The sequence below is a fragment of the Hydrogenophaga sp. genome, from assembly GCF_030656115.1.
GTDB lineage: Bacteria > Pseudomonadota > Gammaproteobacteria > Burkholderiales > Burkholderiaceae_C > Hydrogenophaga.
On record NZ_JAUSOO010000059.1, the window covers coordinates 1 to 44,969 of the forward strand.

The following is a 44,969-nucleotide window of genomic DNA, read 5'->3' on the forward strand; positions in this document are numbered from 1 at the left end:
AGCTGGGCGGCCCCGTATGGGTCGTGAAGGCGCAGATCCACGCCGGTGGCCGTGGCAAGGGTGGTGGCGTGAAGGTGGCCAAAACCATTGAAGATGTCAAGCGCATCGCTGGCGAAATCCTGGGCATGCAGCTCAAAACCCACCAGACCGGCCCCGAAGGCCAGAAGGTTCGCCGCCTGTACATCGAAGACGGCGCCGACATCAAGAACGAGCTGTATGTGTCGCTCGTAACCGACCGCGCCACGCAGAAGGTGGCCCTGATCGCGTCGAGCGAAGGCGGCATGGACATCGAGGAAGTGGCCCACTCGACCCCCGAGAAGATCATCACCGAGATGATCGATCCCCTGACGGGCATCACCGCCGAGCAGGGCAAGAAGGTGGCCGAAGCCATCGGCCTGACCGGCGCTTCCGTGGACCAGGCGGTGGACATCTTCGCCAAGATCTACAAGTGCTACATGGACACCGACGCGTCGCTGGTGGAAATCAACCCACTGAACTGCGACTCCAAGGGCAACCTGATGGCCCTGGACGCGAAGTTCAACTTTGACGCGAACGCGCTGTTCCGCCACCCCGAAATCGTGGCCTTCCGCGACCTGGACGAAGAAGACCCGGCCGAAATCGAAGCCTCGAAATTTGACCTGGCCTACATCAGCCTGGACGGCAACATTGGCTGCCTGGTCAACGGTGCCGGTCTGGCCATGGCCACCATGGACACCATCAAGCTGTTCGGCGCCGAGCCGGCCAACTTCCTGGACGTGGGCGGCGGTGCCACCCCCGAGAAGGTCACCGAGGCCTTCAAGATCATGTTGAAGAACGACAAGGTCAAGGCCATTCTGGTCAACATCTTCGGCGGCATCATGAAGTGCGACACCATCGCCACCGGCGTGATCACCGCCTGCAAGGCCGTGAACCTGTCTGTGCCGCTGGTGGTGCGCATGAAGGGCACCAACGAAGAGATGGGCAAGAAGATGCTGGCCGAATCCGGCCTGCCCATCATCAGCGCCGACACCATGGCCGAAGCCGCTCAAAAAGTGGTTGCCGCTGTTAACGCAGCCTAAGCGCAGTTCAAAAATTTTGCGGGACAGACCTTCAGCTCTGTCCCCAACTGAATAAGGTCCACCATGTCGATCTACATCAACAAAGACACCAAGGTCATCACCCAGGGCATCACCGGCAAGACCGGTCAGTTCCACACGGAAAAGTGCCAGGAATACGCGAACGGCAAAAACTGCTTCGTGGCCGGCGTGAACCCCAAGAAGGCCGGCGAGTCGATCTTCAACATCCCGATCTACAGCTCGGTCAAGGAAGCCGCATCGGAAACCGGCGCCACCGTGTCGGTGATCTACGTGCCGCCCGCCGGCGCAGCCGCTGCCATCTGGGAAGCCGTTGAGGCCGATCTGGACCTGGCCATCTGCATCACCGAAGGCATTCCGGTCAAGGACATGCTGGAAGTGCGCAACCGCATGAAGGCCAAGGAAGCCGCTGGCGGCAAGAAAACCCTGCTGCTGGGCCCCAACTGCCCCGGTCTGATCACGCCCGACGAGATCAAAATCGGCATCATGCCCGGTCACATCCACCGCAAAGGCCGCATCGGTGTCGTGTCCCGTTCGGGCACGCTGACCTATGAAGCCGTGGCACAGCTGACCGAAATCGGTCTGGGCCAGTCCAGCGCCGTGGGCATTGGTGGTGACCCGATCAACGGCCTGAAGCACATCGACGTGATGCGCGCCTTCAACGACGATCCCGACACCGACGCCGTGATCATGATTGGCGAGATCGGTGGTCCCGACGAAGCCGAAGCAGCCCTCTGGTGCAAGGCCAACATGAAGAAGCCTATCGTGGGCTTCATCGCTGGCGTGACCGCTCCCGCAGGCAAGCGCATGGGCCACGCCGGTGCCCTGATTTCTGGTGGTGCCGACACGGCCGATGCCAAGCTCGCCATCATGGAAGAGTGTGGCTTCAAGGTCACGCGCAACCCGTCTGAAATGGCCAAGCTGCTCAAGGCGATGCTGTAAGCACAGACTGCCCAGGGTCAAGGACTCGAAGGACAACGGAAACGTTGTCCTTTTTTTATGGATCGCGGTTGGTTAATGTGCCTCAGATCCACCCGAGGTCCACACAGCGCCCTGAACTGCCCGTCCGTCCTGCAACAAAATGAAGCAACTGTGCCGCGATTGACAATTCCGTTGCACCTCTTAACGTGTCGTCGGCCTTAGGGAAACCGAAAACCCGTTCTCAGGACGCATCTGACAGACACACAAGCCAAGGCGGTTACGGACATGAACGGTCTCACCTGTTTTCGTTGTCGCCGTCATCCTGCCATTGGGGGATCCAAGCGGTCGCCACCGATTGGGAGGCGGTCGAAATCCAGCTATAAACGGCACCATCATGATCTATGAGTATTTTTGTCTGACCGACACTGGCCGCTTGCGTGAGAGCAACGAAGATTCCGTGGTGCTCGATCCGGACAACCAAGTGGTGGTGCTGGCCGATGGCATGGGCGGTTACAACGCCGGTGAAGTGGCCAGTGTCATGGCCACCACGTTCATCAAGACCGAGCTGGGCCGCTGGCTGTCTGCAGGCGGTGCGCAGGCCAGTGCGCGCGAAATCAAGCGGGCAATGGAAATCTGTGTTGACAACGCCAACCAATCCATATTCAACGCGGCCAATTCCAACCCGCAGTATGAGGGCATGGGCACGACCCTCGTTATGGGCGTGTTCCAAGGCTCGCGCGCCCTGATCGGGCATGTGGGCGATTCCCGTTGTTACCGGCTGCGCGGCAACACCCTCGTGCAGATCACACGCGACCATTCCTTGCTGCAAGAGCAAATCGACGCCGGTCTTATTTCGCAGGAGCAAGCGCAGTACGCCACCCACAAAAACCTCGTCACCCGCGCACTGGGCGTGGAAGACACGGTGTTGCTCGAAGTCAACGAGTACCGGGCCGAAGAAGGCGACCTCTATTTGCTGTGTTCGGATGGCCTGAGCGACATGGTCACGGACGGGGGCATCACCGCCTTGCTGGTCTCGGCCGGTACGCTGGAAGAGAAGGGCCGCGCCCTGATTGACGCAGCCAATGGATGCGGCGGTCGCGATAACATTTCTGTGATCCTGGCGTATGCCCGATCGAAGACCGTTCGCCGAGGTTTGCTCTCGCGCATGCTGCGTCAATAAACCCATTTTTACACTGAATAGTCAATCAGGTTCCACAGGAGTCGGCCATGCCGAAAATGTTCATTTCCATCGACGGTGTTGTCATCAAGGAGGTGCAACTCACCAAAGACCGTTCAACCCTCGGTCGCCGTCCTTACAACGATATCGTGATCGACAACCTCGCCGTCAGCGGGGAGCATGCCGTTTTGCAAATGACGGGCTCCAAGGTGTTCCTGGAAGACCTCAACAGCACCAACGGCACCTACGTCAACGGCAAAGCCGTCAAAAAGCAGCTGTTGCAAAGCGGTGACACCATCGAAATTGGCAAATACCAGATCAAGTTTGTGAACGACGGCGCGCTGGAGAAGCCGGAGAAAACCATGGGCAGCAGCGCCAAGGCTGCAGCCGACGCGCCCTTGACTCCCGCCGGGGCTCAGGCCGCTGTCAAAGTGATGTCGGGGCCCTCGGTCGGACGCCAGGTCCCGCTGCTCAAAGTGGTCACCACCATTGGCAAGCCCGGTGTGGCTGTGGCGGCCATCACCCGCCGCTCGACCGGCTACGTGGTTGCGCTGGTTGAAGGCGCCATCAAGCCCACGCTCAACGGCAACCCCATCGGCACCGAAGCCGTTAACCTGAGCCATGGTGATCTGATCGAGCTGGCTGGAACGCAGATGCAATTCGTCCTGCAATGATGATGCCGGCACACGCAGGCCCAAGGTAGCCAGCCCCCGGCATCGAGTGCCCATGCAGGCCCTGACCCAACACGGCCCGCGCATCGCCGTCACGCTGCTGCCGCTCATTTTGGTGCTGCTGCACGCTCTGGGCGTGGTGCCCATGGGCATGCTGCAGCGGCTGGACGACATCATCTACGACACCCGACTGCGTGCCACCATGCCCGGCACCCTGGATGACCGGGTGGTGATTGTCGATATCGACGAAAAAAGCCTGGCCGAGGTGGGCCGTTGGCCTTGGTCACGCAACCACATGGCCCGGCTGGTCGACACCCTGTTCGAAGACCAACGCATTGCCCTGCTCGGGTTCGACACCGTTTTTGCCGAGCCCGACGACAGCTCGGGTCTGCGCCAACTGCAGCAACTCGCCAGCGGTCCCCTGGCCGACCAACCCGGTTTTGCCCAGCGCCTGCAAAGCCTGCAACCCAAGCTGGACTTTGACGCCCAGTTCGCCCGCGCGCTGCAAGGCCGACCGGTGGTGCTGGGCTACTACTTCACCAGCGACCGCGACGGCCGCACCAGCGGCGTGCTGCCCGAGCCCGTCATACAGCCCGAAGCGCTGCAAGGCCGCCGCCTGCCCGCCACCCGCTGGGACGGCTTTGGCGCCAACATCGCCCCGTTGGTCCAAGCCGCGCCCAGGGCAGGTTTTTTCAATGCCATCACCAGCAACGACGGCGTGGTGCGGTCCCTGCCCCTGCTCGCTGAACACGAAGGCCGCTACTACGAATCGCTCTCGCTGGCCATGTTCCGCCTGTTGCTTGACTCACCCCGCGTCGAGCCCGGTTTTGCAGGCGAAAGCCAGCGTGCGCTCGATCACCAGGCGCTCCAGAGTGTGCGGCTAACCGCAAACGGCGCCCCGCCAGGCAGCGCCTCGTTGGCCATCCCGGTGGACCAGCGCGTGGCCACCCTCGTGCCCTACCGCGGCCCCGGCGGGCCACGGGGCGGCTCATTTACCTACGTGTCTGCGGCGGACGTGCTAGCGGGCCGTCTGCCCATCGGCCGGTTGAACAACAAAATTGTGCTGGTTGGTACCACCGCCCCTGGTCTGCTCGACTTGCGCGTGACACCCGTGGGTGAAACCTACCCCGGCGTGGAAACCCATGCCAACCTCATCGTGGGTCTGCTCGACGGCGGACTCATCAGCAAGCCCGACTACGCATTGGGCTACGAAATCATCGTGCTGGTGAGTGCAGGCCTGGTACTCGCCCTGGCCCTGCCGCTGCTCAGCGCCGGACGTGCGGTTGCACTCAGCGCAGGCGTGGTGGCCGGCGTGGTTGGCCTGAACTTCTGGCTCTACCTCGGCCACGGCCTGGTGCTTCCACTCGCCAGCACCCTCGTCATGGCCGTGTTCGCCTTTGCACTCAACATGAGCTATGGCTACCTGGTCGAAAGCCGCTCCAAACGCGAACTGGCCCAGCTTTTTGGCACCTACGTGCCGCCCGAGTTGGTCGACGAAATGGTGAAACACCCCGACCGCTACAGCATGACCGCCACCACGCGCGAACTCACGGTCATGTTTTGCGACATGCGCGGCTTCACCCAACTCTCAGAAACCATGGAGCCCACCCAGCTCCAGGCCCTGCTCAACACCGTATTCAGCCGCCTGACCACCGTCATACGCAACCACCGCGGCACCATCGACAAATACATGGGCGACTGCGTCATGGCCTTCTGGGGTGCTCCCGTGCACACCCCCAACCATGCCACCCTGGCCGTGCAAGCCGCACAAGGCATGGTCGCCGCCATCGAACAAGTCAACCGCGAACACGCCCGTGAAGGCCTGCCCGCCATCGGCGTCGGCATTGGCATCAACACCGGTGCCATGTGCGTTGGCGACATGGGATCAACCTTGCGCCGCAGCTACACCGTCGTCGGCGACGCCGTCAACCTCGGCGCCCGCCTCGAAGGCCTGTCCCGCCTTTACGGCTCAGACATCATCGTCAGCGAAACCACCCAAATCCAGGCCACCCAGTTTCGCTGGCAAGAACTTGACCGTGTGCGCGTCAAAGGCAAAGCCAGCGCCGTGACCATCTTTACCCCGCTCGATACCCACGACACCGCCCCCCCGAACCCCGAGCAAGCCGAAGAGCTGCGCCAGTGGCAGCTCGCCCTGCAAGCCTGGCGCGAGCAAGACTGGGACCCGTGCGAACACCATTTGCACAACCTGCGGCGCCAAAACGAGAAAAAAGTCCTTTACCGCCTCTACGCCGAACGGGTAGCCTTGGCAAGGCAGCACCCGCCCCACCCCATGTGGGACGGCACCACCCACTTCGAAACCAAATAAGCCAGCCCCGCTGGCCACCACCGAGCCACACCGCCCATGCGCGTCAGAGTTCTCGGCTGTTCCGGCGCCATCGCGCAGGGCTGCCGCACCACCTCCTTCTTGCTGGACGACGACGTCCTGATTGATGCCGGTACCGGTGTGGGCGACCTCACCCTCGACGAAATGGGTTCTATCCAACACGTCCTGCTCACGCACGCCCACCTCGACCACATCGCCTGCCTTCCCCTCATGCTTGACGCCGTGGCCGCTCGCCGTCTCGCCGCAAGTGCCCCACCCCTGCAGGTACACGCCCTGCCTGCCACCATCCAAGCCCTCAAGACCCACATCTTCAACAACCTCATCTGGCCCGACTTCTCCCGCTTGCCCCACGCCGACACCCCGCTCATGCACTTCGTACCCATCGCCGTGGGCCAAGTGCTGCACCTGGGCGGCAAAACCATAGAACCCCTGCCCGCCGTGCACACCGTACCCGCCGTGGGCTATGCCGCCGCCGCCGCCAGCGGGCATTGGGTTTTCAGCGGCGACACCGAACGCAACCCCGCCTTCTGGCAGCGCGTCAACCAGCTCCCCGTGGCCCTGTTGATCATCGAAACCGCCTTCAGCAACCGAGAAAAAGACCTCGCCCGGCGCAGCCTGCACCTGTCACCCGGCACCCTCGCCCAAGAACTGGCCCAGATCAACCCCCAGCCGCCCCATGGCCGCTACCCCATCTACATCACCCACACCAAGCCCGCCGAAACCGGCTTGATCATGGAAGAAATAGCGCGCTTCGACGGCCCCCCCAGCCAACCCCAACACCCCAGCCACGACATCCGCTGGCTCAGCGCGGGCATGGTGTTTGAGTTGTGAGGCGCTGACGAAGGAGCGCAGCACACTGCGGCTGCGGGCTGTATCTGGCCCCTTCCCCCGCTGGGAGAAGGCTGGGATGGGGCGCGGGCATACCAAACTGGCTGTGGCCAGCAAAAAAACCGTTGTGCCTGCTCACCCGAAAAAGCGGGGCGCCACACGTTGTCATGCCATGGCAACGGGACAAGTGGCTGCAGAGTGACAAAAATTGTCACTCTGACCGTGCAGGACACGTTTTGTCACCCCGAACCGGCGTGGCCATACACAAAACGTCACCCCATGTTTCAAAGTCGGGCAAAAACCCTCAAAATGGGCTGGGTTGGTGCTGGCACGGACTATGCTGTACACCAACCGCAACCAATCCCATCCTGTTCCCCTTCAAAGGAGTTTTCTCATGAAGCATTCCATGCAAAAAGGTTTCACCCTCATCGAACTGATGATCGTGGTGGCTATTATTGGTATTTTGGCTGCTGTGGCATTGCCTGCTTATCAAAGCTACACGGGCAAGGCGCAAGTTGCAACTGGATTGACGGAAATTGCAGCCGCCAAAGTCAATATTGATACCGCTATTAGCAGTGGCGTGTCGGCAGCTGTCGACGTGACTGATTTGGCAGATATCAAGCCATATGGATTTACAGCTGCATCGTCTGAGCGCTGCTCGGCCTACGCAGTAAAGATTGCTACAACGGGTGTAGCTTCAATTGCATGTACTCTCAAGGGAAGTCCTGACATTGTCGGCAAAACTATTACTGTAAGTCGTACCGCTGAAGGTGCCTGGACTTGTGGTACCACTGTTACGGCAGCCTCAGGTTTGGTTCCAAAGGGTTGTACCGGCGCGTAAAGTTTGTTCGTGTCTTTGTTAATTATTTTATTAATTTAGACGCTGTATAAAACTTACTAACTAAAGGCCATTAATGGCCTTTAGTTATTTCTGGTGCAAACGGCTTTGTTGCACAAAGCAGACTCCCCTAGCTGGTAGCCTCGGGGCATGACTAAACCCAAAGACGCCAAGACGCGCTGCAAGACCACCAACTAGGCCGCGCTCAAAGCTCGAGGGTCGTTGACGATCTGGCTTGACAAAGACACAAAAAACGGGGTCAGATTCCAATTCCCCAATCCTGACCAGCCTACTCCGCAGGTCGCATTTGCCGCAAGCGGCGAATTTTCTGCCACAGCAGTGCCTTGGGCACGGCGTTGATGGCCATGGCTTGCATGCACCGTTCCAGCCAGCCTGAGCGGTTTTGCAGGCGGTCAATGGCCTTGCCCAAATCGCGTGTGACGGCCAGACCGTAGGCCTGTTCTGCCTTGACGAGGGCATGGCGCAGCAAAGGCAGCGGCAGGTTCATCATGGCCAGGTCGATGACGTCGCGGCTGAATACACCGTCATCGGCTTGCCTGTCCGAGTTGGCCAGCAGTTTGGATGCAGCCAAATCCAAAGGCGTTAAGGTGGCTATGCCACAGATCAAATCCTTCGGTCCCGGTGGGTCCAGTGCGATCCGCGCTTCGCGCACGATCTCCAATTTGATGGCGTGTCCGTCCATTTGCACCTGCGTTCGGATGCCGTATTGGTCGATGCGAATGTCGTGCGATACGGTCAAAGGCAGCGCGCTGGAATGAACAATGGCGTTCAGACCGGCCGGGCCGCTCATCAAGTTTCTCAGCTCACGGTAGCCTGTTGCATCGGACACCAGAAAGTCGATATCGACCGACTCGCGGTATTCACCGTATCGAAGCGCTATGCAGGTGCCGCCGCCAAACCACACGCTGTGTTGACGCAGCAACGGGCCATTGATGGCGGTCAGCACGCGGGCAATGCGCTGGTGGTGTGGGCGTTCAAACATGGCTGTTTCGACCGAATGCGGTTCGCAGTGCGTTCAGCAAGGCTCGCTCTTTCTCGGACATGGCTTGCATATCCAGATGTCGGACGTTGCGTTCGTAAATGTCAAGGGCTTCAACCAAGGTGAGTGTCGGTATGCCGTGTACCTGCCAGGCCAGCGCTTTGAGCTGCGGGTAGTCGCTCAGCTGCACACACACGGGTAGCCAGTGGGCGGGGTTGTGGGTGGCTGGGTCGGGTGTCTGCGGCGTGTCGCCGGGCAAACGGGTCTGCCATTCCAGCCCCAAGGCCGCCAGTGTGTTGGCCCATGCACCGATGGTGACGGAAGGTTCGCCTTTTTCGATGCGGTGCAAGGTCACGCGTGAGATGCCAGCGGCTTCAGCGGTGGCCGTGGCGCTGGCGCCCAGTGATTTGCGCCGGGCGCGTATGTGATGGCCCAGCGCTTGAAGCGTGGGGCGGCTTGATGGGCTGGGTTGGGGGTTGGTGGCGGGCATTTGTTTCTTATTATTGACAAAATGGTCGATATGTCAATTTTAAGAAACGTTTTATGGCAAGTTGCTTAGCTTCCAGCGCCCCACGGGTTGAGAACCTCCACGCCCGGAACAATTGGGGTCAGATTCCAATTTCTAAACGTCAGCCACCGGTTGATTGTGATTTCTCCAGCATGGCGCGCGCAGCGTGCGCGAGGGGTTCAAGATGTTGATTGATAACAGAAGCCACCGTGGCCGGATCAATTTCGCCCAGATAGTTGTGAACCAGGATATTTCGAAAACCACTGATGGAGCGCGTAGGGCTGCCAAGGTTTGTTCATATTTCAACCGCTTCCTTGAATACTTATTCCCGAATATGCCGATTCAGTTCGTGCTCGGGCACCACCTCGACGGAGCGATGAAGCAGAAGGGCGAGTTCTTCGGTGAGGGGCAGGCGTTGCTGAAACAGATCGTAGCCGGGCGGGAAGTCCACCAAAAAGTCCACATCGCTGTCGGTCCGTTCCTGTCGCCGCGCCACAGAGCCAAACACGCGTATGCGGCGAGCGCCGAAGCGGCGCCCCAGTGTGTGTATGGCTTCGCGTTGAGCGCGCAATTGATCCAGCAGCATGGTTCGGCTTCTTGGTGGGGTGGTGAGCGGTGATTGTGCAGAGGTTTTTATAAAACGAGGGCATCCAGCGGGTTCAGCTTCCAACGCCCCAAGGGTTGAGAACCGCCACACCCGTGGGCGCGAAGTCGGCGGTGTTGCGGGTCACGACAGTCATGCCGTGCACCAAGGCTGTGGCCGCTATCAGGCCGTCACGTACCGGGTGGGGATCCGGGACGTGCAGTTGTGCACTGCGCAAGGCAATGGCCGTGTCCACCTGCAGCACGCGCCCGTCAAATGCAGGCATGACCTGGTGTTTGAACCATGTTCTCAAGACCGCACCCTGCACCGGATCGCGTCGCTCGGCCAGCAAGACGCCGATGGCGATTTCTTGCAGTGTAATGACGGAGAGATACAAATCACTGGCCTCGACGCTGTCTGCCCAGGCCGCCACTTGGGCATCTGCTTTGCCGGTGCGGACTTTGCGCAGCTCCGAAATGACGTTGGTGTCGAGCAGGTACATCAGCTGAGGTCGGCGGCTTGGGCGGGCTCGCGCATGGCCGGCATTTCAAAATCGGTGTCCTGTGCGCTGGGCATGGCCAGCAAGTCGGCGATCCGGGCGGGTTGGCGGGTGAGGAGTTTGTAGTTTTCAAATGTCAGCAACACATGCGCCGGTCGGCCTCGGTCGGTAATAATGACCGGCCCGGTTTGCGCCGCTCTCTTGGCCTTGCTGGCATCTTGGTTGAACTCTCGGCTGGATAGGGTGGTGAAGCTCATGGGTACCTCCTTGCACAGAAAATGTAGGTACGTTACCACGTAACTTCCTGCCATGGCCAGGTCTTGGCACCGTGTTGAACCATCTCAATGCGTTTGCCAGGGCGATAGCAGCACTCTGGCGTCTGCTGTGTCGATAGGCCGCCTATGACGCTGTTTTGTTCCTCACCATGGCGGAGTGCTATTGGGCTCGGATCATTACAAAGCAGCGCCACCCGCCGCCACAAAATGCCCGCTTTTACCACCCCGTTTCTCCATCAGCCGCAAGCCACTGATGGTCATGCCCCTGTCCACGGCTTTGCACATGTCGTAAACGGTGAGCAGGGCCACGCTGCAGGCGGTGAGGGCTTCCATTTCGACGCCGGTTTGGCCGGTGCATTCAGCGGTGGCGCGGCACAGCACGGTGTTTGACGCGGCATCCACCTCAAACTCCACCGCCACGCGGGTGAGGGCGAGGGGGTGGCACAGGGGGATGAGGTCGCTGGTTTTTTTGGCGCCTTGTATGCCGGCAATGCGGGCAATGCCCAGCACGTCGCCTTTTTTGGCGTTACCGCCCTGAATGAGTGCCAGCGTGGCGGGCTCCATGCCGATACGGCCTTCGGCCACCGCCACCCGGTGGGTGCTGGCTTTGGCGGCCACGTCCACCATGTGGGCCTGGCCTTGGGCGTCGAAGTGGGTGAGGGGGCTGTTGGGCAGAAGAGGGGTTGCGGTTGTTTCGTTCATGGCCGTGACTTTGCGCGTTCTTTACAGAAACCTGGTGGGGTTGGCGGCATCATACGGGGATGTTTTTCACCTTGAATCTGTTGGTATGGCCTGTGCACCGCTCACGCCGGGCGGCCTCTTGGCGCGTGATCGCCTTGGCGGGTGTGCTGAGCTGGGCGCCAGTGTCTTTGAGCATGGCGCAAAACCTGCCGCCCGCAGCCGATGGTGCCGCTCTGGTGTCGGGTGGCTTGCCGGGGTTGGGGGATGTGCAGGGCATGTCGATCGCGGCAGAGCGTCGGCTGGGGGACAGCATTGCCCGCAGCATTTACCGCGACCCGGATTACCTGGACGACCCGGTACTGGGCGACTATTTGCAGGCCATCTGGCAACCGTTGCTGGCGGCGGCGCAGGCGCGGGGCGATGTGCCGCCCGAGTTGTCGGAGCGCCTGGCCTGGGAGCTGATGATTTCCCGCGACCGGCGGGTAAATGCCTTTGCGCTGCCCGGCGGTTATCTGGGTGTGCACCTGGGGCTGATCGGCGTGACCGAGAACGCCGCTGAGCTGGCCTCGGTGATGGCGCACGAGTTGAGCCATGTGTCGCAACGCCACATTGCCCGGCTGGTGGCGAGGCAAGACCGGCTGGCGCCCTGGATGATGGGGGCGATGATTTTGAGCATGCTGGCCGCCCGCGCCAATACCGAGGTGGCCAGCGCGGCCATGGTGGGCAGCCAGGCGGTGGCGGCGCAAACGCAGCTGAATTTCTCGCGCGATATGGAGCGCGAGGCCGATCGCGTGGGTTTTGGCGTGCTCACCGGGGCGGGTTTTGACGGCGAGGGTTTTGTCGGTATGTTTGAGAAGCTGCAACAGGCTTCAAGGCTGAGCGACGACGGTTCGTTCCCCTATTTGCGCAGCCACCCGCTGAGCAGCGAGCGCATGGCCGACATGCGTGCGCGCCTGCCGCTGGAGCCGGCTCACCCAGCGGTGGGCCCGCTGCGCGATGCGCCAACACCTGTTGCTGCAGGTCTGATGTTGAGCTTGCCCGTTGCCAACGGTGCACCTGTGGTGCCCGAGTTGCACGCTCTCATGGCGGCGCGCGCGCGCGTGCTGGCCGAAAACGGTCCAGACCGTTTGCGGGCCTGGCTGCAAAGCGGCCAGGGGCCACAGGCGGGAACAGGGGAGTTGTATGCCGCGGCTTGGGCAGCGATGCGCCTGGGCCAGACCGACCGCGCGCTGGACCTGGCGCAACGCCTGCGCCTGCAGGTGGTACCGGCCGTGCGTTGGGCGGTGGACGCTTTGCTGCTGGAAGTGCTGTTGACTGCACCGCCCGGCACGGCCCCCTCTGCTTCGGAGCGGGCTGAGCGTTTGGTCGCGTTGCGTGACCAGGCATTGACAAGCGGTAGGCGCTCACTCACTTTGTTGGGCGCGCAAGCGGCGCAGACCACAGGCGAGCCCCAGCGTGCGGCAACGCACCTGCAAAGCTGGGTGGTGCAGCACCCACGCGATGCGCTGGCCTGGCAAACGCTGGCACGGGCCTACCAGGCGCAGGGTCAGACGCTGCGCGCCATTCGGGCCGAGGCCGAGTCGCGCGTGGCGCACCTTGATTACGCGGGCGCGGTGGAGCGGTTCAAAGCCGCGCAGGCTTTGCCAGCAGCGCAACGGGCCGCAGACCCGATGGAGCTGGCCATTGTGGACAGCCGCTTGCGTGAGGTGGTTGCGTTGCTGCGCGCGTCGGTGGCGGACGAGTAGCCCGCGCCACGCCACGCTTCACGGGCGTGGAAAAAGCGCCTTCAGCGCCGCGTCCACCACCAGCATCAGCACCGAATAAATGAGCGAGCCCAGCAGCGCAGCCCAAAAGCCATTCACGCCGAAGCCATCGAGCAAACTGGCGGCGGCCCAGAACATCAGGGCGTTGATGACGAACAGAAACAGGCCCAGGGTGACCACCGTGACTGGCAGCGTGAGCACCACCAGAATGGGCCGCAGCAGCGTGTTGAACAGGCCAATGAAGGCCGCCGCAATGAGCGCCGAGCCGTAGCTCTGGATTTGCACTCCGGTGTACAGGTAGGCCACCAGCAGCAGGGCACAGGCGGCAAACAGCCATTTAACGATGAGTTTCATGGGCCCCAGCATAGCAGTGCAGCGGCCACGGCCCAAGCAGAAACCCAAGCAGCACGGGTTACCTGGTGGTTCCGCCCCGGGTCAGCACCGGCTCATGGGCCGGCGGCTGGGTTTCTCAGGCTTCTTGCGGTGCGTTGCGAGCCAACCTTTTGCCCACGGTCAACACCAGCAGCGCACCTGCCACGGCCGCACCGTAACGCACCGCGTCGGTCTGCGGCAGTTTGAGCATCCAGCTCCACTGGTCGGGGTTGGCAAAGGCAGGGTCCGTGACCAGCATGCCACCAGCGATCCAGCCCAGCAGCATGCCGCCAGCGGTGATGATGATGGGAAACCGCGCCATGAGCTTGATGACGAGCTGGCTGCCCCAGACAATGATTGGGATCGAGATGAGCAGGCCCAGCACCACCAGCAACATCGAATGATCACCCGCGTTTTGCGCCGCACCGGCGATGGCAATCACGTTGTCCACGCTCATCACCAGGTCGGCCACGATGATGGTCTTGATGGCGGCCAGCAGCTTGTCACTGCCCACCACGTCGCCGTGGCCGTCTTCGTCGGGAGCCAGCAGCTTCACACCGATCCACACCAGCAGCAGCGCGCCCACCAACTTGAGGAACGGCACGTTGAGCAGCGTCATGGCAAACGCGATCAGAATCACCCGCAACACGATGGCGCCCGCCGTGCCCCAGATGATGCCTTTGGTGCGTTGTGCGGGAGGGAGCTTGCGGCAGGCCAGCGCGATCACCACCGCGTTGTCGCCACCCAGCAGAATGTCAATGATGATGATCTGGCCCAGTGCAACCCAGAATTCAGGTGAAATCAGGAAATCCATAAAGTCTCTTTATCGTGTTGATGGGCTGGCGCAAAAGCCTGTTCCGATCTTCGGTGCCGCAGGGCCCTTGAAAGGGCTTGCTTGACCCGGCAACACAGTCGCTTGGCTGCGAACGCCGGAACACCGAATCCAGGGGCTTCGTGTTGCTCAAGATCCCCATCTGGCCGGGCTTTTTTCGCCAAGGGCTGAGGGGCACAGCCCCTCATATTTGGGTGAAAAGATTGTATCGGTGGGTACCTGTCTGCAGCTGTCGAGCCGGTACGCAGTTTCCACACGCCGCACAAGGGGTGGCAGCGCTGGTTATCATGCGCCCCCATGGCAGGCATTCACATCACCGACATGGAAGCCGCGATCAATTTTTGGCGCGAACGCGCACCCTCGCCCGACGGTTTGTCGTTGGCCGTACCCCTGCGGGCGTTGGCTGAGGTGTATGCGCTGATGGTGTACTTTCACGAAACCGAAGCCGATGAATCCACCCTGCCGACCACAGCCCATGCGGCTTGGCTGGCCTGGTTTGACAGCACACCCGACACACCCTGCATAGCCATTTGCTCCACCAGCCAGGGCGACGCCGTGTGCAAAGGCTGCGGCCGCACCTTTGACGAAGTGCAGCGCTGGACCGAAATGTCACCCGGCGAGAAGCGGGCGAGCTGGCGGCGCATCACCCTTGAGGGCAACTCCTGGCGGTTCAACCGCTACGCCGAGCGCGCGCTGGAATCGTCAGCGCGTTAAGGCCATCCCAAGGCAGACCCACGACCCGCGCAGCAGCGGAGCGCCGGTTTGTACCAACCAAGCAACCGGACGCGGGAAGCGGCAGGGCCAGCCGCCGGGCCGCCCCAAGGCAGGCCCAGCCCCCTCGGGGGGCAGCGACCCGCGCAGCGGCGGAGCGTGGGGGCTATTCACGCAGGAACGGTGTAGTTGGCTTGCGTGAGGTGGTCTATGCCGCAGTCCACGGTGCCGATCCAGTCAATGAATTCCTTCACCGCTGGCCCGGCCAGGGGCGCGCCGTGTTGCGGCACGATCATGTGGATGGGCAGGGTGCGTGCCATGTTCGCCCACAGGCGCAGTATCTTGTTGGACACCATGTAGCGGCGGTGAAAGGCTTCCATTCTCGGGATGTGCTCGGCCAGCGATGTGATGGGTTTGGCCGCGTCGGCCGAAGTACCCAAGGACACCCCCAAGTCGCCCGAAAACAGGATGCGGCTGACCGGATCCCAGAACTGGAAGTTGCCTTCGGAGTGCATGAAATGCGCCGGCAGCGCCACGATTTCGCTGTTGCCCAGGGGAATGCGCATGCCGGGGTCAGCGATGCCCTTGATGCGGCCCTGCGTTTTGCCAGGTTTGCAAAAGTGCGGTGCAAAACGCTCCCACAGACGCGAAATGTAGAGCGTTGCCTGGGTGCTGGTCATCCAGCGGTCGAGCGAAGCAATGATGTCCGGGTCGGCGTGCGAGGCCAGGATCATGGACAGTTTTTGCGGCGAAAAAAATCGCCCTACGGTGAGCAGCAACTCGTTGTAGGCCATATTGCCGCCCGGATCGATGATGGCGCCGGTTTCGCCATGAATCACGAGAAACTGGTTGGCCTGTACGGCTTCGCCACCCTCGTCGCTGAGGTGGGCAAACATCAGGCACACATGGCCGTTTTGGTTGAACAGTTCAATCGCCATGGGCTGGCTTCTCCGGTCGGGTTGTGGGCGTTAGGCTCGGTGCTGGCAGGTATCAGGCGACGTTCTGAGCTGCGGGTGACTGCGGGTGCGGGCACTTCACGCCATTTTGCATCATCCCAAGCCCTTTAGGCCTGCGTTGAGCCAGGACAACCGCGGCTCGACGCCCTCCAACCTCGAGCACCGATAGGTGCCTACCGTCAGACGCGTTGCGCCAGCTCGGTGGCCTTGCCGATGTAGCTGCCCGGTGTCATGGCCAGCAGGCGGTCTTTTTCAGTTTGCGGAATCTCCAGACTGCGAATCAGCGCGTGCAGCGCCTCGGCCGTCACGGTCTTGCCGCGGGTGACTTCCTTGAGCCTTTCGTAGGCGCCTTGAACGCCAAAGCGGCGCATCACGGTCTGAATGGGCTCGGCCAGCACTTCCCACGAGGCGTCGAGGTCGGCCGCCAGGGCTTCTTCGTTGAGTTCCAGCTTGCCCAGACCCACGCTCAGCGAGTGGTAGGCCAGCACCGCGTAGCCCAGCGCCACCCCCATGTTGCGCAGCACGGTGGAGTCGGTCAGGTCGCGCTGCCAGCGCGAAATGGGCAGTTTTTCCGACAGGTGGCGCAGCACCGCGTTGGCCAGGCCCAGGTTGCCTTCGGCATTTTCAAAGTCGATCGGGTTGACTTTGTGCGGCATGGTGGACGAGCCGATTTCACCCGCCTTCAGGCGCTGCTTGAAATAGCCCAGGCTCACATAGCCCCAGATGTCGCGCGAGAGGTCGATCAGGATGGTGTTGGCGCGCGCCACCGCGTCGAACAGCTCGGCCATGTAGTCGTGCGGCTCGATCTGGATCGAATACGGCTGGAAGGTCAGGCCCAGGCCCAGCGGCTCGGGCGTTTCCACCACCTCGCGGCTGAAGGATTCCCAGTCAAAGTCGGGCCAGGCGCTCAGGTGGGCGTTGTAGTTGCCCACGGCGCCGTTCATCTTGGCCATGAGCTTCACACCAGCGATTGCAGCACGCGCCTTACTCAGGCGCACCACCACGTTGGCCAGTTCTTTGCCCACCGTGGTGGGGCTGGCGGTCTGACCGTGGGTGCGGCTGAGCATGGGCACGGCGGCAAAAGCGTGTGCCATGTCGCGCAGCTTGGCGATCACACCGTCCAGTGCGGGCAGCAACACCACATCGCGCCCGCCCTTGAGCTGCAGGGCGTGGCTGGTGTTGTTGATGTCTTCGCTGGTACACGCGAAGTGCACAAATTCGGCGGCCCGCTCCAGTTCAGGGCGGGCATCAAACTTCGATTTGATCCAGTACTCCACGGCTTTCACATCGTGGTTGGTGACTTTCTCGATGTCTTTGATGGCCACCGCGTCGGCTTCACTGAAATTTTTCACCAGCCCCAGCAGGTAGGTGCGGGCGCCGGGCGAAAGCGGCTTGAACTCGGCAAAGCCTGCGTCGGACAGGGCGATGAACCACGCCATTTCCACCTGCACGCGGCGGTGCATGTAACCCTGCTCGCTCATGAACGGGCGCAGGCTGGCCAGGCGGCCGGCGTAGCGCCCGTCCAGCGGCGACAAGGCCGAAACAGGGGACAGGGCCACAGGGGCCGAGGTGGAGGAAACGGTGGGGAGTGGGGTGGTCGGGCGCATGCACCGATTGTAGGAGGCGCCGTGTGGTCTTTCACGGTGCCGCCGGGCTGTGCTGGTCTTGAGTGACCGGCGTCAGCTCAGGTGCATGGTGGCATCGCTAAAATGGCCAACCCCAGGGAATCCTGTCACACGAATACAAGTCCATGAAACTCATCGGTGCCGTCACCAGCCCTTACGTGCGCAAAGTCCGCGTCGTCATGGCCGAAAAGAAGCTCGACTACCAGTTCGTGCCCGAAGACGTTTGGGCGGCCGACACCAAAATTGCCGCGTCCAACCCGCTGGGCAAGGTGCCCTGCCTCGTCATGGAAGGTGGCGAGGCGTTGTTTGACTCGCGCGTGATCGTTGAGTACCTCGACACCTTGTCGCCCGTGGGCAAACTGATTCCGGCGCAGGGCCGTGAACGCGCCGAAGTGAAAACCTGGGAAGCCTTGGCCGATGGCGTGTTGGACGCGGCCATTTTGGCCCGCCTGGAAGCCACTTGGCCGGGCCGCTCCGATGCCCAGCGCAGCGACGCCTGGATCGAGCGCCAGATGGGCAAAATTCACGCCTCGCTGGCGTCCATGAGCCGTGGGCTGGGCGACAAGGTGTTTTGCTCGGGTATTCACCTGAGCTTGTCGGACGTGGCCGTGGGCTGTGCGCTGGGTTACCTGGACTTCCGTTTCCCGTCCGTTGAGTGGCGCACGCCCTACCCCAACCTGGCCAAGCTCAGCGACAAACTGGCGCTGCGGCAGAGTTTTGCCGATACCCTGCCCAACTGATGGGGTGCTTCGTGGCGGCCACTCCCGCGAAGCCAGGAATCCAGAAAGCGTCGCGAAAAGGCAGGCAGACATGGCTTCCTGCCTTCGCAGGAATGACGGCACCGTTCGATGAAATCAGGCGCTGTTGGCCCGGCGTTTGAGCCAGCGCATCAAAGTCCCCACCCCGGGCAGTTTTTCATACAGCTCTTCGGCCGCGTCCCAGTAGTCGCGGTGCTCGTTGATGCGACCGTCGGGGGCCAGCACCAGGTGCGAGCCACCCCGTATCACCTGTTCGGTGGTGGTGTCAAAGCGTTTGAAGCGAAAGCGGAATTCCCACACCAGAAACACCTGCGCGCCGTCCACCACCTGTTGTGTGACCACGAAGCGCGGCTGGTGCAGGTTGTGGAACATGTGCTCAAAAATGCCCCGGATGGCGGGCACGCCGTGCACCTCGTTGAACGGGTCTTTGAAACGTGCGTTGGGCGTGTACAGCGTGCCGATGTCGGCCAGCGACGGCGGCGACAGGGCTTCAAAGTAGGCACGGATACGGGTGACGGCGGTACGGTAGTCGGTGGAATGCATAGGGTGCTCACAGCCCGGTGAAACGGCGCACGGCCGGGAAGTACAGGCGGTAGGGCAGCAGGCGCAGCAGCTTCATCCAGCGCGTGAAGCGCTTGGGGTAGTGGATGTCAAACGCGCCGCTGGCCCAGCCGCCGATCATGGCCTGCGCGGCCTGCTCGGGCGTGATCAGGGCGGGCATGGTGAAGGCGTTTTGGGCGGTCAGGGGCGTTTGCACAAAGCCGGGGTGGACCACGCTCACGCCCAGGCCCAGCGGCTCCAGATCCAGGTACAAGGTTTCAGCCAGGTGGGTGAGTGCGGCCTTGGTGGGGCCGTAGGCCAGGCTTTTGGGCAGGCCCCGAAAACCGGCCACGCTGCTGATGAGGCTGACATGGCCCTGGCCTCGGGCGATCAGGCCGGGCAGCACCGCATCGATCACATGCAGGGCGCCGGTGTAGTTGATGTCCAGGTGGCGCTTCAGGTCGGCCATGTCCATGTCGGTGGCGCGCATTTCGCGGTAATGCCCGGCGCAGTAGAGCACCAGGTCCAGCGGGCCTTGCTGCAAGAGGGCCTGGGCCGTTCGGGCCACGGCGGGTGCGTCGGTCACGTCCAGCGGCCAGGCTTGGGGCGTGAACCGGGTGCCGTCGGCTGCGCCGGTGTGTTGGGCCACAAAGGCATTCAGCGCGCTGGCGCTGCGCGCCGACACCAGCACCTGCGCACCCCGCGCGTGCAGCGCCGCTGCGGTGGCTGCGCCAATGCCGCTGGACGCACCCACCAGCCAGACGCGCAGGCCGCGCCAGTCGCGCAGCGGCGGGTTGAATGGCCGGGTCAGCCACCAGCCGCTGGGCCGTTGTGCCGCTGGCGTGGCTATCGGGCGGGGGGCGGCAGGTTCGACGAAGGCGCGGGGGGTGTTCATGGCGGTGTGGGTGGGGGACGGCGGTACGCAGGACCTGTTTGAGAAAAATTCGGGAGCGCCCCCACCCCAACCCTCCCCCAGCGGGGGAGGGAGCCCGACACAGCCGCTTGGAGGCGCTGCGCCGAAGGGGTGTCTTGCCCCTTCCCCCGCTGGGGGAAGGTGGGGATGGGGGCAGGCGTGGCCATGCGCTCAGCCGCGTTTTACAAAAGACAAGGTGACCTCGCCCAGGCGCACGCCGAACTTGCTCATGACCGCTTTGTTCAGCATCACACGCTCGTCCATGAGGTACATCCAGTCGTCAAACGTGACATTCCAGACCCGGCCATCGACCGGCAGGGCCAGGGTGTAGCCCCAGCGAAAGGCGTTGCCGCGGGTTTCGCCCTGGGCCTCGCCCACCACGTCGTCGGCGGTGCCGCTGTAGCGGCCATTGCCCAGGTGTTTCATGCGCCAAATGCGTTTGCCGGTGCTGCCGTCCGAGTACACAAAGTCTTCGTCCAACACGCCGTTGTCGCCGTCCCAGGTGCAGCGCATGAGCACGGTGAAGCGTTTGACCACCTGGCCCGAGCGGTCGGTGAACACGCCGTAGGCGTCGAGCGTGCCGTTGAAATAGCTGCGCAGGTCCAAGGCGGGTTTTTCGCTGGCGTAGTCGCTGATTTGTGGGCCAGCGCAGCCAGCCAGACTGGCGGCACCGGCGATGCTGGCGGTGAGCAAAAGGCGTCGTTGCATGGTGGGGCTTTCTCAAAGGGCGGGAAGGAGGGCGGCGCGCTGTTCGGGCCGAATGACCAGCCTGTACAAAGCGCCACCGGCGAGCAGCTTGAGCACGCAGGGCAGCACGCAATAGGCCAGCGTGAGGGTGTGCAGCGCTTCGGGCGTGCGTGCGCCGGGCGTGTAGCCCAACCAGGCCAACAGCGGCAGGGCCAGCCCGGCGGCCAGCGCCAGATTCAGCTTGGCGGCGAAGCTCCACCAGCCAAAATACGCGCCCTCGCGCTGACCGCGTTGGCCCAGCCGACCAATCAGCCCCGCCAGCAGGGCACTGGGCAAGGCCAAATCGGTGCCCAGCGCCAGGCCGGAGAGCGCGCAGACGATGAGAAACGCGGTGGTGTCGCCCACGCCCAGGGTGGCGGCCCAGATGAACACCGCCACCGACAAACCCATGCCCGCCAGCCAGGTGCGCGCCAAGCCCAGCCGCGCCACCAGCCGCACCCACAGCGGCATGGACAGCGCGGCGCACAAAAAGTAGGTGGCCAAAAATGCGGGCTCCAAGGCGGGCGGCGCTTGCAGTCGGTCTTGCACAAAAAACAGCACCAGCGTGGCGGGCACGGCGCTGGCCGTGCCGTTGAGCACAAACACCGCCAGCAGGCGCAAAAACGCGGGCTGGCGCAACGGCGAGACGGCGGGCACCGCGCCCGAAAGCGGCACAACAGCCGGTGCGGTGGGCACCAGCGAACGGCTCCAGGCCCAGCCGCCCAGCGCCAGCAGCACCGCAAACGCCGACACCGTGGCCCCCAGCCCCAGCGTGCCGGGCAACACCGCCGCCAGCAACACGCCCACCAACGCCAGCCCTTCGCGCCAGGCCACCACGCGGCTGCGCTGCGCTTCGCTGCCGCCCAGGCGCGCCCCCCAGGCCTGGTGCGCTACGCTGACCACGCTGAACGCGGTGTACGTGACCGCCATGACCGCGCCCGCCCAGCCCAGCAAAGCCGCCATGCCCGTGCTGCGCACCGCAGGCGGCGGAAACAGCAAACCCCACAAACCCAGCGCCAGCACCACGGCGGCCACGGCGGCAGCGCTCAGTACCGCGCGGGTGGAGCGGGCAAACAGCCGGTCGCACCAGCGGCCAATCCAGGGGTCCAGCACGGCGTCGATCAACCGCGCGCCCAGCAGCACCGCGCCGAGTGCGGCCAGCGGCGCGCCAAATTCGCGGGCGTAGTGGTTGGGCAAAATCACATACAGCGGCAGCGCCACAAAGGCCAGCGGCAGGCCCAGCAAGCCGTAGCCCAGGCCGTGGCGCCAGGCGCCGGGGCCGATGAAGCGGGCCGCTGGGTCGGTGGCCGCTGCGGTGGCGGGGCTCATGGTGTGCGCGGCGCGGCCACCGATTGCAGCAGCGTGGCGCGCATGGCCGGTTGCGAGGTGTTGGGCGAGAGCCAGATGCCGAAAAACAGGCGCGAAAAGGCATCGTCGGCCAGCTCGCCGCGCAGCCGGCCGTTCAAATAAAAGCGTGCGCCACTGCCGGGCACATGCACACCGGTGATGCGGTCGCCGCGCTGCACGTCCGGGAACAACGCGCTCATGGCCGCCAGCCAGCGCGTGGCCTGTTCGGGGGTGATGGGGGCAATACCGCGCATCTCTTCGATGGAACGTTCGGCAATGGCCCGGCCTTTCAAGCTGCGCAGGTAGCTCAGCTCCAGCCCAAAACGGTGTTGCTCGTAGCGCTGCGCGTCAAAACCGGGGCCGGCCCACAGGCTGGCGTCGTACACCTCAAAGCCCCAGACGCGCAGCCGCGCGTTGCCCTGCACCTGCTTGTCCTGCAGCGCGGCGCTGGCGGTGGCTTCGGGCGTGGCCCACACCGTGCTGGGCCACCAGGCGGCGGCAGTCACGGCGAGCAAAAAAGCAGCGGCTGGGGGCATGCGGCGCAGGCGCAGGGGGCGGGTGGTTGACGGCGTGGTGGGCATGGCGGGTCTTAGCCGGGTTTGCGCAGGGTGATCTGCACCACGTCCACGTTGGCGCCGGTAAAAGCGGCTTCGCAGTAGGCCAGGTAGAACTCCCAGATGCGCAGAAAACGCTGGTCAAAACCGAGCTGCAGCACGCGCTCTTGCTCGTGCAAAAACTGCTCGCGCCACAGTTGCAGGGTGCGGGCGTAGTCGGGGCCAAATGCGAACTCGTCCACCACCTCCAGCCCAGCCTGGGCCGCCTGGGCGCGCAGCTCGCGCGGACAGGGCAGGCAGCCGCCCGGGAAGATGTATTGCTGGATGAAGTCGGTGCCGGCGATGTAGCGCTCGAACAGGACGTCGTCGATCACGATGCTCTGGATGCAAGCCCGCCCGCCCGGTTTGAGCAGCTTGGCCACCGACTGAAAGTAGGTGGGCCAGTATTCGCGGCCCACCGCCTCCAGCATTTCGATGGAACAAATGGCGTCAAAGGGCGCATCGGCAATGTCTCGGTAGTCCTGCAAGCGCAGGTCGGCCTGGTCTTGCACGCCCAGCTTGTCCATGCGCTGCTGCGCAAACGCCAGCTGTTCGGTGGACAGCGTGACGCCGGTGACAGAGGCACCGAATTCGGTGGTGGCTTTTTCGGCCAGCGCGCCCCAGCCGCAGCCAATTTCCAGCACCCGGTCGCCCGGCTGCACGCCGGCCATGCGCAGGGCGCGGCGCACCTTGGCGTGCTGCGCGTCCACCATGCTTTGCTCGGGTGCCTCGAACAGGGCCGACGAATAGTTCATCGTGCCGTCGAGCCAGAGCTCGTAAAACGCGTTGCCCAGGTCGTAGTGGGCGTGGATGTTTTTGCGGCTGTTGGCTTTGGAATTGCGGTTGAGCAAGTGCCGCACCCGGTACGCCAGGCGGCCCAGCCACGAGCCGTAAATGGCGTCTTCCACCTCGCGCCGGTTGGCCACCATCAGGCCCAGCAGCGCGGTCAGGTTGGGCGTGGTCCAGTCGCCGGCCATGAAGCTTTCGGCAAAGCCGATGTCGCCGGACTTGAGCACCGCGCGGCACATGTTCCAGTTCACCATGCGCAGGCTGGCGTGCGGGCCTTCGGTGCTGCCAAAGCGCTGCACCGAGCCGTCGGGCAGTTGCAGCGTGAGGCTGCCGTGGCGCAGGCGCTGCAGCAGTTGCATGAGCGTGCGTGCGGCGGCCGGGGCGTTGCGCGGCAGGGCAAAGCCGGCGGGGTGGTTGGTGGCGGTGGTGCTGTTCATGGGCGGGCTGGGCAGCGTGGGCAAGGTGGGTGGGGAGCGTTCAACTCGGGCGTGTGTGGGCGGGCGCGTCGCCAGCGGTCACGAAGTCGCGTGGGGCGGCGGGCTGGCGAAAAAACGGGGTTTTTTTCAGCCACAGGCGCAGCGCCTGCCAGTGGATGCGGGCAACCACACCCAGCGTCATGGCCGGGTGCGCCCACAGGGCGCGGCGTTGGGTGGCGGCGGTCAGCGGCTCCAGCACGCCACTCACACTGGTGTTGATGAGCACCGGTTCGCCAGCGGCGTCAAAGTAGTCGATGCGGGCCACGGTGCGGTCCAGGCCCGCGTGCCGGGTGCGCATGAAGACAAAGCGGTACTGGCCACGCACGGGGCAAAACGGCGACACATGGAACACCTTGTCGGCCGTGCAGGGCACACCCAGGCGCGGTGCGTCCAACAGGTAGCAGTGGCGCTCGCCAAAGGTGTTGTTCACCTCGGCCAGCACGGCGCGCAAGCTGCCGTCGGCGCGGTGGCAATACCAAAAGCTCACCGGCTTGAAGCTGTAGCCCAGCACGCGCGGGTAGGTGTGCAGCCACACCTCGCCCTGCGCGTCGGTGATGCCGTGTTGCTGCAACAACTGGTCGAGCCAGGCCAGGCTGTCGGGGCCGCCGTCGCCGTGGTCGCTGTCGTGAAAGGCCAGCGCAGCGCGGCGGTTGCGCGCCAGCGCGCCGGAGCCGTGGGCGCGCAGGCTGCGCATGGGCAGCATCAAAAAATAGGTGGGGTAGGCGAAGGCGTTGCGCTGCGGGCGGTGGCGCATGTGGCGCACCTGGCCAAAACCAATCAGGGGGGTGTTGGCCCCTACGCTGGTCACTGCGTGTACTGCGCTGCCCCCCGAGGGGGCGCGAGCTTGCTTGGGGCGGCCCGGCGCGGCGCTCGGGTTGGCCCCCACGCTGGTCACCGCGTGTACTGCGCTGCCCCCCGAGGGGGCTGACCCGGCTTGGGGCGGCCCGGCGCACGGGTCTGTGGCCCCCACGCTGGTCACGGCGTGTACGGCGCTGCCCGGCGCAGTCATGCAAACACCCCGGGCAAGGCGGCGCGGCGGGTGTCGGCGGGGCTGGTGGTGGCGCTCAGGCCGTGGGCGTCCATCAGGGCGCGGGCGGCTTGCAGGCCCGCTTTCAGGCCGTCCTCGTGAAAGCCGTAGCCCATCCAGGCGCCGGCAAAAAACGTGTTTTGTTGGCCCTGAAGGGCGGGCACGCGGGCCTGCGCCTGAATGGCGGCGAGGTCGAACACGGGGTGCGCGTAGGTGTATTCGCCCACCACCTTGGCCGGGTCGATGGGCCCTTGTGGGTTCAACGACACCACCACCGGCTGCTGCACCGGCAGCGGCTGCAGCTGGTTGAGCAGGTAGTGCAGGCACACCTGGGCCGACTCCTGGCTCGGGTTGGGCGAGCGCTCGTAGTTCCAGGCGGCCCAGGCTTGCTTGCGCTGGGGCAGCACGGCCGTGTCGGTGTGCAGCACGGCGTGGTTGGGCTGGTAGTGGATGGCGCCCAGCACCGCCGTTTCTTCGGGTGTGGCCTGTTCGCCCAGCAGTGCCAGCGCCTGGTCGCTGTGGCAGGCGAATACCACCGCGTCGAAGCGCTCCACCCGGCCCTGGGTCACCACGCGCACGCCCTGTGCGTCGCGCAGCACCTGCAACACCGGGGTGTTCAGCCGGCGGTCGGGAATGCGGGCGGTGATCTTGTTCACATACTGGCGCGCGCCACCGGCTACCGTGTACCACTGCGGCCGGTTGGTGATTTGAATGAGGCCGTGGTTGTGGCAAAAGCGCACCATGGTGGCCACCGGGAAGGCCAACATCTGGTCGGTCGGGCAGCTCCAGATGCAGCCCATCATGGGCAAAAAGTACCAGTCGCGAAACTCGCTGGAAAAGCGCTGTTCGCACAGGAACTCGCCCAGCGGCTGCAGCAGCGGGCTGTTCGGCAGCAGGTCTTCGCCGCGCTGGGCCAGCTTCGTGGTGATGCGGTTGAAGCGCACGATGTCGGCCAACATGCGCCAAAAACGCGGGTTGGTCAGGTTGCCGCGCTGCGCAAACACGGTGGACAGGCTGGAGCCGCTCCATTCCAGTGTGCTGCCGTCGCGCGCCGCGCCGGGCGCCTGCACCGAAAACGACATGTCGGACTTGGCAATCGGCACGTCCAGCGCGACCAACAGCGCCAGCAGGTTGGGGTAGGTGCGTTCGTTGAGCACCAGAAAACCCGTGTCCACCCCAAAGGTGGTGGGCACGCCCTGCGCGTTGGGCAGGGTCATGTCCACGGTGTGGGTGTGGCCGCCAAAGTAGTCGCCGGCTTCAAACAGGGTGATGTCGGCCAGCCCCTGCAAGGTGTGGGCAGCGGCCAGGCCCGAAATGCCCGAGCCGACGATGGCCACCCGGGGCTGGCGTGGATTGTGGGGCGAGGGCGTGCGGGCGGCTGGGGCGCGGGGGTCTGAGTACATGGATCAGACTCCCCGACCGGCGTGCGCCAGCAGCGTGTGGCCGGTGGAATAGAAAATGCCTGCGAAGCGCCCCGGGACGAACAAGGGAGGGAGGGAGGAGGAGGAAAACCGCCTCGGGATTGCATCCAGACACACGCCTGGAAGGCTTCGCAGTGCAAAAACGGGTTGTGCGCAAATGTTGGCTGTCTTTGCCCACACGTTGAAGCATGTGAGCAAAGGTCGCTTGAAAAAGTTCCGCTGAATGTGGGCCATGGTTCCCTCCAGACCGTTTGTTGGGGCCTGCTTGCCGTCAATAAACAAGGGCTGCAGGCTCAAAATATACCGATTGGTTTTATTGTGACTGATTGGTCACTATTTGACCGATAGAAATCGCTCAATACCCTTGATCAGTTCAGGGTTATGGGGTTCGACAGCGCTGCCGAAGCTGCGCACGGTCTGGCCATCGCGCCCAATCAGGTACTTGTGGAAGTTCCACTGCGGTGTCTGCCCGGTGCGCGTGGCGAGCTGGCGGTACAGCGGGTTGGCCTCGCGCCCAACCACCGTGGTTTTGCTGAACATGGGAAATTTCACGCCAAAGGTGTTCTCGCAAAAGTCGGCAATCGCTTGGTTGTTGCCGGGTTCCTGGCGGCCAAAGTCGTTCGACGGAAAGCCCAGCACCACCAACCCGCGCGCCTGGTAGCGCGCATACAGCGCTTCCAGGCCCTGGTATTGGCTGGTGAAGCCGCAGAAGCTGGCGGTGTTGACCACCAGCACCACCCGGCCCGCGTACTGGCACAGCGACTGGGGCTTTTCGTCCTGCAGCCGGTCAAAGCGGTGTTGCAGCAAGGGGCTGCAGGTGGCGCTGGCGGTGGGTGCGGGCACCGTCTGGGCCTGTGCGGCGGGGCTCAAAGCCCAGCAGAACACCCAGCCACACAGCACAAGACCCTGCCCGGGTCGCCATCCTTCGGGTGCGGGCTTGCCATAGACAATGCGCTCGTTCATGCATAAAACTCCATAATGCGGTAAACCCATGAGTCATTTGTCCATGACAAGTTCAAGCCTCAGCGCCGCGACCCGGCACACCATTGCCGATGTCGAGCGCGACACCGGCCTGTCCAAAGACACGCTGCGGGTGTGGGAGCGGCGCTATGGCTTCCCCACGCCCGAGCGCGACGCACTGGGCGAACGCCAATACGACGACGCCCAACTGCTGCGGCTGCGCCACATTCGGCGCCTGCTCGACGCCGGCCACCGTCCGGGCGGCGTGGTGGCGCTGCCGTTGGAGAAATTGCTTGAGTTGGGTACGCAGGCACAGCGTGAACAGATTCAAACCCCACCTCGAAACCCGGCCGATGCGCTGCCCGCCGCGTGCCCGGCTCTGCCGGCCCGAGCCCGCCGCCGGTTACCGGCCGCCGACGCCGCACACGCCGTACCGGTGGAGCACTGGATGCAGCTGCTGCGCCAGCACCAGGCCCACGACCTGCGCCGCGCCATGAACCAGTACCTGCTGGCCCACGGCCTGGCGGCACTGATCCGCGACGGCGTGATTGCCATGAACGTGCGCGTGGGCCAGTCGTGGCTGGACGGCCAACTGGCTGTGTTTGAAGAACACCTGTACACCGAGGTGGTGCAAGCCCTGCTGCGTTCGGCCATGGCCCAGGTGGCCGCCAACCAGCCGCGCCAGCCACCCCGCGTGCTGCTGACCACCGTGCCCGGTGAACCCCACGCCCTGGGCCTGCTCATGGCCGAGAGCTTTATGGTGCTGGCGGGCTGTGACACCGTGGCCCTGGGCGTGCAAACCCCGCTGCCCGACATTGTGGCCGCCGCCAGCGCTTACCGTGTGGACGTGGTGGCCCTGAGCTTCACGGCGGTGCAAAACCCGCGCGACGTGTTGGCCGCCCTGGCCCAGTTGCGCGAGCGCCTGCCCGCTTCGGTCGAAATCTGGGCCGGTGGCCAGTGCCCCGCGCTCTACCGCCAGCCGCGCGGCCCGCGCGCCACGCAGGCTCCCGCGTTTTGGCCCATGGGCCAGCTCGACGACATCACCACCGGCGTGGCGCGCTGGCGCGCTGGCGCAGTGCCATTGCACGCGCAACCCGCGCCGGAGGCCGCATGAACGCTTTTCGCGGCAACAAAGCCAGCCTGCCCCAGAAACCCTGCGCCGCCTGCGGCCGGCCCATGACCTGGCGCAAAAAATGGGCGCGCACCTGGGAACAGGTGAAATATTGCAGCGACCGCTGCCGCGCCGCCAAAGACCGACCGGCATGACGCCGCGCCCAACCCCACAGCACGCCACCCCGTTGCGCCGCCTGGTGCTGGTGCTGGGCGACCAGCTCTGGCTGGGCAACCCCGCCCTGGCCAGCTTCGACCCGGCGCAAGACGCGGTGCTCATGATCGAAGCGCCCGGCGAAGCCACCCAGGTCTGGAACCACCAGGCCCGCATCGCCGTGTTTTTGTCGGCCATGCGGCACTTTGGGCAAACCCTGACCGACGCCGGGCTACCCTGCCACTACTTGGCACTGGACGACCCGGCGTTGGACGCCCTGCCCAGCTTGCCCGAGCGCCTGGCCCACGCGCTGGCCCGGTTCGCACCGCAAACGCTGTGGCTGTGCGAACCCGGCGAATGGCGCTTGCAGCAAGACATCGCCGCCGTGGCGCACAGCGCTGGCGTGCCCTTGCAGGTGCTGGAAGACACCCACTTTTTGTGCAGCCGCGCGCGCTTTGCACGCTGGGCCAGTGGGCGCAAAGAATGGCGCATGGAATACTTTTACCGCGAGATGCGCCGCGAACACGGTGTGCTCATGGACGGTAAAGCGCCGGTGGGCGGCCAGTGGAACTTTGACGCCGACAACCGCAAAAGCTACCCCAAAGCCGGACCGGGCTGGATTCCCGAGCCCACCCACTTCGCGCCCGACGCCACCACCCGCGAGGTGATCGCGCTGGTGCAGGCGCGCTTCCCCGACCACCCCGGTGAACTGGCGCACTTTGGCTGGCCGGTCACACCCGAGCAAGCGCAGCAAGCCTTGCAGCACTTTGTGGACGTGCGGCTGGCATGTTTCGGCGCCTACCAGGACGCGATGTGGACCGACACCCCGTTTGGCTGGCATTCACTGCTTTCGGTCTCGCTCAACCTGCACCTGATCGACCCGCGCGACGTGATCCGCGCCGCCGAAGCCGCGCACCACGAGCGCGGCCTGCCGCTGGCCAGCGTGGAAGGCTTCATCCGCCAGATACTGGGCTGGCGCGAATTCATTCGCGGCGTCTACTGGCTGGACATGCCGGGCATGAAAACCGCCAACCACTTTGGCCACCAGCGGGCGCTGCCGCGCTGGTACTGGACCGGCCAGACCCACATGGCCTGCATGCAAGACACCATCGGCCAGACCCTGAAACACGGCTACGCGCACCACATCCAGCGCCTCATGGTCACCGGCCAGTTTGCGCTGCTGGCCGAGCTGCAACCCCAGCAGGTGGCCGACTGGTATTTGGCGGTGTATGTGGACGCGGTGGAATGGGTGGAACTGCCCAACGTGGCGGGCATGGCGCTGTTTGCCAACGGCGGGCGCTTCACCAGCAAACCCTATGTGGCCAGCGGGCAATACATCTCGCGCATGAGCAACCACTGCCGGGGCTGCCGTTACCAGCCCGACCAGCGCACCGGCCCCAACGCCTGCCCCATGACCACGCTCTACTGGAACTTTCTGGACCGCCACGAGACCGAACTGGCTGCGAGCCCCCGCACCGCCCTGATGGTGCGCAACCTCACCCGTCTAAGCCCCGCCGAGCGCGAGGCCCTGCGCCAGCAGGCAGCACTTACCCTGGCCCACCTGGATGGTGTGTAAGCGCATTTACACCCCCCGTGCATAAAATCCAACGCTATCAGCCGATCGACCGAAAGCCCGCCATGCTCTACCCCGAACTCTTCAAGCAACTCGAATCCGTCCGCTGGGACATGGACAAGGACATTCCCTGGGACAGCTTCGACGCCAGCGCGCGGACCGACGAGCAGGCCCAGACCATCAAGATGAACGCCATCACCGAGTGGGCCGCGCTGCCCGCCACCGAAATGTTCTTGCGCGACAACCGCGACGACTCGGACTTCTCCGCTTTTATGTCGATCTGGTTTTTTGAAGAGCAAAAACACTCGCTGGTGCTCATGGAATACCTGCGCCGCTTCCGCCCCGAACTCGTGCCCACCGAACAGGAACTGCACGACATCCGCTTTGAATTCGACCCCGCGCCGCCGCTGGAAACGCTGATGCTGCACTTCTGCGGCGAGATCCGTTTGAACCACTGGTACCGCCGCGCCAGCGAATGGCACACCGAGCCGGTGATCAAACAGATTTACGCCACCCTGAGCCAGGACGAAGCCCGCCACGGCGGCGCCTACCTGCGCTACATGAAACGCGCCATTGGCAAGTTCGGCAGCGAAGCCAAGGTGGCGTTTGCCAAAGTGGGCGTGCTCATGGCCAGCGCCCGGCGCACCGCGCAGGCCCTGCACCCCACCAACCTGCACGTGAACAAGGCCATGTTCCCGAACGACACCATCCAGAGCAAACTGCCCAACCCCGAGTGGCTGGAGCACTGGCTGGACAAGCAGATCGACTTTGACGCCGTGTGGGAGACCAAGGTGGTGGACCGCATCCTGCACAACATGAGCCTGCTCATGGAACAGCCCTTCAAAACCGTGCAGGAACTCAACCGCTTCCGCAAATCGCTGGCGGCGCCTGCGGCGGCTTAAGAGAACTTATCCGCACATTGCCAAACTGCGCAAAACCCACCGCAACGACGAAGCAAGCATCCACCACCCACGCCGCTCACACCGGTGTGGCCTCGTAGCCCGCCTCTTGCAGCGCGGCGGCAATGTCTTCGGGGGCAATCATGCGGGTGTGGCTCACCCAGGCGGTGTGTTCGGGCAAGTTGACGTCGGCCTGGTTGACGCAGGGCAGGTCTTGTAGCTCAAACATCACGGCATCGGCGTCTTCCTGGGTTTGCAGGTTGGGTATGTGGAAGGTGGTTTCTGGCATGTCGGTGTCTTTCAGATCCAGGATGGTGCGAAAAAAATGGGCATGGGTTTGCAGAATATGATGCACCCTTGGCCAAAACCCGCTGGTGCTTGCCGGCCAACCCGTTTGCGCCACCGCAAATTGGCCCTGGGGCGGCCTGGAAAACCCGGTGGGTCACCGCAACCGATGGCCTGCAGTGGCCACTTGTCTCTTTTCACTTCTGTGTGGCGCTGACTCGCACAGGCCACCTGTGCGGTTGCGGCGCCCCTGTCTGTGTTGTGTGTTGCCCTGGGCAGGCACAACACCTGTTCCTGCGGTGTCTACTGGACGCCGCTTCTTCCTGCGCCGCCGGGCTTTTCCGGGTCACGGCGCCCTCTCTCTGAAAGGCTCTTTCATGAGCACCAAACTTTACGTGGGCAACCTGCCCTTCAACGCCGACGACAGCGCCCTGCGCCACAATTTTTCCGAGTACGGCGACGTCACATCGGCCAAGGTCATGATGGACCGCGACACGGGCCGCTCCAAAGGTTTCGGCTTTGTGGAAATGGGCACCAGCGAGCAAGCCGATGCGGCGATTCAAGCGCTCAATGGCATGTCGGTGGGTGGACGCTCCATTGTGGTCAACATATCGCGCCCGAAAGAAGCGAGCGCTGGCGGTTATGGCGGTGGCAACCGGGGCGGGCGCAGCGGGTACTGATTGCGTCTCGCCGCAAGTTTGAAAACCGGCCCTGGTGCCGGTTTTTTTGGGCCCGAAATTCGATGCGATGGCGATGGTGCGCATACCCGACTTCACCACAACGCGCTGACCACCGGGCACGCGGCAGGACCGGCGCGGCGCAGGTCCACTACCATACGAACCTTCGTTTGTTTTGGCCCACGCCTCCCATGCCCCACACTTTCCCAGCCTGCCCGCAATGCGGCCTTGAAAACACCTACGTGGACGGCGACAACGTCGTCTGCCCCGACTGCGCGCACGAGTGGCCCACGGCCAACACGGGCGCGCCCGACGAAGACACCGGCAGCGCAGCGGTGAAAGACGCCAACGGCAACCCGCTGGCCGATGGTGACGCGGTGATTTTGATCAAGGACCTGAAGGTCAAAGGCTCGTCTAGCGTGCTCAAGAAAGGCAGCAAAATCAAAAGCATCCGCCTGGTGGACGGCCACGATGGCCACAACGTGGACTGCAAAACCGAACTGGGCAGCATGCTGCTGAAGTCGGAATTCCTGAAAAAGGCCTGAGCGGCTGAGCGCCAGGCACCCTGACTGGGAAGTCTTCCATGTCCCGCATCGCCGTCATCGACTTTGAAACCACCGGCATCTCTCCGGGTCAAGGCGACCGTGCCACCGAGGTGGCCATCGTGTTGCTGGAGCGCGGCCAGGTGGTGGACCGCTTTCAGAGCCTGATGAACGCGGGCGTTCACATCCCGGCGTTCATCACCCAGCTCACCGGCATCACCAACGCCATGGTTCGAGCCGCCCCACCGGCTGCGGCCGTGATGGCCGACGCCGCGCACTTTGTCGGCGCCGCGCCCATGGTGGCGCACAACGCATCGTTTGACCGACGCTACTGGGTGGCCGAACTCGCGCACGCGGGCATGCCTGCGCCACAGCCGTTTGCCTGCACGGTGCTGCTCTCGCGCCGGCTCTACCCTGAAGCGCCAAGCCACAAGCTGGGCCACCTGGTGGACTTTTTTCACCTGCCTCGCACCGGTCGGGCGCACCGGGCACTGGCCGACGCTGAAATGGCCGCCGAACTGCTGCAACGCATACAGCACGACCTGCGCACGCGCCACGGTGTGGCCGAGCCCGACCACCGCTTTTTGTGCGCACTGCAAGCCTGCACGCGCGCCGCACTGCCGAAATTTCTGGCGCGCGCCACGGCCTCACCATCGGGATGGAGCGCAACAGCCTGCAAACCCACCGCAGCCCAGATAGGGGGGGCACCGTGAGGAACGATCCGCTGCGCTGGACCGCCATGCGCTGTGTTGTTTCAAGCCTTGCCCTGATGTTCGCCCTGCTGCTCACAGGCTGCGGCAGCACGCCGTCCGGGCCGGCGCGTCCGCTGCCTGCCGGACCGTCGAGTGACATCGCCATCCATGCGCTGGGCCTGGTGGGCACGCCCTACCGGTACGGCGGCAACACGCCCGACAGCGGGTTCGACTGCAGCGGCCTGATCGGCTATGTGTACAAAAGCCGCATCGGTGTGGCCCCTCCGCGCACCGTGGCGCAGCTGTCCGGTTTTGGACACCCGGTCAGCACCCACGAAAGGCGCACCGGTGACCTGGTGATTTTTGGTTCGGGTCGGCCCTTTCACGCCGGCATTTACGTGGGCGACGGCCGCTTTGTGCACGCACCATCCACCGGTGGCACCGTGCGATTGGACCGCCTGGACAACCGCTACTGGGCCAGCCAGCACACCGCTTTTCGCCGCCCCTGAGCACCGTGCTCACGCGGGTGGCCACCACCGGTCCACGGATGCCGCGCGACAATACCGGGCTATGACCCACGCCCAACGCACCTCCACCCCGCTGTCCACCCAGGACACCACCCGCATCGACGACCTGCGCATTGGCGCCGTGCGCCCGCTCATCACGCCCGCCCTGCTGCAGGAATGGCTGCCCACCCCGCCCGAAGCCCGGGCGCTGGTAGAAAGCAGCCGCAGCGCGCTCTCGCACGTGCTGCACGGGCAAGACGACCGGCTGATTGTGGTGGTGGGACCCTGCTCCATCCACGACCACGCGCAGGCCATGGACTACGCACAGCGGCTCAAAACGCAAGCCGACGCACTGGCCGGCGACCTGCTCGTGGTCATGCGGGTGTATTTTGAAAAACCCCGCACCACCGTGGGCTGGAAGGGCTACATCAACGACCCACACCTGGACGGCACCTTCGCCATCAACGAAGGTCTGGAGTTGGCCCGCCAGCTGTTGCTGGACGTGTTGGCGCTGGGGCTGCCGGTGGGCACCGAATTTCTGGATTTGTTGAGCCCTCAATTCATCAGCGACCTGGTGAGCTGGGGCGCCATCGGTGCGCGCACCACCGAAAGCCAAAGCCACCGCCAGCTCGCCAGCGGCCTGAGCTGCCCGGTGGGTTTCAAAAACGGCACCGATGGCGGTGTGAAAGTGGCCACCGACGCCATACAAGCCGCCCAGGCCGCACACGCCTTCATGGGTATGACCAAGATGGGCCAGGCGGCGATTTTTGAAACCCGAGGCAACCGCGACTGCCATGTGATTTTGCGCGGCGGCAAAGCACCCAACTACAGCGCCGCCGATGTGGACGCCGCCTGCCAACTGCTCAAGACCTCCGGCCTGCGCGAACAGGTGATGGTGGACGTATCGCACGCCAACAGCAGCAAGCAATACCGCAAACAAATCGGCGTGGCCGCCGACGTGGCGCAGCAAATTGCCGCAGGCGATGCGCGCATCACCGGCCTGATGATCGAGAGCCATCTGAACGAGGGACGGCAGGACATCGTGCCCGGCCAACCGCTGCAAGCGGGTGTGAGCGTCACCGACGCTTGCATCAGCTTCGAGCAGACCGTGCCGGTGCTCGAAGAACTGGCGGCCGCCGTGCGGGCGCGCCGAATGCGCCTCAAGTCAGGCAACTGACCGGAGGCACCCGTGCTCGGCAGCGCTCGCGCAGGCGCTACGAGGGCGATTTCAATGCCGGATCAGCGTGGCTTGCGCGGCACCATCGGGCCACGGCCTTCAATGTGGCGGAAATTGATGCGGCCCTTGCTCAGGTCGTAAGGCGACAGCTCCAGCGACACGCGGTCACCCGCCAGAATGCGGATGTGGTTCTTGCGCATCTTGCCTGCCGAATAGGCAATCAACTGGTGGCCGTTGTCCAGCGTCACGCGAAAACGCGTGTCGGGCAGCACCTCGTTGACGATACCCATCATGTCGATCAGATCTTCTTTGGCCATGTGAGGCTCCTTTTCAAATACAGATTTGGGGCGACGGCATCTGCGCCGCAACGGTTGGGCGCGCCTGGATGCGCAGCGTGTCATTCACCCAATCAATGCCTTGGGCAACAGCGTATTTTGCCGCAGCATCGTGGGTTGAGAAATCGTCAACAAAGCGCATCACACGGGCGGTGGAAGCGCTGCCGCGTCCACTGGCTATGGACACCTGTGCGGCGAAGCGCCCGCAAGGCAACGGGCGCGGGCAAGCCGCAATGCGGTATTTGCCCAAAGTGAGAGGAGAAAGACTCTTCGTTGTCGTGATCGTGGTCGTATGAATCATTAAAAACATCAGTGGGCAGTGGCCCGCAGCCACAGCTGCAAAACCGGAAAACGCCCGAAAAACAAAGTGGCAGCCCCAAGCGCCGGGGTGCCCAACTGAATCACCCGGAACCCGCACGGTGTTGGGAACACCAGGCCAGATCCGGTGCACGAGCCACGGCAGGGGCATCGGCAACAGGAGGGAAATATCGCAGCCGCGTCGTGAAAAAACGGGCATCGCTCGCGATGGTGGGGCAAGACAGGCAACCCCTCTGCCGGGGGCGGTGCGTCAAAACTTCAAAAATTTGACGCGGCCAGTCGCCCAAGGCGAACCCGGTAATGTAGCACGGGAAAGAAAAATACGCCCTTTTATTGGTTTTGAGCCCTGTCGCGTTCAGTGCTGAGGGCGTTTGGGTGTCCCGTTTTGGGGTGGCGAGCGGGCATGAACGAAAGACTCTCAGCCTCTCAGTCCCCGTCCCCCACATCGCGCCCTTTGCTGCTGCGCCAGATGGCACGCACCAGCCACAGCCCACCCACGAAGGCGCTGGCGAAGCCGATGAAGCCAAAGGCTGGCAAGCCGAACAGGGTGGGGCCGCCTTTGACGGTCATCACGATGGACGACCCGATGATGAGGGCGGCGATGACCAGCGCCATGGTGAGGCGGTTGGCCGCGCGGTCGATCTGGTCGCCCACACGCTTGAGGTGGGCCAGCTCGATGCCCACGTGCACGCGCCCGCGGCGTGCGTTGCGCAGCAGGCGCGACACGTCGTGCGGCAGTTGCTCGGCCACGGCGAGGGTGCGGCGCAGGGTCTGCCAGGCACGGTTGGCCACCACCTTGGGTTGGTAGCGGGCGCGCACCACCTGGCGCAGCAGCGGCAGGGCCTCGGTGGTCATGTGAAATTCGGGATCGAGCCCGCGGCCCATGCCTTCCAGGGTGATGAAGGCCTTGATGAGCAGCGCCATGTCGGACGGCAAGCCCAGGTGGTGCTCGCGCAAGATGGTGGTGACGTCGGCCAGCATCTGGCCCAGGTTGAGCTGGGCCAGCGGGGTGCCGTGGTACTGGTCGACGAAAGCCTCTATTTCGGTTTCCAGCACGGCCAGGTTGACGCCGTGTTCGTCGCCGGTCCAGTCAAGCAGCACATCGGCCACGGTTTGGGGGTTGCGCTCCACCAGCCCGAGCAGCAGGTTGAGCAGCTCGTCGCGGCGGCGCTGCGAGAGGCGCCCGACCATGCCGAAGTCGATGAAGGCGATGCGGTTGCCTGCCAAATAAAACACGTTGCCGGGGTGCGGGTCGGCGTGGAAAAACCCGTCTTGCACAATCATTTTCAACACCGCTTGGCTGCCACGTTGGGCCAGCAGATTGCGGTCAAAACCTTGGTGGTCGAGACCAGCCAGGTCGTTGCCGGCCACACCGCCCACAAAGTCCTGCACGTTGACGCGCTCGGTGGTGTGCTGCCAGTGGACCTTGGGCACCACGATCCAGGGCAGCGGCGCGAGGTTGGTGGCAATGCGCTCGGCGTTGCGGCATTCGCTGGCCAGGTCGAGCTCGCGCTTGAGCGAGCGCGCCAGTTCGCGCACCAGTTGCTGGGGCCGGTAGGGCTTGAGACTGGGTATCTCGGCTTCGGCCACGGCGGCGATGCGGGCGAGCAGGCGCAGGTCGGCTTCGATGGTGTCGGTGATACCGGGGCGGCGGATTTTGACGACGACTTCGGTGCCGTCTTTGAGCTGGGCACGGTGCACCTGTGCAATGGAGGCGGCAGCCAAGGGCTCGGGGTCGAAGCGTGCAAACACGTCTTCGGGCTCACCACCCAGGTCTTCGCGCAACTGGGGGCGCAGGATCTCCAGCGGCACGGCGGGCACGTGGCTGTGGAGTTTTTCAAATTCGGCGATGTATTCAGGGCCGAAGAGATCGGCACGGCCGGCCAAAATCTGGCCGAGCTTCACAAACGTGGGGCCAAGCTCTTCAATGGCCAGGCGCACCTGCACCGAGGGTTCGAGCCGGGCGAGATCGGCGGCGTGCCCCCATTTGAGGGCATGGCCGGCACGTTCGAGCCGGTCGGCCAGACCCAGGCGGCGCACGCTGTCGCCAAAACCATGGCGAATCAGTACACCCAGAATTTGATGGAGCCGCCCCATGTCTCGGGCAGCGCCCAGCGTTTCGATCAGCATGGCGGGATGATAGACGGGCGACCAGGAGCCTGTGTGTGAGAAGACGTGCCCGCAAAACACAGGGGGGGAATCCTGGTTGGGCCCGCTGCCTTGCTCGCGCGGCAACGCCATCACGCTGTAGTACGGCCGCCCCTGCGTCGGGCTTGTTGTTTGGCGGCGTGTTTTTGTCGGTGGTGGCCAGCACCACCACGCTGGTGCGTCACAACCCGCCGCCCGCGCAATGGGCCCCGGTGGCTTGGCGCTCGTGCTGGTGTTTTCGGCGCTGGCGCTGTGGAGGGGCGCGTTGTGAGGGGGTTGCTGTTTTCTCAGTGTCTCGGCTCAGCGTTCACCGTCTCACCACTATTCTCCGTCCAACAAGACGGCAAGGCTCTGCTCCAGTTGGGCGGCAAGTTGGCGGTCACCCCTGGCCAAGGCCAAATCGTACTGCGTCATCAGAAAGGTGCGGGCCTCGCTGCTGTGAAATTGTGTGCGATCCATCACCGGAACCAGCAGACTTTCGGCTTCTTCCAAATGGCCCTCTTTGGCCAGGGAACGCGCCAATCCGCAACGGGCAAACAGGTAGTCTGGCGCCAAGGCATGGGCTTGTTGGTAGAGGTCCTTGATGGCTTGCGGGTTGTGCTTCAGTGCTTCTTTGATGGACGCCATATTGGCCAGGGGCGATGGCTTTTCTGGGTACCTCTGGTGCAACTGGGTGAACAAATCGAATGCCAGCGTCAAATGCCCCTCGTGCATGGCGGTCAGGGCGCGCGCATTCAATTCGGTTCCCTCGGGCGGGAACGGACTGGGCAGGGGTTCACCCGAAATGGTCCATCCGCTGGACCGTATGGTTCTTATCTCCCCGTTGGTCCACACGTCCACGGGCGTACTTTTGCTGAGTATGTCTTCTTCGGTCATCCAGCGCAGCACATCCATGCGCATCGAATCGGACCCCGCAGGAGACTTCAGCAACGAGATCAAGGCCTCACGCACCGCTTCGCCTTGGTGTTTGGCGCGCTCTTTGAGCACCGAGAATGCCAGGTGCCGACCGATCTCGTCACCCATCTGAATCACGCGAACCAGGTAGTCGGTGTGCGCATCGCAGACCACCGCGAACGCCTGGTCCTGCTGCTCCAGCAGCGCGCTGTTCAGTACCTGGTGAGCCGCCAGGGCGTTGCGGTATGCGTCCAGCCATTTGCGCGGAAGCCACGCGGCACTGCGGCCCGGCCATGTGGCCAAAGGGTCCTGCAACCCCTGGAACACGGTGCGCTGGTCTCGGGTGGTGTGGGCCCAAAAAGCGGCACGATCGGCTTTGGCCCACGCCTGGGCGACGGCAGCTTCATCGCCCAGAAAGCGCAACCCCAGCACCTGTGCAATGGCATCTTCTGCACGCAGAGGCACGGCGTGCTGCAACGGCGCTTTGAGGTCCACGCTGGGGCTCATGCCCTTGAGCCAGCAACGCCAGCGAACGATATCGCCCAGCGCAAACAGGTTGTTGGGTTGGGCCTGCCAGTTGGCTTCGGCCACGGCCAGCGCCTGGCGCACATGGCCATCGGCGAACCAGGCCAGCGCCAGGTTGTTCTTGGCCGAGGGGTGGTCCACGCCCTGCAGCGTGGCAATGGCTGCTGCTGTGTTGTTGTCATCCAGGTGCATGCGCGACAGGTCCATGGCCAGGGCCTGTTCGGGTGTGAGCGTGCCCAGCGGGTTGTCGATGCTGGCGGGCAACGCCGTTCCCGCTTTTCCATCCATCTCGCTCAAGCGGTCAGCGGCGCGTGCGAACAGCATGAAAAAGCCCGCCAGGCGTGCGCTGTCGCAAACAGCCTCCACAGCCGCCCGGCTGTTGGGCGATGCCTGTTGCCATTCCAGCGCCCGTGCCGTGGCGCGCGCGGGCTCGTCACCCAGGTCTTCGATCTCCCAGGCCAGGCCCAGCAAGGGTTTGAAGCCGGGAAAGGACTTGCGCAAGGCGGCGAGGCGCCGCCGCGCCTGCTCAATATCGCCGTTTTCTGCCAAGCGGCGAATGGCGGCTACCTGTTCAGGATTGGGCGTGGGCTGCGCGGTGTGGCGCCGGGTGTTTTTGGACATAAGGGGGATATTTTAGAAACGGCGGGGACGCCCGGGCGGCGCTTGAGGACCGAATGCAACAGGTGGCAGCTGCCAAGGCATGCTGTCCAAGCCGGCATTTTCACACCCACGAAGACCCTGCCGACACCGCAGGCCTTGAGGTGGAAACAGCATGAACATGGCCATTGACCCCGTCTCCCCAGTCCACGCCGGCGGTTTTGCGCAAGCCCTGTCCCCATTGGCATCCAGAACCTTCGTGAACTGCGCGAGGAAGGGCATTACCATTCGGGCAAAAACGGGCTCAGCCAGTTGTACCGCGTGCTGATGGCCAACGACCTGTCCGCGCTCAAGCCGCTGCTCCACACCCTCTTTGCCACCACGCCCCACAACGGGTACCGCAACATCGTGGGCTTTGCTGTTGCAGCTGGATAAATGACGGCTCCTGCATACAACATACAAGCCACCACCATGTACCCCTGTTTCACCGAATCCCTTCAACTGCAAACCGTACCCGATCTGAAAAATCTGCTGCCGCATGTGCCAGGCGCCAACCATGCCACCCAGATCGGCAACAAAACCGCTCTGTTGAGCGCCATCGAGAGCGGTTTGCAGGGCGCGCACTTGCGCACCATGTGGGATGCCTTGGGGCCGGTGGAAAAAGATGCGGTGGCTGAGGCCGTTTACCACCCCGCTGGTGAATACGACGGTGTGGCGTTTGAGGCCAAGTACCAGGCCAGCCCCCTATTCGCGATCACGGCCAAACAACGGTACGGCACGCAAAAACCCACGGCCTTGTGCTTGCTCTTTTTCTATTCAAAAGAAACGCGCCGTTGGTACATTCCGCCGGATCTGCGCGCCCGCTTGGCCAGCTGGGTTGCCCAACCCGCCCGCATGGTCATGCCAGCTGCTCGGGATTTGCCCCCTGAAGACGAGGTAACCGTGCGCTGCACCGAGCGCGATGCTTTGCAAGATGTGCTGGTGTTGCTGCGCACGCTGGAGCAAACCCGCGTTCAGGTGAGCGACAAAACGGCGGTGGCCAGCGCAGCATCCCAGCGCCTGATCAGCGCCCAACTCGCCGGCGGCGATTTTTACCCCTGGATCGACAAGCAAAACAAATGGGACCAGCAGGTTGGTCCCATCAAGGCGTTTGCATGGCCGTTGTTGTTGCAAGTGGGCGGTCTGGCGGCCTGCGTTTCGGGTCGTCTCACGCCCACCCCGGCGGGCATCAAGGCCTTGAGCGCGCCCCCCGCCCAGACCCTGCGCAGCCTGTGGCGAAAGTGGCTCCAGACGGCGGCGTTTGACGAGTTCAGCCGCGTGGATGCCATCAAAGGTCAACAATCCGCTGGCCGGGTGATGACGGCCCTGGCGCCACGGCGCGAGGCCATTCATGCGGCTTTGCGCGAATGTCCGGTGGGCCAGTGGATGCAGGTCGACACCTTGGGGCGCTTCATGCGGGGCAATGGCTTCGACTTTGACGTGGCCCACAACACATGGAGCCTCTACATTGCCGACAAACAGTACGGCGCCTTGGGCTACAGCGGGTTCCACGACTGGAACATCGTGCAACTGCGCTACCTCATGGCGGTGTTGCTGGAATACACCGCCACCTTGGGTCTGGTGGACGTGATGTACAGCGAGCCGCAGGGTGCACGCACGGATTTTCAGAACAACTGGGGTACAGACGAGCTGGCGTTTTTGAGCCGGTACGACGGCCTGCAGTGCATCCGCATCAACCCCTTGGGGGCCTACGTGCTGGGTCTGAGCGAGGATTACCTGCCCACGGTGCAGGTCAGCGAGGCCCGTCTGCTGGTTTTGCCCAATCTGCAGGTGAAGGTGCTGCGGGGCACTCTGGAGCCCGAGTCGCAGCTGCTGCTGGCCATGTGGGCGGTTTCCGTGGATGCACGGACATGGCAGCTCACCCCATCCAAGGCCGTGGCCGCCATCGAAAAAAGCCACGATATCGACCTTCTGCGCCAGTTTCTGGCATCGCACAACGACGGTCCGCTGCCCGAGGAGGCGACCGCATTTCTGGAGCGCTGCGCGCAAGATGGCACCGCGCTCCAAGCCGTTGGCGCGGCCACCCTGGTGGAATGCCGGGACGAGGAAACCGCCGAAACCCTTGCCATCCACCCAGAAACCCGATCGCTGTGCTTGCGGGTGGGCCCTGCGCTGTTGGTGGTGCGCAATGCCCACCTGGACAAATTCCGGGAGCGCTTGCGCGGGTTGGGGTTTGGGATGGTGGATTGATCCCCCTCCAAAAGCGACGGACTCCATGCCGTTGGCAGGAGCATGAACCTCCGTACGTGGGCGCCCTCCCGGGCGTTTTTCAACCCTTGGTGTCCAGGGCAGCCTCCACCCGCTCGCACAGCAGGCGCAGCACCTCGATGCGGCTCCAGCGTTTGTCGTCGCTGGCCACGATGTGCCAGGGCGCGATGTCGGTGCTGGTGCGGTCCATCATGTCGTCCACAGCGTGGGCGTACAGCGGCCACTTGTCGCGGTTGCGCCAGTCATCGGGCGTGATCTTGTGGACCTTGTGCGGCGTGTTCTGCCGCGCTTCAAAGCGTTTGAGCTGTTCTTCCTGCGTGATGGACAACCAGAACTTGACCACCACCGTACCCGCCTGGGTGAGCTGTTCTTCAAAGGCGTTGATCTCGTCGTAGGCGCGGGTCCAGTCGGGTTCGCTGCAAAAGCCTTCCACCCGCTCCACCAGCACGCGGCCATACCAGGAGCGATCAAACATCGTGGTGTGGCCCCAGCGCGGCAGGTAACGCCAGAAGCGCCACAGGTAGGGTTGGGCCCGCTCGGCTTCGTTGGGGGCGGCCACCGGAATGACGCGGTAGTGCCGCGCATCCAGCGCCTGGGTGATGCGCCGGATGGTGCTGCCTTTCCCGGCCGCGTCCATGCCTTCGAACACCAGCACCAGCGAGCGCCGCTTCCACTCGGGCGCACGCAGTAGTTTGTTCAGCCGGCCTTGCAGGCGTTCGAGCTGGTCTTCGTAGGTGCTGCGCGCCAGCGTGCGGGTGTAGTCCTGGGTGGCCAGCAAGCTGCGCCCGTCCAGCGGCGGGGGCGGGGGCGGGGCCGCGTGCCCGATGCCCAAGGGGGCAAAGGGCTGCAGCGCGCGCAGCAGGTTGTCCAGAAGGTACTGGCCTGCGGTGATCGCGCGGTAGCCGGGGTCGCTGCCGTCGATCACCAGCCAAGGGGCTTCGCCGGTGCTGGTCTTGCGCAGCGCCTTGGCCGAGATGGGCACAAAACGGTCGTAGTGTTTCAGGCGCTCCCAGTCGTGGGCGGTGACACGCCAAGCGGTTTTGGGGTCTTTTTCCAGCGCCTTGAAGCGCTTGGCCACGCCTTCTTTGGTCATGTGGAACCAGAGCTTGACCAAGCACACGCCCTCGGCGCTGAGCATGCGCTCGAAGGCGCGGACCTCTGTCAGACGCTCGTCAAAGCGGGATTCTTTGTCGTGACCCAGCGCGTGCTGCACGATGGGGTCGGTGTACCAGTTGCCAAACAAAATGCCCACATGCCCCTTGGGCGGCAGCACCTGCCAGAAGCGCCACATGGCGGGGTGGCCCAGCGGGGCGTCTTCGCCACTGGCATCGGGGGTGGCGAAGGCCTCGGTGCGGATGTGGCGCGGGTCCATCCATTCGTTGAACAGGTTGACCGTCTCGCCCTTGCCCGCGCCGTCCACCCCGTTGACGAGCACGATGACCGCGCGTTGTTTGCTCTCAAGCAACTGGTATTGCGCTTCCAGCAGCGCCTGGCGCAGTTTCGCCTCAGCTTCCTTGTAGGCCTTGCGGCCAATCTGGTGGCCTATTTCGGCGGATTCAAACATGCACCGTCTCCACCTCAAAACCCACCACGTTGCGGCTGTCCTTGCTGAACTCCACGCCAATCAGGTGGATGGGCTCACCGCGTGCGCGGTATTTGTCGGCGTAGCCTTTGTCTTTGATCTGCTGCAGCGCCTTGCCCTGCGGTGTCAGCTCCACCACCTTGAATTCAAACAGCAGCACTTCGTTGTTGAACAACACAGCCATGTCGATACGCCCATGGTTGGTGGTGTCTTCCAGGCGAATGTCCAGCCCCAGCGCGGCGAAGTAGCTGTAAAAAATACTGGCGTAATAGCCTTCAAATTGGGCCAGCTGGTTTTTCCGGTACCAGTCGTTGGGGATGCCGGCGAACAGAGCGTGAAACAGGGGTTCGAGTCCGGCCAGGTTGCGGGTTTGCAGCAGCTCGATCAGCGCCAGCCGGGTGCCCAGAGCGTGTTGTTCGCTCAGGCCGTAGCCGGTGAGCAAGGCCATGTTCAGGCTGGATTCCACCTCGCGGTTGGGGTAACCCAGGGTGTAAACCCAGTTGCCCAACAGCGGCTCGCGGCTGTCGTGGATGGTCAGGTAGCCGGTCTGAAACAGCAGCGCCTCCGCAGGAATGTGGTCCACATCAAAGGTAGACAACAGCTTTTCGTGGGCGACCACCTGGCTCAGGTTGGGCGTGAAGAACTGCCGCTCGGCCAGCAGCTGGATGAGAAAGGTGGGCGTGCCGGTTTCAAACCAGTAGGGTTTGAATTTGCGGTTGCGAAACAGCAGCAGCAGGTCAAACGGGTTGTAAACGCTGGTGCCCAGCCAGTTGTAACCGTTGTACCAGCGGCGCACTTCTTCGCGGTCCAGCCCGGGCAGTTCGGGGGCGAACACGGTATCCACATCTTCGTCGGTGTAGCCACAGATGGCGCTGTATTCGGGCATCAGCGTGAGGTCTTGCAGGTTGTTCAGGCCTGAAAACAAACTGACCTTGCTGAACTTGGAGACGCCGGTAAGGAAGACGAACTTCAGGTGTTCGTCAGCGCCTTTCAATACGGAGTAGAGATTTTTGAGCCCCTCGCGCATGGCCGTGGCGGTGGGTGCGTCGGTGATGTTGTCGAGAATGGGTTTGTCGTATTCGTCGATCAGCACCACGGCCCGCTGACCGGTGCTGCGGTGGGCTTGGGCAATGAGGTGGGAGAGGTTACCGGCCGTGTCCACCTCGGGCCAGTCGGCGGGCCGGGGAAGGCCCAGCGTCTCGCGGTTGGTGCGCAAAATGGCCTGTATGCGCTGCTCCAGCTCAGCCCGGCTTTGCAGCACCCCATCGCCCAAGCTGATGCGGATGACCGGGTACTTTTTCGTCCAGTCCCACTGGGTTTCGGCGGCCAGCCCTTGGAACAGCTCGCGGTTGCCCTCGAACAATTCTTTGAGCGTGTCCAGAAACAAACTTTTGCCAAAACGGCGCGGGCGGCTCAAGAAATAATGACCGCCCTCCCGAATCAGACGCAGCGCGTAGGGGGTTTTGTCCACGTAATAACA

47 protein-coding genes and 1 pseudogene are annotated in these 44,969 nt (G+C 63.7%); 21 read left to right on the forward strand and 27 right to left on the reverse strand.

From position 1 onward, the window contains the following. The 7 genes from sucC to Q7J58_RS08270 form a co-directional block, all read left to right on the forward strand. On the forward strand, nt 1–1,058 hold a 1,058-nt coding region (gene sucC / locus Q7J58_RS08240; protein WP_304826034.1), incomplete at its 5' end, for an ADP-forming succinate--CoA ligase subunit beta. A 63-nt stretch (nt 1,059–1,121) separates the two neighbouring features. Beyond that, a complete protein-coding gene (gene sucD, locus Q7J58_RS08245) occupies nt 1,122–2,015 on the forward strand; it encodes a succinate--CoA ligase subunit alpha (protein WP_304826036.1) in 894 nt (297 codons plus the stop codon). Nucleotides 2,016–2,388: 373 nt separating this feature from the next. Next, nucleotides 2,389–3,174 (forward strand): Stp1/IreP family PP2C-type Ser/Thr phosphatase, encoded by a 786-nt coding sequence (locus tag Q7J58_RS08250; RefSeq protein WP_304826038.1) that lies wholly within the window; start codon nt 2,389–2,391, stop codon nt 3,172–3,174. 47 nt (nt 3,175–3,221) lie between these two features. After that, entirely contained in the window at nt 3,222–3,845 is a 624-nt protein-coding gene (locus Q7J58_RS08255; protein ID WP_304826041.1) for an FHA domain-containing protein, read from the forward strand. Between the two features lie 52 nt (nt 3,846–3,897). Beyond that, the gene (locus Q7J58_RS08260) at nt 3,898–6,168 is read left to right on the forward strand and encodes an adenylate/guanylate cyclase domain-containing protein (protein ID WP_304826043.1); all 2,271 of its coding nucleotides are present in this window, start codon (nt 3,898–3,900) and stop codon (nt 6,166–6,168) included. Between the two features lie 36 nt (nt 6,169–6,204). Next, nucleotides 6,205–7,017, forward strand: coding sequence for a 3',5'-cyclic-nucleotide phosphodiesterase (locus Q7J58_RS08265; RefSeq protein ID WP_304826046.1), 813 nt, complete (start codon nt 6,205–6,207; stop codon nt 7,015–7,017). Between the two features lie 391 nt (nt 7,018–7,408). Next, complete coding sequence (locus Q7J58_RS08270) at nt 7,409–7,855, forward strand: pilin (protein WP_304826049.1); 447 nt, start codon at nt 7,409–7,411, stop codon at nt 7,853–7,855. Nucleotides 7,856–8,141: 286 nt separating this feature from the next. On the opposite strand, the gene Q7J58_RS08275 is transcribed toward Q7J58_RS08270, so the two are convergent. The 7 genes from Q7J58_RS08275 to moaC all read right to left on the reverse strand — a co-directional run bounded on the left by Q7J58_RS08275 (nt 8,142) and on the right by moaC (nt 11,419). Beyond that, nucleotides 8,142–8,855 (reverse strand): nucleotidyl transferase AbiEii/AbiGii toxin family protein, encoded by a 714-nt coding sequence (locus tag Q7J58_RS08275; protein ID WP_304826052.1) that lies wholly within the window; start codon nt 8,853–8,855, stop codon nt 8,142–8,144. After that, on the reverse strand, nt 8,848–9,342 hold the full coding sequence (locus Q7J58_RS08280; RefSeq protein WP_304826055.1) for a helix-turn-helix domain-containing protein: 495 nt from the start codon (nt 9,340–9,342) through the stop codon (nt 8,848–8,850). Before Q7J58_RS08280 ends, Q7J58_RS08275 begins: the two co-directional genes overlap by 8 nt. 139 nt (nt 9,343–9,481) lie before the next feature. After that, nucleotides 9,482–9,628, reverse strand: a complete 147-nt coding sequence (locus Q7J58_RS08285; RefSeq protein ID WP_336623483.1) for a HepT-like ribonuclease domain-containing protein — start codon at nt 9,626–9,628, stop codon at nt 9,482–9,484. A gap of 54 nt (nt 9,629–9,682) precedes the next feature. Next, complete coding sequence (locus Q7J58_RS08290; RefSeq protein WP_304826058.1) at nt 9,683–9,946, reverse strand: nucleotidyltransferase domain-containing protein; 264 nt, start codon at nt 9,944–9,946, stop codon at nt 9,683–9,685. A gap of 73 nt (nt 9,947–10,019) precedes the next feature. Next, nucleotides 10,020–10,448, reverse strand: a complete 429-nt coding sequence (locus Q7J58_RS08295) for a type II toxin-antitoxin system VapC family toxin (RefSeq protein ID WP_304826148.1) — start codon at nt 10,446–10,448, stop codon at nt 10,020–10,022. Next, nucleotides 10,445–10,699, reverse strand: coding sequence for a type II toxin-antitoxin system Phd/YefM family antitoxin (locus tag Q7J58_RS08300; protein ID WP_304826061.1), 255 nt, complete (start codon nt 10,697–10,699; stop codon nt 10,445–10,447). The genes Q7J58_RS08295 and Q7J58_RS08300 overlap by 4 nt, the downstream gene beginning before the upstream one ends. Nucleotides 10,700–10,894: 195 nt before the next feature. After that, nucleotides 10,895–11,419 carry a cyclic pyranopterin monophosphate synthase MoaC gene (moaC, locus tag Q7J58_RS08305; RefSeq protein WP_304826064.1) on the reverse strand — a complete coding sequence of 175 codons (525 nt, stop codon included), beginning with the start codon at nt 11,417–11,419 and terminating at the stop codon, nt 10,895–10,897. 71 nt (nt 11,420–11,490) lie between these two features. On the opposite strand from moaC, the gene Q7J58_RS08310 reads away from it, so the two are divergent. Beyond that, nucleotides 11,491–13,143, forward strand: coding sequence for a M48 family metalloprotease (locus tag Q7J58_RS08310; RefSeq protein ID WP_336623482.1), 1,653 nt, complete (start codon nt 11,491–11,493; stop codon nt 13,141–13,143). An 18-nt stretch (nt 13,144–13,161) separates the two neighbouring features. Here the strand turns inward: Q7J58_RS08310 and Q7J58_RS08315 are convergent, their stop codons facing one another. Further along, nucleotides 13,162–13,515: a phage holin family protein gene (locus tag Q7J58_RS08315; protein ID WP_304826067.1), complete on the reverse strand. Its 354-nt coding sequence runs from the start codon at nt 13,513–13,515 to the stop codon at nt 13,162–13,164. A gap of 115 nt (nt 13,516–13,630) precedes the next feature. Then, the gene (locus Q7J58_RS08320) at nt 13,631–14,347 is read right to left on the reverse strand and encodes a TerC family protein (RefSeq protein ID WP_304826070.1); all 717 of its coding nucleotides are present in this window, start codon (nt 14,345–14,347) and stop codon (nt 13,631–13,633) included. A gap of 315 nt (nt 14,348–14,662) precedes the next feature. On the opposite strand from Q7J58_RS08320, the gene Q7J58_RS08325 reads away from it, so the two are divergent. Further along, a complete protein-coding gene (locus tag Q7J58_RS08325; RefSeq protein ID WP_304826073.1) occupies nt 14,663–15,079 on the forward strand; it encodes a DUF3717 domain-containing protein in 417 nt (138 codons plus the stop codon). 167 nt (nt 15,080–15,246) lie between these two features. Here Q7J58_RS08325 and Q7J58_RS08330 read toward each other — a convergent pair whose 3' ends face one another. Together Q7J58_RS08330 and purB are read right to left on the reverse strand one after the other, a co-directional pair. Continuing rightward, entirely contained in the window at nt 15,247–16,014 is a 768-nt protein-coding gene (locus Q7J58_RS08330; RefSeq protein ID WP_304826076.1) for an MBL fold metallo-hydrolase, read from the reverse strand. Nucleotides 16,015–16,211: 197 nt separating this feature from the next. Then, nucleotides 16,212–17,591, reverse strand: coding sequence for an adenylosuccinate lyase (purB, locus tag Q7J58_RS08335; RefSeq protein WP_304826154.1), 1,380 nt, complete (start codon nt 17,589–17,591; stop codon nt 16,212–16,214). A 191-nt stretch (nt 17,592–17,782) separates the two neighbouring features. Between purB and Q7J58_RS08340 the strand changes: the two genes are divergently transcribed. Next, nucleotides 17,783–18,397, forward strand: coding sequence for a glutathione S-transferase N-terminal domain-containing protein (locus tag Q7J58_RS08340; protein WP_304826079.1), 615 nt, complete (start codon nt 17,783–17,785; stop codon nt 18,395–18,397). 114 nt (nt 18,398–18,511) lie between these two features. Here Q7J58_RS08340 and Q7J58_RS08345 read toward each other — a convergent pair whose 3' ends face one another. The 9 genes from Q7J58_RS08345 to Q7J58_RS08385 all read right to left on the reverse strand — a co-directional run bounded on the left by Q7J58_RS08345 (nt 18,512) and on the right by Q7J58_RS08385 (nt 27,210). After that, complete coding sequence (locus tag Q7J58_RS08345; protein WP_304826082.1) at nt 18,512–18,958, reverse strand: nuclear transport factor 2 family protein; 447 nt, start codon at nt 18,956–18,958, stop codon at nt 18,512–18,514. A gap of 7 nt (nt 18,959–18,965) precedes the next feature. Beyond that, entirely contained in the window at nt 18,966–19,850 is an 885-nt protein-coding gene (locus tag Q7J58_RS08350) for an SDR family NAD(P)-dependent oxidoreductase (RefSeq protein WP_304826084.1), read from the reverse strand. Between the two features lie 189 nt (nt 19,851–20,039). Continuing rightward, on the reverse strand, nt 20,040–20,576 hold the full coding sequence (locus tag Q7J58_RS08355) for a DUF3833 domain-containing protein (protein ID WP_304826087.1): 537 nt from the start codon (nt 20,574–20,576) through the stop codon (nt 20,040–20,042). Between the two features lie 12 nt (nt 20,577–20,588). Further along, on the reverse strand, nt 20,589–21,923 hold the full coding sequence (locus tag Q7J58_RS08360; RefSeq protein ID WP_304826090.1) for an MFS transporter: 1,335 nt from the start codon (nt 21,921–21,923) through the stop codon (nt 20,589–20,591). Next, on the reverse strand, nt 21,920–22,522 hold the full coding sequence (locus Q7J58_RS08365) for a chalcone isomerase family protein (RefSeq protein WP_304826093.1): 603 nt from the start codon (nt 22,520–22,522) through the stop codon (nt 21,920–21,922). Before Q7J58_RS08365 ends, Q7J58_RS08360 begins: the two co-directional genes overlap by 4 nt. An 8-nt stretch (nt 22,523–22,530) precedes the next feature. Continuing rightward, complete coding sequence (locus tag Q7J58_RS08370; RefSeq protein WP_304826096.1) at nt 22,531–23,760, reverse strand: cyclopropane-fatty-acyl-phospholipid synthase family protein; 1,230 nt, start codon at nt 23,758–23,760, stop codon at nt 22,531–22,533. Nucleotides 23,761–23,800: 40 nt separating this feature from the next. Next, a complete protein-coding gene (locus Q7J58_RS08375) occupies nt 23,801–24,607 on the reverse strand; it encodes a DUF1365 domain-containing protein (protein ID WP_304826099.1) in 807 nt (268 codons plus the stop codon). 197 nt (nt 24,608–24,804) lie between these two features. Beyond that, the gene (locus Q7J58_RS08380; RefSeq protein ID WP_304826100.1) at nt 24,805–26,229 is read right to left on the reverse strand and encodes an FAD-dependent oxidoreductase; all 1,425 of its coding nucleotides are present in this window, start codon (nt 26,227–26,229) and stop codon (nt 24,805–24,807) included. A 351-nt stretch (nt 26,230–26,580) separates the two neighbouring features. Then, entirely contained in the window at nt 26,581–27,210 is a 630-nt protein-coding gene (locus Q7J58_RS08385; protein ID WP_304826101.1) for a glutathione peroxidase, read from the reverse strand. Between the two features lie 43 nt (nt 27,211–27,253). Between Q7J58_RS08385 and Q7J58_RS08390 the strand changes: the two genes are divergently transcribed. From Q7J58_RS08390 to Q7J58_RS08405, 4 genes are all read left to right on the forward strand, one after another. Continuing rightward, nucleotides 27,254–28,321: a cobalamin B12-binding domain-containing protein gene (locus Q7J58_RS08390; RefSeq protein ID WP_304826104.1), complete on the forward strand. Its 1,068-nt coding sequence runs from the start codon at nt 27,254–27,256 to the stop codon at nt 28,319–28,321. Beyond that, nucleotides 28,318–28,473, forward strand: coding sequence for a DUF2256 domain-containing protein (locus tag Q7J58_RS08395; protein ID WP_304826106.1), 156 nt, complete (start codon nt 28,318–28,320; stop codon nt 28,471–28,473). Before Q7J58_RS08390 ends, Q7J58_RS08395 begins: the two co-directional genes overlap by 4 nt. Continuing rightward, nucleotides 28,470–30,047, forward strand: a complete 1,578-nt coding sequence (locus tag Q7J58_RS08400; RefSeq protein WP_304826109.1) for a cryptochrome/photolyase family protein — start codon at nt 28,470–28,472, stop codon at nt 30,045–30,047. Before Q7J58_RS08395 ends, Q7J58_RS08400 begins: the two co-directional genes overlap by 4 nt. Before the next feature lie 62 nt (nt 30,048–30,109). Beyond that, nucleotides 30,110–30,946: a ferritin-like domain-containing protein gene (locus tag Q7J58_RS08405; RefSeq protein WP_304826156.1), complete on the forward strand. Its 837-nt coding sequence runs from the start codon at nt 30,110–30,112 to the stop codon at nt 30,944–30,946. A gap of 76 nt (nt 30,947–31,022) precedes the next feature. Here the strand turns inward: Q7J58_RS08405 and Q7J58_RS08410 are convergent, their stop codons facing one another. Further along, nucleotides 31,023–31,232, reverse strand: a complete 210-nt coding sequence (locus tag Q7J58_RS08410) for a heavy metal-associated domain-containing protein (protein ID WP_304826112.1) — start codon at nt 31,230–31,232, stop codon at nt 31,023–31,025. A 373-nt stretch (nt 31,233–31,605) separates the two neighbouring features. On the opposite strand from Q7J58_RS08410, the gene Q7J58_RS08415 reads away from it, so the two are divergent. The 5 genes from Q7J58_RS08415 to Q7J58_RS08435 all read left to right on the forward strand — a co-directional run bounded on the left by Q7J58_RS08415 (nt 31,606) and on the right by Q7J58_RS08435 (nt 34,822). Beyond that, the gene (locus Q7J58_RS08415; RefSeq protein WP_304826115.1) at nt 31,606–31,908 is read left to right on the forward strand and encodes an RNA-binding protein; all 303 of its coding nucleotides are present in this window, start codon (nt 31,606–31,608) and stop codon (nt 31,906–31,908) included. Nucleotides 31,909–32,096: 188 nt separating this feature from the next. Then, on the forward strand, nt 32,097–32,450 hold the full coding sequence (locus Q7J58_RS08420) for a zinc ribbon domain-containing protein YjdM (RefSeq protein ID WP_304826118.1): 354 nt from the start codon (nt 32,097–32,099) through the stop codon (nt 32,448–32,450). Nucleotides 32,451–32,488: 38 nt separating this feature from the next. Then, nucleotides 32,489–33,160 (forward strand): 3'-5' exonuclease, encoded by a 672-nt coding sequence (locus Q7J58_RS08425; RefSeq protein WP_304826121.1) that lies wholly within the window; start codon nt 32,489–32,491, stop codon nt 33,158–33,160. Between the two features lie 26 nt (nt 33,161–33,186). Next, nucleotides 33,187–33,648, forward strand: coding sequence for a C40 family peptidase (locus Q7J58_RS08430; protein WP_304826159.1), 462 nt, complete (start codon nt 33,187–33,189; stop codon nt 33,646–33,648). A gap of 61 nt (nt 33,649–33,709) precedes the next feature. Then, a complete protein-coding gene (locus tag Q7J58_RS08435) occupies nt 33,710–34,822 on the forward strand; it encodes a 3-deoxy-7-phosphoheptulonate synthase (RefSeq protein WP_304826124.1) in 1,113 nt (370 codons plus the stop codon). A 62-nt stretch (nt 34,823–34,884) separates the two neighbouring features. Here the strand turns inward: Q7J58_RS08435 and infA are convergent, their stop codons facing one another. From infA to Q7J58_RS08450, 3 genes are all read right to left on the reverse strand, one after another. Continuing rightward, nucleotides 34,885–35,139: a translation initiation factor IF-1 gene (gene infA / locus Q7J58_RS08440; RefSeq protein ID WP_304826126.1), complete on the reverse strand. Its 255-nt coding sequence runs from the start codon at nt 35,137–35,139 to the stop codon at nt 34,885–34,887. Between the two features lie 13 nt (nt 35,140–35,152). After that, the gene (locus Q7J58_RS08445) at nt 35,153–35,674 is read right to left on the reverse strand and encodes a hypothetical protein (protein WP_304826129.1); all 522 of its coding nucleotides are present in this window, start codon (nt 35,672–35,674) and stop codon (nt 35,153–35,155) included. 227 nt (nt 35,675–35,901) lie between these two features. Further along, nucleotides 35,902–37,605 carry an AarF/UbiB family protein gene (locus tag Q7J58_RS08450; protein ID WP_304826131.1) on the reverse strand — a complete coding sequence of 568 codons (1,704 nt, stop codon included), beginning with the start codon at nt 37,603–37,605 and terminating at the stop codon, nt 35,902–35,904. Between the two features lie 134 nt (nt 37,606–37,739). Here Q7J58_RS08450 and Q7J58_RS08455 point away from each other — a divergent pair. Continuing rightward, nucleotides 37,740–37,894: pseudogene (locus tag Q7J58_RS08455) on the forward strand (MFS transporter); the annotation flags it as partial. A 50-nt stretch (nt 37,895–37,944) separates the two neighbouring features. Here the strand turns inward: Q7J58_RS08455 and Q7J58_RS08460 are convergent. Continuing rightward, nucleotides 37,945–39,663 carry a hypothetical protein gene (locus Q7J58_RS08460; RefSeq protein WP_304826133.1) on the reverse strand — a complete coding sequence of 573 codons (1,719 nt, stop codon included), beginning with the start codon at nt 39,661–39,663 and terminating at the stop codon, nt 37,945–37,947. Between the two features lie 447 nt (nt 39,664–40,110). Between Q7J58_RS08460 and Q7J58_RS08465 the strand changes: the two genes are divergently transcribed. Beyond that, the gene (locus Q7J58_RS08465; protein WP_304826136.1) at nt 40,111–41,889 is read left to right on the forward strand and encodes a hypothetical protein; all 1,779 of its coding nucleotides are present in this window, start codon (nt 40,111–40,113) and stop codon (nt 41,887–41,889) included. Nucleotides 41,890–41,968: 79 nt separating this feature from the next. On the opposite strand, the gene pap is transcribed toward Q7J58_RS08465, so the two are convergent. After that, nucleotides 41,969–43,471 carry a polyphosphate:AMP phosphotransferase gene (gene pap, locus Q7J58_RS08470; RefSeq protein ID WP_304826139.1) on the reverse strand — a complete coding sequence of 501 codons (1,503 nt, stop codon included), beginning with the start codon at nt 43,469–43,471 and terminating at the stop codon, nt 41,969–41,971. Beyond that, nucleotides 43,464–44,969 (reverse strand): ATP-binding protein (locus Q7J58_RS08475; protein ID WP_304826142.1); only part of this gene is annotated, 1,506 nt, incomplete at its 5' end. The genes pap and Q7J58_RS08475, both read right to left, overlap by 8 nt.

Coding starts and splice junctions, on each gene's coding strand:
- sucD (WP_304826036.1), top strand. CDS start 1,122: ATGTCGATCTACATCAACAAAGACACCAAGGTCATCACCCAGGGCATC.
- Q7J58_RS08250 (WP_304826038.1), top strand. CDS start 2,389: ATGATCTATGAGTATTTTTGTCTGACCGACACTGGCCGCTTGCGTGAG.
- Q7J58_RS08255 (WP_304826041.1), top strand. CDS start 3,222: ATGCCGAAAATGTTCATTTCCATCGACGGTGTTGTCATCAAGGAGGTG.
- Q7J58_RS08260 (WP_304826043.1), top strand. CDS start 3,898: ATGCAGGCCCTGACCCAACACGGCCCGCGCATCGCCGTCACGCTGCTG.
- Q7J58_RS08265 (WP_304826046.1), top strand. CDS start 6,205: ATGCGCGTCAGAGTTCTCGGCTGTTCCGGCGCCATCGCGCAGGGCTGC.
- Q7J58_RS08270 (WP_304826049.1), top strand. CDS start 7,409: ATGAAGCATTCCATGCAAAAAGGTTTCACCCTCATCGAACTGATGATC.
- Q7J58_RS08275 (WP_304826052.1), bottom strand. CDS start 8,855: ATGTTTGAACGCCCACACCACCAGCGCATTGCCCGCGTGCTGACCGCC.
- Q7J58_RS08280 (WP_304826055.1), bottom strand. CDS start 9,342: ATGCCCGCCACCAACCCCCAACCCAGCCCATCAAGCCGCCCCACGCTT.
- Q7J58_RS08290 (WP_304826058.1), bottom strand. CDS start 9,946: ATGCTGCTGGATCAATTGCGCGCTCAACGCGAAGCCATACACACACTG.
- Q7J58_RS08300 (WP_304826061.1), bottom strand. CDS start 10,699: ATGAGCTTCACCACCCTATCCAGCCGAGAGTTCAACCAAGATGCCAGC.
- moaC (WP_304826064.1), bottom strand. CDS start 11,419: ATGAACGAAACAACCGCAACCCCTCTTCTGCCCAACAGCCCCCTCACC.
- Q7J58_RS08315 (WP_304826067.1), bottom strand. CDS start 13,515: ATGAAACTCATCGTTAAATGGCTGTTTGCCGCCTGTGCCCTGCTGCTG.
- Q7J58_RS08320 (WP_304826070.1), bottom strand. CDS start 14,347: ATGGATTTCCTGATTTCACCTGAATTCTGGGTTGCACTGGGCCAGATC.
- Q7J58_RS08325 (WP_304826073.1), top strand. CDS start 14,663: ATGGCAGGCATTCACATCACCGACATGGAAGCCGCGATCAATTTTTGG.
- Q7J58_RS08330 (WP_304826076.1), bottom strand. CDS start 16,014: ATGGCGATTGAACTGTTCAACCAAAACGGCCATGTGTGCCTGATGTTT.
- Q7J58_RS08340 (WP_304826079.1), top strand. CDS start 17,783: ATGAAACTCATCGGTGCCGTCACCAGCCCTTACGTGCGCAAAGTCCGC.
- Q7J58_RS08345 (WP_304826082.1), bottom strand. CDS start 18,958: ATGCATTCCACCGACTACCGTACCGCCGTCACCCGTATCCGTGCCTAC.
- Q7J58_RS08350 (WP_304826084.1), bottom strand. CDS start 19,850: ATGAACACCCCCCGCGCCTTCGTCGAACCTGCCGCCCCCCGCCCGATA.
- Q7J58_RS08355 (WP_304826087.1), bottom strand. CDS start 20,576: ATGCAACGACGCCTTTTGCTCACCGCCAGCATCGCCGGTGCCGCCAGT.
- Q7J58_RS08360 (WP_304826090.1), bottom strand. CDS start 21,923: ATGAGCCCCGCCACCGCAGCGGCCACCGACCCAGCGGCCCGCTTCATC.
- Q7J58_RS08365 (WP_304826093.1), bottom strand. CDS start 22,522: ATGCCCACCACGCCGTCAACCACCCGCCCCCTGCGCCTGCGCCGCATG.
- Q7J58_RS08370 (WP_304826096.1), bottom strand. CDS start 23,760: ATGAACAGCACCACCGCCACCAACCACCCCGCCGGCTTTGCCCTGCCG.
- Q7J58_RS08380 (WP_304826100.1), bottom strand. CDS start 26,229: ATGTACTCAGACCCCCGCGCCCCAGCCGCCCGCACGCCCTCGCCCCAC.
- Q7J58_RS08385 (WP_304826101.1), bottom strand. CDS start 27,210: ATGAACGAGCGCATTGTCTATGGCAAGCCCGCACCCGAAGGATGGCGA.
- Q7J58_RS08390 (WP_304826104.1), top strand. CDS start 27,254: ATGACAAGTTCAAGCCTCAGCGCCGCGACCCGGCACACCATTGCCGAT.
- Q7J58_RS08395 (WP_304826106.1), top strand. CDS start 28,318: ATGAACGCTTTTCGCGGCAACAAAGCCAGCCTGCCCCAGAAACCCTGC.
- Q7J58_RS08400 (WP_304826109.1), top strand. CDS start 28,470: ATGACGCCGCGCCCAACCCCACAGCACGCCACCCCGTTGCGCCGCCTG.
- Q7J58_RS08405 (WP_304826156.1), top strand. CDS start 30,110: ATGCTCTACCCCGAACTCTTCAAGCAACTCGAATCCGTCCGCTGGGAC.
- Q7J58_RS08410 (WP_304826112.1), bottom strand. CDS start 31,232: ATGCCAGAAACCACCTTCCACATACCCAACCTGCAAACCCAGGAAGAC.
- Q7J58_RS08415 (WP_304826115.1), top strand. CDS start 31,606: ATGAGCACCAAACTTTACGTGGGCAACCTGCCCTTCAACGCCGACGAC.
- Q7J58_RS08420 (WP_304826118.1), top strand. CDS start 32,097: ATGCCCCACACTTTCCCAGCCTGCCCGCAATGCGGCCTTGAAAACACC.
- Q7J58_RS08425 (WP_304826121.1), top strand. CDS start 32,489: ATGTCCCGCATCGCCGTCATCGACTTTGAAACCACCGGCATCTCTCCG.
- Q7J58_RS08430 (WP_304826159.1), top strand. CDS start 33,187: ATGCGCTGTGTTGTTTCAAGCCTTGCCCTGATGTTCGCCCTGCTGCTC.
- Q7J58_RS08435 (WP_304826124.1), top strand. CDS start 33,710: ATGACCCACGCCCAACGCACCTCCACCCCGCTGTCCACCCAGGACACC.
- infA (WP_304826126.1), bottom strand. CDS start 35,139: ATGGCCAAAGAAGATCTGATCGACATGATGGGTATCGTCAACGAGGTG.
- Q7J58_RS08445 (WP_304826129.1), bottom strand. CDS start 35,674: ATGCCCGTTTTTTCACGACGCGGCTGCGATATTTCCCTCCTGTTGCCG.
- Q7J58_RS08450 (WP_304826131.1), bottom strand. CDS start 37,605: ATGCTGATCGAAACGCTGGGCGCTGCCCGAGACATGGGGCGGCTCCAT.
- Q7J58_RS08460 (WP_304826133.1), bottom strand. CDS start 39,663: ATGTCCAAAAACACCCGGCGCCACACCGCGCAGCCCACGCCCAATCCT.
- Q7J58_RS08465 (WP_304826136.1), top strand. CDS start 40,111: ATGTACCCCTGTTTCACCGAATCCCTTCAACTGCAAACCGTACCCGAT.
- pap (WP_304826139.1), bottom strand. CDS start 43,471: ATGTTTGAATCCGCCGAAATAGGCCACCAGATTGGCCGCAAGGCCTAC.